At 69.0% G+C, this 57191-nt stretch carries 50 protein-coding genes and 3 tRNA genes (1 of these 53 cut by a window edge); 22 read left to right on the top strand and 31 right to left on the bottom strand.

Annotation, left to right across the window (positions count from 1 at the left end):
• Positions 1–33 precede the first annotated feature (33 nt).
• From FB390_RS28070 to FB390_RS28045, 6 genes are all read right to left on the bottom strand, one after another.
• Positions 34–438 (bottom strand): STAS domain-containing protein, encoded by a 405-nt coding sequence (locus FB390_RS28070; protein WP_141812267.1) that lies wholly within the window; start codon positions 436–438, stop codon positions 34–36.
• A 230-nt stretch (positions 439–668) separates the two neighbouring features.
• Positions 669–1949 carry an ATP-dependent Clp protease ATP-binding subunit ClpX gene (clpX, locus tag FB390_RS28065; RefSeq protein WP_141812266.1) on the bottom strand — a complete coding sequence of 427 codons (1281 nt, stop codon included), beginning with the start codon at positions 1947–1949 and terminating at the stop codon, positions 669–671.
• 443 nt (positions 1950–2392) lie between these two features.
• Positions 2393–3058 carry an ATP-dependent Clp protease proteolytic subunit gene (locus FB390_RS28060; RefSeq protein WP_141812265.1) on the bottom strand — a complete coding sequence of 222 codons (666 nt, stop codon included), beginning with the start codon at positions 3056–3058 and terminating at the stop codon, positions 2393–2395.
• 70 nt (positions 3059–3128) lie between these two features.
• Positions 3129–3716, bottom strand: coding sequence for an ATP-dependent Clp protease proteolytic subunit (locus FB390_RS28055; RefSeq protein ID WP_141812264.1), 588 nt, complete (start codon positions 3714–3716; stop codon positions 3129–3131).
• A 296-nt stretch (positions 3717–4012) separates the two neighbouring features.
• Positions 4013–5374 (bottom strand): trigger factor, encoded by a 1362-nt coding sequence (gene tig / locus FB390_RS28050; protein ID WP_141812263.1) that lies wholly within the window; start codon positions 5372–5374, stop codon positions 4013–4015.
• A gap of 149 nt (positions 5375–5523) precedes the next feature.
• Entirely contained in the window at positions 5524–6084 is a 561-nt protein-coding gene (locus tag FB390_RS28045) for an FKBP-type peptidyl-prolyl cis-trans isomerase (protein ID WP_141812262.1), read from the bottom strand.
• 170 nt (positions 6085–6254) lie between these two features.
• On the opposite strand from FB390_RS28045, the gene FB390_RS28040 reads away from it, so the two are divergent.
• The 4 genes from FB390_RS28040 (at position 6255) to FB390_RS28025 (ending at position 15021) form a co-directional block, all read left to right on the top strand.
• Complete coding sequence (locus FB390_RS28040; protein ID WP_141812261.1) at positions 6255–8723, top strand: phosphoketolase family protein; 2469 nt, start codon at positions 6255–6257, stop codon at positions 8721–8723.
• A gap of 134 nt (positions 8724–8857) precedes the next feature.
• Complete coding sequence (locus FB390_RS28035) at positions 8858–10639, top strand: 3' terminal RNA ribose 2'-O-methyltransferase Hen1 (protein WP_141812260.1); 1782 nt, start codon at positions 8858–8860, stop codon at positions 10637–10639.
• Positions 10639–13317: a polynucleotide kinase-phosphatase gene (locus FB390_RS28030; protein WP_141812259.1), complete on the top strand. Its 2679-nt coding sequence runs from the start codon at positions 10639–10641 to the stop codon at positions 13315–13317. The genes FB390_RS28035 and FB390_RS28030 overlap by 1 nt, the downstream gene beginning before the upstream one ends.
• Positions 13318–13776: 459 nt before the next feature.
• Entirely contained in the window at positions 13777–15021 is a 1245-nt protein-coding gene (locus FB390_RS28025; RefSeq protein WP_141812258.1) for a serine hydrolase domain-containing protein, read from the top strand.
• Between the two features lie 4 nt (positions 15022–15025).
• On the opposite strand, the gene FB390_RS28020 is transcribed toward FB390_RS28025, so the two are convergent.
• A complete protein-coding gene (locus tag FB390_RS28020; RefSeq protein WP_141812257.1) occupies positions 15026–15418 on the bottom strand; it encodes a DUF1801 domain-containing protein in 393 nt (130 codons plus the stop codon).
• 192 nt (positions 15419–15610) lie between these two features.
• Between FB390_RS28020 and FB390_RS28015 the strand changes: the two genes are divergently transcribed.
• The 3 genes from FB390_RS28015 to FB390_RS28005 are packed head-to-tail and all read left to right on the top strand — an operon-like array spanning position 15611 to position 17276.
• Complete coding sequence (locus FB390_RS28015) at positions 15611–15979, top strand: hypothetical protein (protein WP_141812256.1); 369 nt, start codon at positions 15611–15613, stop codon at positions 15977–15979.
• Positions 15976–16560, top strand: coding sequence for a WXG100 family type VII secretion target (locus tag FB390_RS28010; protein ID WP_141812255.1), 585 nt, complete (start codon positions 15976–15978; stop codon positions 16558–16560). Before FB390_RS28015 ends, FB390_RS28010 begins: the two co-directional genes overlap by 4 nt.
• Positions 16557–17276, top strand: coding sequence for an ESX secretion-associated protein EspG (locus tag FB390_RS28005; protein ID WP_141812254.1), 720 nt, complete (start codon positions 16557–16559; stop codon positions 17274–17276). The genes FB390_RS28010 and FB390_RS28005 overlap by 4 nt, the downstream gene beginning before the upstream one ends.
• A 32-nt stretch (positions 17277–17308) precedes the next feature.
• On the opposite strand, the gene FB390_RS28000 is transcribed toward FB390_RS28005, so the two are convergent.
• Complete coding sequence (locus tag FB390_RS28000; RefSeq protein ID WP_246124422.1) at positions 17309–17764, bottom strand: DUF5946 family protein; 456 nt, start codon at positions 17762–17764, stop codon at positions 17309–17311.
• Positions 17765–17946: 182 nt separating this feature from the next.
• Here FB390_RS28000 and FB390_RS27995 point away from each other — a divergent pair, with 182 nt between their 5' ends.
• Complete coding sequence (locus tag FB390_RS27995) at positions 17947–18435, top strand: FBP domain-containing protein (RefSeq protein WP_141812252.1); 489 nt, start codon at positions 17947–17949, stop codon at positions 18433–18435.
• A 465-nt stretch (positions 18436–18900) separates the two neighbouring features.
• On the opposite strand, the gene FB390_RS27990 is transcribed toward FB390_RS27995, so the two are convergent.
• A tRNA-Pro gene (locus tag FB390_RS27990) sits at positions 18901–18977 on the bottom strand.
• A gap of 46 nt (positions 18978–19023) precedes the next feature.
• A tRNA-Gly gene (locus FB390_RS27985) sits at positions 19024–19094 on the bottom strand.
• A gap of 614 nt (positions 19095–19708) precedes the next feature.
• On the opposite strand from FB390_RS27985, the gene FB390_RS27980 reads away from it, so the two are divergent.
• The gene (locus FB390_RS27980) at positions 19709–20665 is read left to right on the top strand and encodes a GGDEF domain-containing protein (protein WP_141812251.1); all 957 of its coding nucleotides are present in this window, start codon (positions 19709–19711) and stop codon (positions 20663–20665) included.
• A 37-nt stretch (positions 20666–20702) separates the two neighbouring features.
• On the opposite strand, the gene FB390_RS27975 is transcribed toward FB390_RS27980, so the two are convergent.
• Together FB390_RS27975 and FB390_RS27970 are read right to left on the bottom strand one after the other, a co-directional pair.
• Positions 20703–21500, bottom strand: a complete 798-nt coding sequence (locus FB390_RS27975; RefSeq protein ID WP_141812250.1) for an Fpg/Nei family DNA glycosylase — start codon at positions 21498–21500, stop codon at positions 20703–20705.
• Positions 21501–21514: 14 nt separating this feature from the next.
• On the bottom strand, positions 21515–21988 hold the full coding sequence (locus FB390_RS27970) for a ribose-5-phosphate isomerase (protein WP_097245679.1): 474 nt from the start codon (positions 21986–21988) through the stop codon (positions 21515–21517).
• Between the two features lie 537 nt (positions 21989–22525).
• On the opposite strand from FB390_RS27970, the gene FB390_RS27965 reads away from it, so the two are divergent.
• Positions 22526–23437 (top strand): M48 family metallopeptidase, encoded by a 912-nt coding sequence (locus FB390_RS27965; RefSeq protein WP_425465941.1) that lies wholly within the window; start codon positions 22526–22528, stop codon positions 23435–23437.
• A gap of 46 nt (positions 23438–23483) precedes the next feature.
• On the opposite strand, the gene FB390_RS27960 is transcribed toward FB390_RS27965, so the two are convergent.
• Entirely contained in the window at positions 23484–24125 is a 642-nt protein-coding gene (locus FB390_RS27960) for a mycothiol-dependent nitroreductase Rv2466c family protein (protein WP_141812248.1), read from the bottom strand.
• A 179-nt stretch (positions 24126–24304) separates the two neighbouring features.
• On the opposite strand from FB390_RS27960, the gene FB390_RS27955 reads away from it, so the two are divergent.
• The 4 genes from FB390_RS27955 (at position 24305) to FB390_RS27940 (ending at position 27942) form a co-directional block, all read left to right on the top strand.
• The gene (locus FB390_RS27955) at positions 24305–25537 is read left to right on the top strand and encodes an NAD(P)/FAD-dependent oxidoreductase (protein WP_141812247.1); all 1233 of its coding nucleotides are present in this window, start codon (positions 24305–24307) and stop codon (positions 25535–25537) included.
• 106 nt (positions 25538–25643) lie between these two features.
• Entirely contained in the window at positions 25644–26045 is a 402-nt protein-coding gene (locus FB390_RS27950; RefSeq protein ID WP_141812246.1) for a YciI family protein, read from the top strand.
• Positions 26042–27274 (top strand): RNA polymerase sigma factor, encoded by a 1233-nt coding sequence (locus tag FB390_RS27945; protein WP_141812245.1) that lies wholly within the window; start codon positions 26042–26044, stop codon positions 27272–27274. Before FB390_RS27950 ends, FB390_RS27945 begins: the two co-directional genes overlap by 4 nt.
• 152 nt (positions 27275–27426) lie before the next feature.
• Positions 27427–27942 (top strand): NUDIX hydrolase, encoded by a 516-nt coding sequence (locus FB390_RS27940; protein ID WP_141812244.1) that lies wholly within the window; start codon positions 27427–27429, stop codon positions 27940–27942.
• A 21-nt stretch (positions 27943–27963) separates the two neighbouring features.
• Here FB390_RS27940 and FB390_RS27935 read toward each other — a convergent pair whose 3' ends face one another.
• Positions 27964–28794: a phosphoribosylaminoimidazolesuccinocarboxamide synthase gene (locus tag FB390_RS27935; protein WP_185757301.1), complete on the bottom strand. Its 831-nt coding sequence runs from the start codon at positions 28792–28794 to the stop codon at positions 27964–27966.
• A gap of 281 nt (positions 28795–29075) precedes the next feature.
• On the opposite strand from FB390_RS27935, the gene pepN reads away from it, so the two are divergent.
• On the top strand, positions 29076–31664 hold the full coding sequence (gene pepN, locus FB390_RS27930) for an aminopeptidase N (RefSeq protein WP_141812242.1): 2589 nt from the start codon (positions 29076–29078) through the stop codon (positions 31662–31664).
• Between the two features lie 181 nt (positions 31665–31845).
• Here the strand turns inward: pepN and FB390_RS27925 are convergent, their stop codons facing one another.
• Both FB390_RS27925 and FB390_RS27920 read right to left on the bottom strand, forming a co-directional pair.
• On the bottom strand, positions 31846–32046 hold the full coding sequence (locus FB390_RS27925) for a DUF6186 family protein (protein ID WP_141812241.1): 201 nt from the start codon (positions 32044–32046) through the stop codon (positions 31846–31848).
• The gene (locus FB390_RS27920; RefSeq protein ID WP_141812240.1) at positions 32043–32459 is read right to left on the bottom strand and encodes a hypothetical protein; all 417 of its coding nucleotides are present in this window, start codon (positions 32457–32459) and stop codon (positions 32043–32045) included. Before FB390_RS27920 ends, FB390_RS27925 begins: the two co-directional genes overlap by 4 nt.
• Positions 32460–32804: 345 nt before the next feature.
• On the opposite strand from FB390_RS27920, the gene FB390_RS27915 reads away from it, so the two are divergent.
• Positions 32805–33710, top strand: a complete 906-nt coding sequence (locus FB390_RS27915; protein ID WP_141808547.1) for an IS5 family transposase — start codon at positions 32805–32807, stop codon at positions 33708–33710.
• Positions 33711–33846: 136 nt separating this feature from the next.
• Here the strand turns inward: FB390_RS27915 and FB390_RS27910 are convergent, their stop codons facing one another.
• From FB390_RS27910 to FB390_RS27890, 5 genes are all read right to left on the bottom strand, one after another.
• Entirely contained in the window at positions 33847–34650 is an 804-nt protein-coding gene (locus FB390_RS27910; protein WP_141812239.1) for an NAD(P)H-binding protein, read from the bottom strand.
• A 134-nt stretch (positions 34651–34784) separates the two neighbouring features.
• Entirely contained in the window at positions 34785–35249 is a 465-nt protein-coding gene (locus FB390_RS27905) for a DUF5130 domain-containing protein (RefSeq protein ID WP_141812238.1), read from the bottom strand.
• Positions 35236–35514 carry an aa3-type cytochrome oxidase subunit CtaJ gene (ctaJ, locus tag FB390_RS27900; RefSeq protein WP_141812237.1) on the bottom strand — a complete coding sequence of 93 codons (279 nt, stop codon included), beginning with the start codon at positions 35512–35514 and terminating at the stop codon, positions 35236–35238. The genes FB390_RS27905 and ctaJ overlap by 14 nt, the downstream gene beginning before the upstream one ends.
• 190 nt (positions 35515–35704) lie before the next feature.
• Positions 35705–37360: a glycoside hydrolase family 13 protein gene (locus FB390_RS27895; protein WP_141812236.1), complete on the bottom strand. Its 1656-nt coding sequence runs from the start codon at positions 37358–37360 to the stop codon at positions 35705–35707.
• 61 nt (positions 37361–37421) lie between these two features.
• Entirely contained in the window at positions 37422–37826 is a 405-nt protein-coding gene (locus FB390_RS27890; protein WP_141812235.1) for a globin, read from the bottom strand.
• 342 nt (positions 37827–38168) lie between these two features.
• Here FB390_RS27890 and FB390_RS27885 point away from each other — a divergent pair, with 342 nt between their 5' ends.
• A complete protein-coding gene (locus FB390_RS27885) occupies positions 38169–38783 on the top strand; it encodes an HNH endonuclease (protein WP_425465924.1) in 615 nt (204 codons plus the stop codon).
• Between the two features lie 25 nt (positions 38784–38808).
• Here the strand turns inward: FB390_RS27885 and FB390_RS27880 are convergent, their stop codons facing one another.
• Positions 38809–39378, bottom strand: a complete 570-nt coding sequence (locus FB390_RS27880) for a helix-turn-helix domain-containing protein (RefSeq protein WP_141812234.1) — start codon at positions 39376–39378, stop codon at positions 38809–38811.
• A gap of 80 nt (positions 39379–39458) precedes the next feature.
• On the opposite strand from FB390_RS27880, the gene FB390_RS27875 reads away from it, so the two are divergent.
• Both FB390_RS27875 and FB390_RS27870 read left to right on the top strand, forming a co-directional pair.
• On the top strand, positions 39459–40199 hold the full coding sequence (locus FB390_RS27875; RefSeq protein WP_141812233.1) for an AzlC family ABC transporter permease: 741 nt from the start codon (positions 39459–39461) through the stop codon (positions 40197–40199).
• The gene (locus tag FB390_RS27870; protein ID WP_141812232.1) at positions 40196–40507 is read left to right on the top strand and encodes an AzlD domain-containing protein; all 312 of its coding nucleotides are present in this window, start codon (positions 40196–40198) and stop codon (positions 40505–40507) included. The genes FB390_RS27875 and FB390_RS27870 overlap by 4 nt, the downstream gene beginning before the upstream one ends.
• A gap of 138 nt (positions 40508–40645) precedes the next feature.
• Here the strand turns inward: FB390_RS27870 and FB390_RS27865 are convergent, their stop codons facing one another.
• From FB390_RS27865 to FB390_RS27830, 8 genes are all read right to left on the bottom strand, one after another.
• A complete protein-coding gene (locus FB390_RS27865; protein ID WP_141812231.1) occupies positions 40646–41311 on the bottom strand; it encodes a DUF8185 domain-containing protein in 666 nt (221 codons plus the stop codon).
• Between the two features lie 42 nt (positions 41312–41353).
• Entirely contained in the window at positions 41354–41812 is a 459-nt protein-coding gene (locus FB390_RS27860; RefSeq protein WP_425465940.1) for an acyl-CoA thioesterase, read from the bottom strand.
• 283 nt (positions 41813–42095) lie between these two features.
• Positions 42096–47045 (bottom strand): NAD-glutamate dehydrogenase, encoded by a 4950-nt coding sequence (locus tag FB390_RS27855; protein WP_141812230.1) that lies wholly within the window; start codon positions 47043–47045, stop codon positions 42096–42098.
• Positions 47046–47445: 400 nt separating this feature from the next.
• Complete coding sequence (gene ettA / locus FB390_RS27850) at positions 47446–49122, bottom strand: energy-dependent translational throttle protein EttA (RefSeq protein ID WP_141812229.1); 1677 nt, start codon at positions 49120–49122, stop codon at positions 47446–47448.
• 113 nt (positions 49123–49235) lie between these two features.
• The gene (locus FB390_RS27845) at positions 49236–49751 is read right to left on the bottom strand and encodes a single-stranded DNA-binding protein (RefSeq protein ID WP_141812228.1); all 516 of its coding nucleotides are present in this window, start codon (positions 49749–49751) and stop codon (positions 49236–49238) included.
• Positions 49752–50016: 265 nt separating this feature from the next.
• Entirely contained in the window at positions 50017–52563 is a 2547-nt protein-coding gene (locus FB390_RS27840) for a beta-glucosidase family protein (protein ID WP_141812227.1), read from the bottom strand.
• 92 nt (positions 52564–52655) lie between these two features.
• Positions 52656–53576 (bottom strand): serine/threonine dehydratase, encoded by a 921-nt coding sequence (locus FB390_RS27835; protein WP_141812226.1) that lies wholly within the window; start codon positions 53574–53576, stop codon positions 52656–52658.
• 103 nt (positions 53577–53679) lie between these two features.
• Positions 53680–55722, bottom strand: coding sequence for a bifunctional copper resistance protein CopD/cytochrome c oxidase assembly protein (locus FB390_RS27830; protein WP_141812225.1), 2043 nt, complete (start codon positions 55720–55722; stop codon positions 53680–53682).
• 218 nt (positions 55723–55940) lie between these two features.
• On the opposite strand from FB390_RS27830, the gene FB390_RS27825 reads away from it, so the two are divergent.
• The 3 genes from FB390_RS27825 to FB390_RS27815 all read left to right on the top strand — a co-directional run bounded on the left by FB390_RS27825 (position 55941) and on the right by FB390_RS27815 (position 57016).
• Entirely contained in the window at positions 55941–56315 is a 375-nt protein-coding gene (locus FB390_RS27825) for a DUF4345 family protein (RefSeq protein WP_141812224.1), read from the top strand.
• Positions 56316–56418: 103 nt separating this feature from the next.
• Positions 56419–56492: transfer RNA gene (locus FB390_RS27820), tRNA-Arg, on the top strand.
• Positions 56493–56629: 137 nt separating this feature from the next.
• Positions 56630–57016: a VOC family protein gene (locus FB390_RS27815; RefSeq protein WP_141812223.1), complete on the top strand. Its 387-nt coding sequence runs from the start codon at positions 56630–56632 to the stop codon at positions 57014–57016.
• A 28-nt stretch (positions 57017–57044) separates the two neighbouring features.
• Here the strand turns inward: FB390_RS27815 and FB390_RS27810 are convergent, their stop codons facing one another.
• Positions 57045–57191 carry the 3' portion of an NADH:flavin oxidoreductase gene (locus FB390_RS27810; RefSeq protein WP_141812222.1) on the bottom strand. 1068 nt of this gene lie beyond the right edge of the window, so the window shows 147 of its 1215 coding nt (coding positions 1069–1215); its start codon lies beyond the right edge, outside the window — the gene reads right to left on this strand; it ends in the stop codon at positions 57045–57047.

The raw sequence follows: 57191 nt of genomic DNA, 5'->3' as shown, positions 1-57191 counted from the left end.
TCGCTTCCGGGGCGGCGTCGAGTCGTCTGCAGGTCATGCCGCGTCGAGCAGTGCGCCCGCCAGGGCGGTCGTCGTCTCGAAGGTCACGACGTCGGCGGCCACTCGGAGCAACCGATCCACGCATGGCGGGCCGGTCACCAGCAGCAACCGCCGTCCGGTCTGTTCGAGCACCGAACGCGCCTCGAACAGCACGCGTAGCCCTGGAATGCCGAAGAACGTCACCATGGACAGATCGACGACCACGCGTGGAGCTGCGGTGTCCAGCGCGCCGATCAGATGCCGCCGAAACTCGTCGACGGTGAATTGGTCCACCTCGCCCGCCACGGCGCACAGCGTGATCTCGTCGCCCGGAGCGGTGATCGAAACCCGTAGCCGCGCAGCGGGTTCGGGCTGGTGCGGTCGGGTATGAGGGGATTGGGTGGCAAAGATGGTCGACATGAGGACCCCGGTCCCGTCGCGCCCGGCACCGAATGTGCGCCGGGCGAATTTTCGTCCCGGCTGCTCGAGGCCCCGGAACTGGGCTGGCTACTCAACCCTGACCCCGGAGTACCCGAACAGACAGGTCAGTACACCTCGAATCACGAATCAATCTCGACAATTCGGACCGGTCCGAAACAAATCCGGGCCCACGGGAAGTTTTCCCGTGGGCCCGGATTACGAGTACCGAATTACGCCGACTTCTCCCGGCGCTCGGCGCGCTGCTGCTTGCGCGGCACGATGGTCGGCAGCACGTTGTCGTTGACGGTGTCGGCGTTCACGACGACCTTGGCGACATCGTCGCGGCTCGGGATGTCGTACATCACCGGCAGCAGGACTTCCTCCATGATGGCGCGCAGACCGCGAGCGCCGGTGCCGCGCAGGATGGCCTGATCGGCGATGGCCTCCAGCGCGTCCTGGGTGAACTCCAGCTCGACGCCGTCCATCTCGAACAGCCGGATGTACTGCTTGACCAGCGCGTTCTTCGGCTCGGAGAGGATCTTGACCAGCGAGTCCTTGTCCAGGTTCGTCACCGACGCGACGACCGGCAGACGGCCGATGAACTCCGGGATCAGACCGAACTTGATCAGATCCTCGGGCATCACCTCCGCGAAGTGGTCGGTGGTGTCGATCTCCGCCTTGGAGCGCACCTCGGCGCCGAAGCCGATACCGCGGTGGCCGGTGCGGTCGGAGATGATCTTCTCCAGGCCCGCGAACGCGCCCGCCACGATGAACAGCACGTTCGTGGTGTCGATCTGGATGAACTCCTGGTGCGGGTGCTTGCGGCCGCCCTGCGGAGGCACGCTCGCCTGGGTGCCCTCCAGGATCTTCAGCAGCGCCTGCTGCACGCCCTCACCGGAGACGTCGCGGGTGATCGAGGGGTTCTCGCTCTTGCGAGCGATCTTGTCCACCTCGTCGATGTAGATGATGCCGGTCTCGGCCCGCTTGACGTCGTAGTCCGCGGCCTGGATCAGCTTCAGCAGGATGTTCTCGACGTCCTCGCCGACGTAACCGGCCTCGGTGAGCGCCGTGGCGTCCGCGATCGCGAACGGCACGTTCAGCATCTTCGCCAGGGTCTGCGCCAAGTAGGTCTTGCCGCAGCCGGTGGGGCCGAGCATGAGGATGTTCGACTTGGTCAGCTCGACGGTCTCGCCGCGGCTGTCGCGACCCTTGTCGCCCGCCTGGATGCGCTTGTAGTGGTTGTACACGGCCACGGCGAGAGTGCGCTTGGCGGTGTCCTGCCCGATGACGTAGTTCTCCAGGAACTCACGGATTTCGGCCGGTTTGGGCAGCTCGTCGAGTTTGACCTCGCTGGACTCGGCGAGCTCCTCCTCGATGATCTCGTTGCATAGATCGATGCACTCGTCACAGATGTACACGCCAGGTCCCGCAATGAGCTTCTTGACCTGCTTCTGGCTCTTTCCACAGAACGAGCACTTCAGCAGATCGCCGCCGTCTCCGATGCGCGCCATCTCGTGGGTCCCTACTTCCTTGTCCGCGTGCAACCGTCTGTCCAGGTTGCCAGCAATCCACCGAACTCGTGTGTAATCGCGAACACTTCGAGTATTTCGGGCGGGTCGAGCTATGCCGTCAACCGAGAGCAAAGGTCCCTAGGTCGACCGTACCCGGTGTGCGCGACGGAGGTCGACAACTCGAGCATGTTTCTCGCCGGGGTTGTGCGTGTTCTCACGGCATCGAAACACGTTCGGCACATGTTCCGCCGGTGAGGGGCCGGTCCCGGCGCCCGGCCTACCGCCGTGATGTTCGCGCCGTTCGCCACCCTCGCGAACGGTCGATTCACACCGTAGCGGAAGTCGGCCGGGCAGTCTCCCTTCGGCACACTGCCCGGCCGTATTCGCCTGACGCACAGCAACTTGCGAGCGATCCCGGGAATAGGGAAAAGCCCGCGAAAGCCCTACTTCTGCGCGCTCAGCTTGCGGTAATCGAACACCGTGTCGATGATCCCGTATTCCCTGGCCTCCTCGGCCGTCAGGATCTTGTCGCGGTCGGTGTCCTTGCGGATGGTGTCCGCGTCCTTTCCGGTGTGCCGCGCGAGGGTGGTCTCCATCAGGCGGCGCATGCGCTCGATCTCGGCGGCCTGGATCTCCAGGTCCGAGACCTGACCCTGGATGCCGCCCTCCAGCGAAGGCTGGTGGATCAGCACGCGGGCGTTGGGCAGGCAGGCACGCTTGCCGGGGGTGCCGGCGGCGAGCAGCACGGCCGCGGCGGAGGCCGCCTGGCCGAGGCAGACCGTGGCGACGTCGGCGCGCACGTACTGCATGGTGTCGTAGATGGCCATCAGCGAGGTGAACGAGCCACCCGGCGAGTTGATGTACATCGTGATGTCGCGGTCGGGATCCAGCGATTCCAGCACCAGCAGCTGCGCCATGATGTCGTTCGCCGAGGCGTCGTCGACCTGCACGCCGAGGAAGATGATGCGCTCCTCGAACAGCTTGTTGTATGGGTTGGACTCCTTGACACCGAAGCTCGAGTGCTCGATGAACGAAGGCAGGATGTAGCGCGACTGCGGCGAGGCAGGCGCGATGCCGGAGAGGCCGGCGCGTGGGTCGATCAGAGCCATTTCGTCTCCAAAGTCTGTGTGTGCAACGACGGTTGACTGACGGCGGGGCCGGAGCTGGTCCGGCCGCCGCTCACTTGGCTGCGCCGTTGGCCTGGCTGGCGTGGCTGATCACGCGGTCGATGAAGCCGTACTCAAGGGCTTCCTTCGCCGTGAACCAGCGGTCGCGATCGGCGTCGGCGGTCACCTGCTCCACCGGCTTGCCGGTGTGCAGCGCCTGCAGCTCGTTGAGCTCGCGCTTGGTGTGGGCGAACTGCTCGGCCATGATCGCGATGTCGGCGGCCGAACCGCCGATGCCCGCCGAGGGCTGGTGCATCATGATGCGCGCGTGCGGCAGGGCGTAGCGCTTGCCCTTGGTGCCCGCCGTCAGCAGGAATTGGCCCATCGAGGCGGCGAGGCCCATGCCGTAGGTCGCGATGTCGCACTCGGACAACTGCATGGTGTCGTAGATGGCCATGCCCGCCGTCACCGAGCCACCGGGCGAGTTGATGTAGAGCGAGATGTCCTTGGTCGGGTCCTCCGCGGAGAGCAGCAGGATCTGCGCGCAAATCTTGTTCGCGATGTCGTCGTCGACCTGGGTGCCGAGGAAGATGATGCGCTCCCGCAGCAGGCGCTCGTACACCGAATCACTGAGGTTGAGACCAGTAGTCGCGGATGTCATGACCCCTGCCTGGTTGATTGTCACGGATACCTGCCTTCTCTTCTCACCGGCTTGTCACTGCAAGCTGAACAGCGCTGAGTGCCACACAGCCATCACTGGTTCGTTGTCACAAACATTAACGAAGCAGGGCGGCACCGAACTCCCGGTACCGCCCTTTCTTCGCTCACAGCGCAACTTCGCTGCGCTCAGTAGCGCTGTGCGCGAGGGCGCGCTGTGACTTCGGTTCACTCGCTACGCTCGCTCACAGCGCGATCACCACATCACACGGTCGTGGCTCGCGCTGGTGTTCCACAGTTCTACTCGGCGCTCTCGGCCTCGGTCTCGTCGGCGGAATCCGCGGGCGCGCCGAACATTTCGGCGGTGTCCACGGCGTTGCCCTCGGAGTCGGTGACCTTCACCTTGCCGACGACACCGGCCAGCGCCTTGCCGCGGCGCACGTCGGCGAACACGGCGCCGAGCTGACCGGCCTGCTGCACCTGCTGGATGAACTGCTCCGGGGACAGGCCGTAGCGCTGCGACTGGAACAGGATCCGCTCGGTGAGCTCCTCCTGGCCGACCTGGGTGTTCTCCGCCTCGGCGATGGCGTCCAGCAGCAGCTGGGTCTTCACCGACTTCTCGGCGGCCTCCTTGGTGTCCTTGTCGAACTCCTCGCGGCTGGAGCCCTGCGCCTCGAGCGCCTCGGCCAGCTTGGCCTCGTCGTGGTCGAAGCCGTGCACGGCGTCGTGCAGCACGGCGTCGATCTCGGCCTGCACGACCTTCTCCGGCAGCGGGATCTCGGTCTGCTCCAGCAGGGTCTCCAGGACCTTGTCGCGGATCTCGCCCGCCTGCTGCACCTTCTTGACCCGCTCGACCCGGCTCTTCAGGTCTTCCTTGAGCTCGTCGAGGGTGTCGAACTCCGAAGCGAGCTGGGCGAACTCGTCGTCGGCCTCCGGCAGCTCGCGCTCCTTGACCGACTGCACGGTCACCGTGATGACGGCTTCCTTGCCCGCATGCTCGCCCGCGACCAGCGTGGAGGTGAACTCCTTGGACTCACCGGCCGACAGGCCGACGAGCGCCTCGTCGAGGCCCTCGATGAGCTGGCCCGAGCCGACCTCGTGGGACAGGCCGGTGGTGGCGGCGTCGGCCACCTCCTCGCCGTCCACGGTGGCGGCGAGATCGATGGAGACGAAGTCGCCGTTCTGGACCGGACGCTCGACGCCGGTCAGGGTGCCGAAGCGCTGGCGCAGCGAGGTGAGCTGCTCCTCGATGTCCTCGTCGCCGATGCTGAACGCGTCGACGGTGATCTCGATCTCCTCGTAGCTGGGCAGCGCGATCTCGGGGCGCACGTCGACCTCGGCGGTGAAGGCGAGCTCCTGGCCGTCCTCGATCTTGGTGATCTCGATGTCGGGCTGACCGATGACCTTCACCTCGGCGGTGGTGACGGCTTCGCTGTAGCGGCCGGGCAGCACGTCGTTGACGACCTGCTCGAGGACGGCGCCGCGGCCGAGGCGGGCTTCGAGGAGCTTGGCGGGCGCCTTGCCCGGGCGGAAGCCGGGGATGCGGACCTGCTTGGCGAGAGCCTTGTAGGCGCGGTCGAAGTCCGGCTTCAGTTCCTCGAAGGGCACCTCGACATTGATCCGGACCCGGGTCGGGCTCAGCTGCTCGACGGTGCTCTTCACGGACATGCTCCTTGGTTCGTTGTTCGTTCGGGTTGGCGCGACTCCCAGCGGGGTGCGCGTACGCATCCCGACCAGGTTAGTTGACCGGCCGTCGGCGCCTGCAATCGGTCACGGCGCGGCGCACCTCGCGGCGCCGCGACCGGCTGCGTTCAGTTGCCGACGCCGACCGCGTCGGTGACGAAGACCAGCGTCTCGTTGGGCTTGATGCCGCCGCTGCCCGCGCCGTAGCCGAGGTTCGGCGGGATGATCAGCAGCCTGCGCGCGCCCTGCTGGACACCGACGAGGCCCTGGTCCCAGCCGGGGATGACCTCACCGGCGCCGAGGTTCAGCTGGAAGGGCTTGCCGCGATCGAACGAGCTGTCCAGCTTCTTCTTGTCCGACCAGGTCACCAGCACGTAGTTCATGGTGAGCGGCTGGTCGGCCACCGCGCCGGGCCCGCTGCCCTCGACCAGATCCTTGACGATCAGCTTGGTCGGCGGGTCGCAGTCGTCGGGGATGGTCACGGTCGGCGTCTCGCCGAAGCCCCCGGTCACGCCGATGTCCTCGGCCGTGCATTCCCGACCGTGCTTCGCCTGCGTTGCGGCGGCGCTCGTGGTGGTGGCCGTCGCGGTGGCGGCGGTGTCCTTGTCGTCGTCGGAGCCGCAAGCGGCCAGCGTGAACGCGGCCGCGGCGATGGCCCCGACACCGATGATCCTGCCGAGTGTGTGCATGCGGCGGACCCTAGACCACTCAGCGCCCGCGCGCCTAGCGACAACACAGCGCCCGCGCGCCCAGTGACGACACAGCGGAGGGTTCCGGCCCTGTCGGGGTGTCGCCGCCCGTAAACGGGTAATGCGGCCGGTGAAGCGGATTTCCCAGCGACCGTGAGGAGAGTCGGCGGATGACGCAGATGGCCAGTGCCGGGGGCGACACCTCGGCGGACAATGTCGGCGCGCAAGGCGGCGTTTCCATCGCGCCCCGGCCCTATCGGCTGAGCGAGACGCCCGGGCCGCTGGATCGCGCGGAGCTGACCGCGATCGACGCCTGGTGGCGCGCGGCGAACTATCTGTCCGTCGGCCAGATCTACCTGATGAAGAACCCGCTGCTGCGCGAACCGTTGCGTCCCGAGCACATCAAGCCTCGGCTGCTCGGACACTTCGGCACGGTGCCCGGGCTCAATCTGGTGTGGACGCACGCCAACCGGGCGATCCGTCACCGCGAACTGAACGCGGTGTTCGTCGCCGGTCCCGGCCACGGCGGTCCCGGACCGAACGCGTGCGCTTGGCTGGAGGGCACGTATTCCGAGCTGTACAGCCACATCCCCCGCGACGGAGCGGGGATGGGAGCGCTGTTCGCCCAGTTCTCCTTCCCGGGCGGGGTGCCCAGTCACTGCGCGCCCGAGACGCCGGGCTCTTTCCACGAGGGCGGCGAGCTGGGCTATTCCCTGCTGCACGCCTACGGGGCCGCACTCGACAATCCCGATCTCACCGTCTTCTGTGTGATCGGCGACGGCGAGGCCGAGACCGGGCCGCTGGCCGGTAGCTGGCACGCCAACAAATTCCTCAATCCAGGGCGCGACGGCGCGGTGCTGCCGATCCTGGCGCTCAACCAGTACAAGATCGCCAATCCGACCATCCTCGCCCGCATTCCGGAGCACGAGCTGATCGAACTGCTGCGCGGATGCGGCTACGAACCGATCGTCGTGGCGGGCGACGATCCGGCGACGGTGCACCAAGCGATGGCCGGTGCGGTGGACGGCTGCCTCGATCGGATCGACCGGATTCAACGCGCCGCCAGGTCCGGCGCCAACGGCGCGCCCGCGAACTGGCCGATGATCGTGTTGCGCACCCCGAAGGGCTGGACCTGTCCCCCGGTCGTGGACGGCGACCCGATCGAGGGCACCTTCCGCGCCCATCAGGTGCCGCTGCCCGCCGCCCGGAACAACGACTCGCACCGCGAAGTGCTCGAGCAATGGCTGCGCTCGTATCGCCCGGAGGAACTGTTCGACGAGGCAGGGCAGCCGGTGCCGGAACTGCTCGACCAAGTGCCCGCGGGTGATCGGCGGATGAGCGCCAATCCGGTGGCCAACGGCGGCATGCTCGTTCGCGATCTACGCCTGCCGGACTGGCGCGAGTTCGGTGTCGAGGTGGACGCGCCCGGCGGCACGAAACACGAGGCCACCCGGGTACTCGGCGGCTGGCTGCGCGAGGTGACCCGGCGAAATCCGGACAACTTCCTCACCTTCGCGCCCGACGAACTCGCCAGCAACCGACTCCAGGACATCCTGGAGGTCACCGGACGCGACTGGCAGGCGGAGATCGGCGAATACGACGTCGCGCTGGACCGCACCGGCCGGGTGATCGAGGTGCTCTCCGAGCACATGTGCCAAGGACTGCTCGAGGGGTATCTGCTGACCGGCAGGCACGGGGTGTTCACCTGCTACGAGGCGTTCATCCACATCGTGGACGCGATGTTCAACCAGCACGCCAAATGGCTGGACGCGAGCGCGGCGGTGTCCTGGCGGCGGCCCATCGCCAGCCTGAACTACCTGCTGTCCTCGCACGTCTGGCGGCAGGACCACAACGGGTTCACGCACCAGGATCCCGGCTTCCTGGACGTGGTGCTGAACAAGAAGCCCGAGATCGTGCGGGTGTACCTTCCGCCGGACGCCAACACCTTGCTCTCGGTGTACGACCACTGCCTGCGCTCGCGGCACTACGTCAACGTGGTGGTGGCGGGCAAGCAACCGCAGGAGGACTGGCTGTCGGTCACCGACGCGGCGGTGCACTGCGCACGTGGTTTGGGCATCTGGGAGTGGGCGGGCAACAACGACACCGTCGGCAGCACCCCGGATGTCGTGCTGGCCTGCGCGGGCGATGTGCCGACGCTGGAGACCCTGGCCGCCGCGGCGATTCTCCGTGATCGGTTGCCGGACTTGCGGGTTCGCGTGGTCAACGTGGTGGATCTGATGCGGCTGCTGCCCGCGGAGGAGCACCCGCACGGCCTGCCCGACAGCGAGTTCGACACACTGTTCACCAGAAACCGTCCGGTGATCTTCGCCTTCCACGGCTACCCGTGGCTGGTTCACCGGCTGACCTACCGGCGTACCAATCACGGTGAGATGCACGTCCGCGGTTACAAGGAAGAGGGCACCACCACAACGCCTTTCGACATGGTGATGCTCAACGACCTGGACCGGTACCACCTCGTCATGGACGTCATCGATCGGGTGCCCGACCTACGCGAGAAGGCCGCGGGGTTGCGCCAGGAGATGGTCGACGCCCGCTGGAAGGCGCGCGCGTGGACCAGGGAGTACGGCACGGACATCCCCTGTGTCGCGGAGTGGAGCTGGCCCGAAGTCGGCCTCTGAGGGTAGCCGCGCGGCGGAGAGCGACAGCCGGTTGTTCACATATCGGCACCGTAATTGTTTGTGCCATATGGAAGTTCACGGCCCCTGTGGAAAACTTCCTTGCGGGCATGGGGTGGGTCGGCGACGATCGCAGGATGCTGCTGACGATCACCTGCACGCGACCGGAGGGCGCGGACTGGCCCGCGACCGATCTCGGGTTCCTGCTGCACAAAAACCCCGAGCGCGTGCAGGCGTTCGAGCAGTCCTACGGCACCGCGCACGTGGTGTATCCGGAGGCGGATCCGGCGCGCTGCACCGCGGCGTTGGTCCTCGAGGTGGACCCGATCCGCCTGGTGCGCGGACGTTCCCGTGGCACACCGGATTTCAGCCTCGGTCAGTACGTCAACGACCGGCCGTACGCGGCGTCGTCGCTGCTGTCCGTGGCGATCGGCGCGGTGTTCCGCACGGCGCTGCACGGGCAGTGCAAAGCGCGTCCGGAACTCGCGCTCGCCGCGTTGCCGTTGCGGATCGAACTGCCCGCGGTGCCGTGCAAGGGCGGCGCCGAGGCCGCGGAGCGGGTGTTCGCACCGCTCGGCTGGAGCGTCTCGACCACGCCGCTCCCCCTCGATCCGGCTTTTCCGGAGTGGGGCGATTCGCACTACCTGCGGTTGGCGCTCGCCGGTGAGATGCGGCTGGCCGACGCCCTCTCCCACCTGTACGTTCTGCTGCCCGTCCTCGACGGTGCCAAGCACTACTGGATGGCCGCCGACGAGGTCGACAAGCTGATCCGCGCGGGCGACGGGTGGTTGGCCGAACACCCGGAACGCGGATGGATCGCCCGGCGCTACCTGGCCCGGCGGCAGTCGCTCGTGCGCACCGCACTGGCACGCTTGGCGGAGATCGACGAGGCCGATCCGGACGATCTCGGCGCGGTGGAGGACTACGTCGACGGCGAGAATGCGTTGAGCGACAACGCTTCCGCACTCGGCACTGCTGTGCACGGCGGCGGCGCCACGTCTTCGCATGCGGACAGTTCGATCCCAGAGCACACCGCTGGCGCCACAGGTTCACGCGGGCGTGGCCCGGCGACACAGATCACGCCGCTCGATGCGGCGGACGCTCGGCCCGGCTCGTCGCTGGACGACGCTACATCCCGCGGATTGCACCCTGCCCCGGACCAGACCGTTTCCGTCGAGGTCGCGCAGCGAACGGATGAGTCTTCGCTGGACGCCCCGGCGGGTGCGTCTGCCGTCGACCCGACGGGCGAGCATGGCGCCGGCGAAACCCGTGCGCCGTCGCTGGCGGTGCAGCGGCGAGCGGCGGTGCTCACCGCGCTGGGCGAGGTGGGAGCGCGACGGGTGCTCGATCTCGGGTGCGGTGAGGGCGCGCTCCTGCGAGAGTTGCTGGCGGACGCGATGTTCACCGAGATCGTCGGCGTCGATGTGTCGACTCGGGCGCTCCACATCGCCAAGCGCAAGCTGCGGCTGGACCGCATGCCGGAACGTGTCGCGCGCAGGCTCGCATTGCTCCAGGGGGCGCTCACCTACACCGACGCGCGGCTTCGCGGCTACGACGCGGCCGTGCTGATGGAGGTGATCGAGCACGTCGACCCACCTCGCCTCGGCGCGCTGGAGCACGCCGTATTCGTCACGGCCGCACCGGGTTCCGTCGTGGTGACGACACCGAACGCCGAGTACAACGCGGCCTACGAGACCTTGCCCGCGGGCAAGTTCCGCCACGACGACCACCGGTTCGAGTGGACCCGCGCCGAATTCACCGCCTGGGCGACCGGCGTCGCGCAGCGCAACGGGTACCGCGTTCAGCTGCGACCCGTGGGCGCCGAGCATCCCGAACTCGGTGCGCCCACACAGCTGGCGCTGTTCACCAGGACCGACGGACCCCGGCCCACCGGTGAGGACACGAAGGGAGCGGTGTGATGACCGAACTGTCCATCCCTGAACTTTCGCTCGTCGTGCTCATCGGCAGCACCGGCTCGGGCAAGTCGACCTTCGCACGCAAGCACTTTCCGCAGACCGCCGTCGTCTCCTCCGATGCCTGCCGCGGGATCGTGAGCGACGACGAGAACGATCAGTCGGCCACCCCGGACGCCTTCGCGCTGCTGCACCACATCGCGGGCATCCGGCTACGCCGCGGCCTGCGCACGGTGATCGACGCGACGAATGTGCAGCCGAGGGCACGTCAGGAACTCGTCGCGGTGGCGCGCGCCCACGACGTGCTGCCGGTGGCCATCGTGCTCGACGTGCCGGATGCGGTGTGTCTACAGCGCAACGCGCTGCGCCCCGATCGTTCGCATCTCGCCGCGCACGTGGTGCATCGCCAGCAGCGGGAGCTGCGCCGTGGCCTGCGCGGCTTGGAGCGCGAGGGCTTCCGCAAGGTGTACGTGTTGCGCGGGGCCGACGAGATCGAGGGCGCGACCCTGGTCGACGAGAAGGCGTGGAACGACAAGCGCGAACTCACCGGACCGTTCGATGTGATCGGCGACGTGCACGGGTGCCGCGCCGAACTGGAGACGCTGCTCGGCGAGCTCGGATACGCGCTGGAGCGTGACCAGGCCGGGCGTGCGGTCGGCGCGCGTCATCCGCACGGACGCACCGCGGTCTTCGTCGGCGACCTGGTCGACCGCGGCCCCGATACCCCCGGTGTGTTGCGGCTGGTGATGGGTATGGTCGCCGCGGGAACGGCGCTGTGTGTCACCGGTAATCACGAATACAAGCTGGTTCGCGCGCTGGACGGCAAGAAGGTCAGGATCGCGCACGGCCTCGCCGAATCGCTGAGTCAGCTCGAGGCGGAGGACGAGGATTTCCGCAAGGCGGCGCTCGACTTCTGCCGCGGGCTGATCAGCCACTACGTGCTCGACGGCGGCAACCTCGTGGTCGCGCACGCCGGGCTGAAGGAGGAGTACCACGGCCGCGCGTCCGGCCGGGTCCGCGCATTCGCCATGTACGGCGAATCGACCGGCGAGACGGACGAATACGGCCTGCCGGTGCGCTACCCGTGGGCATCGGACTACCGCGGCCGGGCCACCGTGCTGTACGGCCACACACCGGTGACCGAGCTGCGGTGGGTGAACAACACGCTCTGCCTGGACACCGGCGTGGTGTTCGGCGGTCGCCTCACGGCGCTGCGCTACCCCGAGCGCGAGCCGGTCTCCGTTCCGGCCGAACAGGTTTGGTACGAGCCGGTGCGCCCGCTCGCGCCGGCAGTCGCCACCACGGCCGACACCACCGCGGCCGTGGTGCACCGCGATCCGGGCGTGCTGGACCTCGACGACGTGCTGGGCCGCCGCGTGGTGCACACCCGCCACCACGGCCGCGTCGGCGTGCAGGAGGAGAACGCCGGGGCCGCTCTGGAGGTGATGAGCCGCTTCGCGATCGACCCGCGCTGGCTGGTGTACCTGCCGCCGACGATGGCGCCGTGCGCGACCTCGTCGCTGGACGGCTACCTCGAGCACCCGGCCGAGGCGTTCGCCTACTACCGGAGCGAAGGGGTGGACCAGGTGGTGTGCGAGGAGAAGCACATGGGCTCGCGCGCCGTCGTCCTGGTGACCCGCTCGGCGGCGGTCGCGCGGGACCGTTTCGGCGTCGAGGACGACGGTACGGGCGCGATCTACACGCGCACCGGTCGCCCGTTCTTCGACGACCCCGCCCAGACCGAGACGTTGCTCGCGCGCGTCCGCGCGGCGGCCGAGGCCGCGGGACTGTTCGAGGAACTGCGCAGCGAGTGGCTGCTGCTGGACACGGAGCTGCTGCCGTGGTCGGCGAAGGCCGTCGGACTGCTGCGCAACCAGTACGCGGCGGTCGGCGCGGCGGCGAAGGCCGCACTCGACGACACCGCGGCGGTGCTCGCGGCGGTCGCCGCGCGCGGCCAGGACGTCACCCAGCTGGCCGAGCGCACCGCGGGACGGCGCGCGGACGCCGCGGCCTTCACCACCGCCTACGGCCGCTACTGCTGGACGACCGACGGTCTGGCCGGGCTGCGCCTCGCGCCGTTCCAACTGCTCGCCGCGGAGGGCGTCAACCACGCCACCCGCGACCACACCTGGCACCTGGCGGTGATCGATCGCCTGGTCGCCGCCGATCCGGAGCTGTTCACGCCGACGCGCCGGATGGTGGTGGATCTCGCCGATGCCGACGGCGAGGCGGCCGCGACTGCGTGGTGGATCCAACTCACCACCGCGGGCGGGGAGGGCATGGTGGTGAAGCCGCTCGGTTCCCTCGTCCGAAGCCGATCGGTCGACCGTCCCGGCGCCGACGGTGAGCGTGGTCTCGAGGGAAGCGGTTCGGCACCGGACACTTCGGACACGACCAGCACGCCAACCCGAGACGAGTCGGCCCGCCTGGTCCAGCCGGGCGTGAAATGCCGCGGACCCGAATACCTTCGGATCATCTACGGCCCGGAGTACCTGCGCGAACCCAACCTTCGCCGCCTGCGCACCCGCGGTCTCGGGCGCAAACGGTCGATGGCGCTTCGCGAGTACGCGCTCGGGCTGGAGGCGCTGGACCGGTTCGTCGCGGGCGAGCCGCTGTGGCGGGTGCACGAGGCGGTGTTCGCGGTGCTGGCCCTCGAATCGGAGCCCGTCGACCCGCGCCTGTGAATGGCGGGTGCTCGGGGCTGTGAACTGCGGCGCTCGGTGAGCTGGTGGGGCGTCTCCGGCGTCTACTGGGCGCGGAGTCGCTGCGAACCCGGTTCACCGGGCGCCGACCTTCGTCCTCGAGCACCGCTGCGCGACTCGCCCAGCGGATGGCGTCCAGAGGACTTTCAGCGCGGCTCGATACCGCCCGAGCGGCGTCGATGCGAGGCCGCCAGCCGCTTGCCGGCGGGCATCGACTGGCGATCGCACCAGGTCGCCGGGGGTTCTCCCGGCGAGCTGAGCCCGCGATGAGAAGCGCTGAGGCATCGAAAGGTTCACGCTGGGTACTCCCCAGACAGTGGGAACGACCGTTGCGGACGGATCGTGACGGCCGTTACAGTCTGCTAGCAGGGCGCTTGCAAGAGTAAGCAGTCCGCCTGCGCGGTTCGGCCGCGCGCAGCCGACAGACAAAGGAGTCTGACCATGACTGCACCCAACGACAACGGGCCGGCGCACGAGTCCGACGCACGGACGATGCTGATCGACGAACGCTTCACCGGGTTGGCCTCGAAGTTCTTCGGCATGTTCCGCCGCAAGAGCCAGGGCGGCGGCGCGCTAGCCGTCTATCTGAACGGCAAACCGGTGCTCGACGTATGGTCGGGCTGGGCGGACCGCGACCGGCCGTGGCGGGCGGACTCCATGGCGCTGTCGTACTCGACCGGCAAGGGCGTGGCGGCCACCGTCGCCCACCGGCTCATCGATCGCGGACTGCTCGACGTCGACGCCCCGGTCGCCGACTACTGGTCCGAATTCGCCGCCAACGGCAAGGCGGACATCACCCTGCGCGACGTGCTCAACCACCGCGCGGGCCTCCAGCGCATCCGCGGCTTGCTGCCCGACCCGCACGATTTCCTCGATCACGACGCGGTCTCCGCCGCGATGGCCGCCTCCGCACCGGATCCGCTGCGGCTGCGCGCGTCCGGATACCACGCCATCACCTTCGGCACCCTGGTGGCCGAGATCGCCCAGCGTGCGACGGGTCGCGACTTCACCGATCTGGTCCGCTCCGAACTCGCCGAACCGCTGGGCGAACGCGACTTCTTCTACGGCGTTCCGCAACACGAGCGGCACCGGCTGGCCACGCTCTCGCCGCGGATCGGGGTCGCCAGGGTCCCGTTCGACCGGCTGATCGCGCCCTTCGCTCCGCTGCAACTGGTGTATGCCGCTCGCGGCGCGGTCTACGACGGCTGGGCCGACATGTCCATCGGTACCCGGCCCTACGACGCGATGATGCCCGGCTGGAACGGCGTGTTCACCGCCCGCGCCCTGGCGAAGATGTACGGCGCGATCGCCAACGACGGCATGGTGAGCGGCCGCCGCCTGCTGCGCGCCGAGACGACCCAGCGCATCGCGGAGATGCCGCCCAACGGCCGCTTCGACTACGTGCTCGGCGCTTCACCGCACTTCGCGCTCGGCTACCACCGCGCCATCGTCGGTCCACGTATCACCCGAAGGGCGTTGGGGCACTTCGGGATCGGTGGTTCCGGCGGCATCGCGTTCCCCGAACTCGGCCTCGCCGTCGGCTTCGTCACCAATCACCTGGGCAACCACGCCATGTCGGTCGGCGATGCCAGGCTGCCGATGCTCGCCGCCCGCGCCGAGCGCATCGCCCGCGCCGTCCTCGGCCGAGCGCCCATCCCGGTCGAATCGGAGGCCGCGGCCAGCTGAAAGGTCAGCGCCCCTTCAGTTTTCGCCAGCCGCCAGCGCGGTTGTCGGCGATGATCTGGCGGAACATGGCCGCGAGGGCGCGGGCGTTGACCGCCTCACCCTCGCGAATGGCCACGGTGCGCGCGGTCTTGTTGTCGTGTCCGCCGGTGATGATGCCCTCGGGATCGGGGACGATGCCCCCGTCGTAGAGGAACACGTTGATGTGCGTCTTCGCGGCGAGCAGCGCGCAGATATTGCCGTCGAGCACGAAGTAGGGCTGGACGGTGCGCTTGATGGTCTCCTCGACCTCGGGGTCGGCGGCGTGCACCAGGTCGCGGACCTCGCGGCAGATCGCCTGCTGCCAGGCGGGTAGGGCGTCGATGTAGGCGTCGACGCGCGGGTCGGCCACATAGGGCATGTGCCGATCGTGGCACAGATACCGGTCCGTCGACAGGGGTTCGGGTCCACCGATGACCGAGCACAAGCGCTCGCCGACGACGCTGTGCGATCAATTAAGCGTCCACGATTCACCGTAGGAGCGAGGTCGAGCGCTGATAGGCTGCCTTGCTCACGACCGTCGTGCCGAGGGAGAGCGAGGGGGCCGATTCCAGTGCAACCGGAACAGGCACGGGCCGCCGGAGTGTTCGACGCCGCGCTGACCGGTGAGCTGCGTATGTCGGAACAGACGGCGCTGCGACTGGCGTCGGCCTGCGACGCGCTTCTCGACGGATTGCGAGAGCTGCGCGGCACCGACCTCGGCGACGTGAGCGGTTTTCCGGATCTGCCCTCCGGAGTCGCGCTGACCCGCGGCTTCGCGGCCAAAGGGCAGGAATTCGCGGACACGCTGACGGTGCTGCAGGAAATGGCGCTGCGCTACAAGGCCGGATATCTGGCGGCCGGGCAGTTGGTGTCCGAGGCCGACGCCGCCCACCGCGCGGCGCTGGAACTGGCCGCCGACCGCCTGGACGACGGCGCATGAACAGCGCGCCCGACCGCGTCGACGCGGCGACCGACCCGCCGTACGTCACCGATCGGGAATCCTTCGATGCCTACACCCACCGCGAGATCTGGGAACTCGTGCACGAGGCGTTGCGCCCCGCCGAACTCGGCCGCGTCGCGGAGGGCTGGCAGGCGGGAGCCGAGGCGCTCGACGAGTTGTTCGCGGCGTTCGCGGCCGCGGTGCGCCGCGAGTTCGCGGAATGGCACGGCGAGGCGGCGACGGCCGCGCGCGAATCGACCGAGCAGTTCCTCCGCGCGGGCGCGGCCGTGCGCGACGTCTGCGCCGAGCTGCACCGGCTGATGGAGTCGAATTCGTCGGCGGCCCAAGCGATCCGCGATGCCATTCCGCCGCCGCCCGAACCCTACGTGCCGAACCCGGACCCGGTGCTCGAGGCGATCGAGGGCGGTCCGCGCAAGATGGCGCACGACATCGCCGCCGCCGAGGCGCTCGCCGACGCGCAGGACACGCTGACCTTCGGCTACAACTCCACCCTCGTCGCCTCCGGCGACGCCGTGCCCGTCTTCGGCACGCCCGGCCCGAGCGGCGAGGGCGCACGGTGAAGTGGGTCTTCACGCCGGACGAGTTCACCTACGTGTGGTCGGTGGAGACCGGCCTCGATCGCCGCCCCTACCCGATCAACATGGCCCACCGCGGCACGGTCCGCAGTGAAAACGACTGGGACAAACTAAAACTGGCCGAACGCTTCCACCGCAACGCCGATCCCGACCTGACCGGCGCGCTCACCCTTTGCGCCCGCGGTGACGTCACCACCATCACGGTCTCCGGTGATCGCTACGTCCAGGACGGGCGCGCCGACGAGCCCATCCTCGCCTTCGGCGCCACCCACTTGGTGTGGGGCACCGTGATCGTCGCGGGACCGTGCGACGTCACCGTGATCGCCTGCCACGCAAGGAAAGTCGCACACCACCTGGTGGCCGCCATGGGCTCGGCTCCCCCTGGCCGCCTCGCGCCGATGCGCGAACCGCGCGAAGCCGTCCTGCACGAGGATCCTCACCTCTGGCAGCAGCAGTCCGAGGCCGCGCTGCGCGCCGCCACCCTCCGTGAGACGCTGCACCGGCCGATCGATGCGCGCGGATTCATCACCGTCACCGTCGCGCCGGAAGACCCGATGTCCCCGCCGACCCGCCACCGCACCTGGTTGGACTTCACCGACGACGGACGCTACCTGCTCACGACCACCACCGACCTGACCCTGGCCCCGGTCACCGAGCCCGCCCTCGCCACCCATCTGACCCGCTTGGCCGCCATCCGCTGACGATGAAGGCGGGCAGGTCCACAACACCTCCCCTACTCCCTCCTCGGCACCACCGCATCCAACGCCGCAATCGTCACCGCGGCCCACTCGCGCACCGCCACGACATACTCCGAATCCGGCCGCCCCAACACATCCACCGCCACCACCGCCCACTCCGTCGGCCACCGCGGATCCACCTCCGACCGATCCCCCGGCGTACCCGCCACCTTCACCCCGCGCGTCTCCCTGCGCACCTCCCGCCGCAACTGCGCGATCGGCACCGGGTCGGCCAACATCCGCGCCACCCCACTCCGAAGCAGCTCCGCCGCAACCCGACTCATCCGCGACGGATGCTGCAACTGATAAGTCGCGATCGAGAAGTAATGCGCCCGCAGCGCCCCCTCACCTCCATCCAGAACCCGCTGCTCCACCTCCAACAACTCCCCCACCCGCTGCCAACAGTCCCCCGACTCGGGCAACACCCCACCACACTCCGCGCATCGCTCCATCCCCCCACCCAAGCACCCGAACTCCGCTCGGGCATCCGGTTTTCCCGGGCGTCGCGCGATCGACTCAGCCGCTTTCGGCCACCTCGACGCCGTAGCGCCGGAAATCCGTTGTTCCGGGGGCGCGGCGGTCCGTAACGTCACGTCGGTTTGTCAACCATCGACCGGAAGGAGTCGACACTGTCATGAAACCTGTCACCGAACGCGATATCAGGTCGTCGTTCGTCAACTGTTCCAAGGGGGACGCCAAGCGGCTGTCCGTGCCGCGCGACCTCGCGGAGCGCCCGTGGGACGATCTGGATTTCCTCGGCTGGGGTGATCCGTCGCTGCCGGGCCGCTGCTACCTGGTGGTGCCGCAGGACGAACGGCTGGTCGGCGTCGCGTTGCGCTACGAGACCGGCGGGACCGGCAAGCCGCAACTGTGCGCGATCTGCCTGACCACGCACACCGGCGGCGATGTGGTCCTGATGACCGCGCACAAAGCGGGCGATTCCGGTCGCCGCGGCAACTCGATCGGCACCTACATGTGCACCGATCTGGCCTGCTCGCTGTACGCGCGCGGCAAGAAGCGCCCCGCGCTTGGCAGCCGCTACCGCGAAGACCTCACGCTCGAGGAGAAGGTCGACCGGGTCCGCGACAACATGAACGCCTTCCTCACCAGGCTCTACAGCTGACCCACCCGCAGCACCGGCTGCCAGTTCGATAGGAGGTAGATGCCATGCGCCGACACTCGACACCCACATCCCGACAGCACCCGAGTCCCCTCTCCCTGAACGGGACTCGGGATGCCCGGGGTCCCTCTCCGGTCGAGACGCGCCGACCCACCCGGACCGCCCCGTCCGGAGAGGAATCCCCTACGCCCAGCACTTGTTGCACACGCCTTTGCCACGACGACGCGCCTCGGCGGAGGTCACCTGTTCGACCGGTGCGATCCGTCGGCCGTGCCGACGCGAGTTCTCGACACCCTGCCTATAGCCGGGACAGTCGACGCCACGATGGAAGACTCGCCCGCTTTCCGTCACGATCCCTACGGTCGCGTCGGGCGGCCAGGGCTTCTGAAACTGAGTGGGGCCGTGCCCCATCGCATCCACCACGGCGATCACGGTACTGATCCCGATCGGGCCGAGAGGGTCGAAAGATGGTCGGGGTGACAGGATTTGAACCTGCGACCCTCCGCTCCCAAAGCGGATGCGCTACCAAGCTGCGCTACACCCCGAGGCCTCGCGGTGGCGGGGCCGCCGACGAGTATGAATCGTGCGTTGAGCGGGTGACGGGAATCGAACCCGCACCATCAGCTTGGAAGGCTGAGGTTCTACCATTGAACTACACCCGCAGGCATACGACATCGATGGGATCGCCACGATGTCGTGTGCACCACGCACTGTACCGAATCCGGTTCGGGAAACGCCAATCGCCCCCGTGCACGCGGTGCGCTACCGGCCGTCGTCCCTGATCATCGGCCGTGGGTGGCCGAACAAGTCGCACACAGGTTTCGCACGTGCCACACAGGCACCGATACGTGTGGCACATGGACGACGGGCGGCCGACGCCGACCCTCTCGATCCGGACACATCGAACCCAGCGGTCCAGACTTCGAGGGAGCCGCTCCGACACACCGCCCGGCCGCCGGTTTCAGCACACTTCCGGCGTGTCTGCCGCGACTCTCCAGCGAACGAAAATTCATGTGTAACACCAGCGCCGCTGGAACGATCACACATCCGATCGCCATTCGCGAGGCATCGAAAACTCGTTGTAAAACGGCGTTTTTCAGTGCCGAGTGGCTTGCTAGGATCCTTTTTGCCGGACGGGGGTATCTGGAAAGGGGGCGGTGAGCGTGCGCCGAGCGAGGTGGACACAACCGCGTAGCAGTAGTGATCGGGGTGAGGCCGGCACCTGTGTGCGCACAGGGCACCCGGGTACCGACGTTGCCCACGGTCGGTGAAAACGATGGCGACCGACATCGAACCGCCAGTCGCCGCGATGTGTCGCGCCTGGGCACGGGCCGTCTGCTCCGAACCCGGCTCGCACACGACGCCGCATCAGCTGGAACCTGTTCTGATCGAGCTGGTCGAACGGCTGCTGTACCTGGCCAGGCACGAGCCCTTCCCGGTGCCGGAGGCGCGGATGCTGGGCGCTCGGCTCGCCGAGCCGCCGTTCGAGCGGACCAGGATGCTCGCGCAGGCCAGTCGCTGGCTGCTCGGCTTCCCCTCGGGCCGACCGGGCTCGTTGGTGGCGACCCGCTGGCCGTTCGTGGCCAGCCAGGCCATCGACAGTTACGCCCAGGCCCTCCAGGAGCGGGCGCTGGCGCAGCAGGAGCAGAGTCTCTCGGCCAAGGTGTCGCTGCGGGTGCAGGAGATCGCCGCCCTCCAGCATCGGCTCCGCCACGAGGCCACCCACGACGCGCTCACCGACCTGGCCAACCGGACCTTGCTCCAGGACCAGGTGCGCCGCATGGCCACCGACCCGAACAGCTGCGTGGGGCTGCTGCTCATCGACCTGGACCGGTTCAAGCAGATCAACGACGGATACGGGCACGCGGTCGGCGACGAGGTGCTCGTCGAACTGGCCAACCGGCTGCGCGAGGTCTGCCCGCCCGACACGGTGATCTGCCGGTACGGCGGTGACGAGTTCGTGCTCGCGGTGAACCGGGACGGCAAGACCCTCACCGAGATCGCCAACCGCATCGTTGGCGCGCTGCGCGACCCGGTGTGGTCGTCGGCGGGCCCGGTGCCGGTCTCGGCGAGTGTGGGCACCGCCTACAACCCCCCGGGCGCCCCGTGCGACTTCACCGATCTGCTGCGGCGCGCCGATCGGGCGATGTACTCGGCCAAGACGGCGGGCGGGCGACGGTTCGCGTTCTCCGATTCCGACGAACCGGAGATAGACGCGGCCGTCGCCGGCTGAACTCGCGCAAACCAGGTCCGCTGGCGCGGGTGGCGGCTCAGCTCGGCTGGCAGGCGGGACACCAGAAGAGGTTGCGCCCCTCCAGCACCGCGTGAGCAACCGGCTCGGCACACACTCGGCAACCCGCGCCGAGGCGGCGGTAGACGTAGGTGCGCGGGCGGTCGGGGGCGTAGGACGGCTCGCCGTGATCGTGTTCGGGGCGGACGACGTGCATGCGACCCGTCGCCACGCCGACGGGCATCAGCTCGACCAGATCCGACCAGAGAGCGCTCCATTCTTCGGCACTCAGGTCGACGCCGGGGCGGTAGGGCGAAATACCGTGCCGGAAGAGCACTTCGGCGCGATAGACATTGCCGACACCGGCGATCACGCTCTGGTCCATCAGCAGCGCGCCGATCGGCCTGCGGGAACGGCGGATTCGCGCGAAGGCGCGGTCCGGATCGGCGTCGGGGCGCAGCGGGTCGGCGCCTAGGCGGTCGGTCAGCGCCTCGACCTCCGGCGGCGACAGCACCTCGCAGGCCGCGGGACCGCGCAGATCGGTGCCGAAGCCGTCGCCGACCATCCGCATCCTGACCTGCCCGACCGGCACGCCCATCGGTGGTTCCGCGTCGTAGAACTTGCCGTAGAGCCCGAGGTGCACGTGCACCGCGAGACCCGATTCGTAGTGATGCAGCAGGTGTTTGCCGTGCGCCTCCGAGCGCACGAGCCGCTGTCCGTCCACCAGCGCGGCGCCGTCGGCGAACCGGCCCTGCGGACTCGACACCCGCACCACACCGCCGGCGAAGGCTTTCCGATGCTGGTTCGCCAGGCGGTGCAGCGTGTGTCCTTCAGGCATCCTTCGACGCGACCTCAGTACGCCGGGACGGCGGGAGCGACACCGGTCTTCTCGTACTCGGCCAGGATGTCGATGCGGCGCTGGTGGCGCTCCTCGTCGGACCACGGCGTCGAGACGAACGCGTCGACGATCGCCAGCGCCTCCTCGGTGGAGTGCATGCGGCCGCCGATGCCGATCAGCTGCGCGTTGTTGTGCTCGCGGGCCAGCTTCGCGGTCTCCACGCTCCAAGCGAGGGCGCAGCGGGCGCCGGGCACCTTGTTCGCGGCGATCTGCTCGCCGTTGCCGCTGCCGCCGAAGACCAGGCCGAGGCTGCCCGGATCGGCGACGGTGCGACGGGCCGCCTCGATGCAGAAGGCGGGGTAGTCGTCCAGGGCGTCGTACTCGAGGGCGCCGCAGTCGACGACCTCGTGGCCCGCCTGCTGGAGATGGGCCTTGACGTGATTCTTCAGTTCGAAACCGGCATGGTCGGCACCCAGGTATACGCGCATGGCTGCGATTCTGTCAGGCCGCGCGACGGCCCATCCGGGTGGGCACCGTGCGCCATTAACACCAGAGCCGTCCGGCGCGAATCTGCTGACACGAGGCGTGCCCGCGGGTACTGACCAGCGTGTGTCCGACAGCACAGCAGCGCTGGACCCTCGGACGCGAGAACCCCGTTCCCACCGATGAATAGAGTGCATTTCATGCAGCCGCACGAACCGACGCCACCGGACCGAGCCGACCAGCCCGAGTCCCCGTACGCGCCGCCGAGCGGGTGGGGGCAGGAACAGCAACCGCCGCAGCCCGGCTCGGCGATACCACAGCACACCGGCGCTCACCCGACCTACGGCACGTCAGCCTATGGCGCCACCTCTTCTTCGCCCCACGACGCAACTCCATCACCGTCCTACGGCGCCGGATCCACGCCGCCGCACAGCGCTGGGTCCGCCTCGCCGTATGGCCCCCAACCCACTTCCCCCTACGGCGCCGAACACTTCGCGCCCTACGGTGCCGGGCCCATGACGCCGTACGGCGCGCCGCCACCCGTGCCGCCGAAGAACATGCCGCGCGGTCTTTCCCCGTTCGGGATGCCTGCCCGGCACAGTTGGGAGATCCCGCTGCTCGTTCTGGTTGTGGTGTCCACGACGGTCGCGTATCTGATCGCCATGGTCATGCTCGTCGTGGCGCTCGGCGACGGCGCGGTGCCCAGCGACTACCTGCTGCTGCTCGTCTTCGCGCCGCTGCTGGTCTGGGTGGGGCGCGGTATCAACTACGCGTCGCAGCGGGTGAACGGCGTGAAGATGTCGCCGACGCAGTTCCCCGAGGGCTACCAGATGGTGGTCGAGGCGGCGGCCCGGTTCGGTATGGCGAAGGTGCCCGACGCCTACGTGGTGCTCGGCAACGGCCAGATCAACGCGTTCGCCTCCGGCCACGGCTTCCGGCGCTTCGTCGTCGTCTACAGCGACCTGTTCGAAATCGGCGGCAAGGCACGCGAACCCGACGCGCTCGCGTTCATCATCGGCCACGAGGTCGGTCATATCGCCGCCGGGCACACCTCCTACTGGCGACAGCTGGGCATGTTCCTCGTGCCGTTCCTGCCGATCCTGGGCAGTTCGCTGATCCGCTCGCAGGAGTACACCGCCGACAACCACGGCTACTGCAACCGGCACACCGGCGCGGCCGCGGCCATGGGCACGCTGGCGGCGGGCAAGTACATGAACACCCTCGTCGGCTTCGACGAGATGGCCGACCGCGCCGCGACCGAGAAGGGCGGGTTCGTCTGGTTCGTCAACGCCCTGTCCTCGCACCCGGTGCTGACCTGGCGGATGTGGGCGCTGCGCGACCGCAGCAGGCACGGCAGACTCTTCCTGCGCCCGAGCCCGCAGCCGCCGGTGGGCGCCGCGCCGTACGGCCCATACGGCGAGGTGCCGAGTCTGCCGCCGAAGCCGGTGCCCTGAGCCGACGAGACCGGGCGCCGCGAACGCGCGGCGCCCGGTTTCGCGTTCAGTCGAAGACCGGGTCCTCGGTCCTGGTCCGCTTGAGCTCGAAGAAGTGCGGGTAGGAGGCCAGCGCGACGACGCCGTCCCAGACCTTGCCCGCTTCCTCGCCGCGCGGGATGCGCGAGAGCACCGGACCGAAGAACGCCACACCGTTGACGTGGATGGTCGGGGTGCCGACGTCCTTGCCGACCTTGTCCATGCCCTCGTGATGGCTCTTGCGCAGTGCCTCGTCGTACTCGGTGCTCTCCGCTGCCTTGGCGAGCTCCGCGGGCAGGCCCACCTCGGCGAGCGCGTCGGCGATCACCGCGGCGAGGCTCTCCTTCATGGTCGGCCGCTCGTATTCGGCCTTGCGATCGTGGATGCGGCTGCCCATCGCGGTGTAGAGCGGGGCGAGCACCTTGTCGCCGTGGTCCTTGGCGGCGGCGATGGCGACGCGCACCGGACCCCAGCCGCTGTTCATCAGTTCGCGGTACTGCTCCGGCAGGTCGCGGCCCTCGTTCAGCACCGCGAGGCTCATCACGTGGAAGCGCGCCTCGATGTCGCGGACCTGCTCGACCTCCAAGATCCAGCGGGAAGTGATCCAACACCAGGGGCACAGCGGGTCGAACCAGAAGTCGGCGACGTTCTTCTCGGCCGTGTCGGTCACGGGTCGTTCCTCTCGATCGCATGCGGGAAGCACGGCGCGCGAGCGCCGTTACCCGGAACCAACCACGCCGCCTGACGATTCGTTCCCGCCGCGAGCCGATGTCCGGATACCGCGTTGCGAAACACCCGCCGACAGTAGGCTCGACTGGGCACGCGTTTCCTCCCGAGAAGGAGTCCGCAATGACCTCGGATCGGCGTTTCGTGATCGTGGGCGGCGGCCTGGCAGCGGCCAAGCTGGCGGAAGCCCTGCGCGCCAACGACTTCGACGGGAAGATCACCCTGATCGGCGCCGAGGAACACCTGCCCTACGAGCGACCACCGCTGTCCAAGGAACACCTGCTCGGCAAGAAGCAGTTCGCCGATTTCCTCGTCGATCCGGCGCAGTGGTACCGCGACCACAATGTCGACCTGCTGCTCGGCACCACCGTCACGGCGATCGATCGGGAGTCGAAGACGGTCACGCTGCCGGACGGCTCGACGCTCCCCTACGACAAACTCGCGCTGGCCACCGGATCCACGCCGCGCACCGTGTCGCTGCCGGGCGCGGACACTCCCAACGTCTACACGCTGCGCTACATCGAGGACTCCGACACCATCCTCGGCCTGTTCGGTCAGAGCGATCGGCTCGCGATCATCGGCGCGGGCTGGATCGGCCTCGAGGTCGCGGCGGCCGCCCGCGCGGCCGGGATGGACGTCACCATCGTGGAGACCGCCGAACAGCCGCTGCTCGGCGCGCTCGGACCCGAGATGGGCGCGGTCTTCGCCGACCTGCACCGAGCGCACGGCGTCGACCTACGCCTCGGCGCCCAGGTCGAGGAGATCACCACGCACGACGGGATCGCGACGGCGATCGCCGACGGACTGCGGCTGGCCGACGGGACGACCGTCGCCGCCGACGCCGTGCTGGTCGCGGTCGGCGCCAAGCCGAACATCGAGATCGCCGCCGAGGCGGGGCTCGACGTGGACAAGGGTGTGCTCGTCGACGCGAGCCTGGTCACCAGCGATCCGGACATCGTCGCCGTTGGCGACATCGCCGAACAGCAGCATCCGCGGCTGGACCGGCGCATCCGGGTGGAGCACTGGGCCAATGCGCTCAACCAGCCCGCGGTCGCGGCGGCGACCATGCTCGGCAAGTCGGCGACCTACGACCGGCTGCCCTACTTCTTCACCGATCAGTACGACCTCGGCATGGAGTACACCGGATACGCCGCGCCCGGCGGGTACGAGCGGGTCGTGGTGCGCGGCGATCTGGAGAAGCGCGAGTTCGTCGCGTTCTGGCTGGATTCGGCGAACCGGGTGCTGGCGGGCATGAACGTCAACGTGTGGGACGTGACCGACCGGATCAAGGAGCTGATCACCGCGGGCGAGCCGGTCGACCCCGACCGCCTCGCGGACACCTCGATCGAACTGTGATCCAGATCACTCGAATTCGCGTGAGCGATGTGTCGAAGGGGCGCCCACCGCTCCGACCTACCTGCGAGAGCGCCGAAGGGGCGCGCCGATCCGCGAGGAGCCGACCATGAAGTACATGCTGATCAAGACCTACAGCGAAGCCGCCTACTGCGACACCCCGATGTCGGAGTGGGAGCCGGAGGACATCAAGGCGCACATCGACTTTCAGCGCGCACTGGGCGAGGAACTGGCCAAGACGGGCGAACTGGTCGACGCGCAAGGGCTTGCGGGACCGGAGAGCGCGCGCATCGTCAGCGCCGACGGCCGCTCCGCCCCGGTGATCACCGACGGCCCGTTCCCCGAGACCAAGGAATTCCTGGCGGGGTACTGGCTCGTCGACGTGGACAGCCCCGAACGCGCGTTGCAGATCGCCGCCCAGGCCTCGGCCGCGCCCGGTCCCGGCGGCAAGCCGATCGGCGAGTACATCGAAGTGCGCGCGGTGATGAGCGCCCCCGCCACCGAGCTGTGACTCTTCCGCCCGACGCCGAGGCCCTGCTGCGCGAACTCGCGCCCCAGGTCCTCGGCGTCCTGGTGCGCCGTTCCGGTGACTTCGACGCCGCCGAGGACGCCGTTCAGGAGGCTCTGCTCGCCGCCGCGACCCAGTGGCCAACGGCGGGGCTGCCGGACAATCCGCGCGGCTGGCTCGTTCAGGTCGCGCAGCGCAGGATGGCGGACGCGGTGCGCGCCGAATCGGCTCGGCGGCGCAGGGAGACAACGGTTTTCGAGCGCGACGTGCCGGACGCGGAGACCGTCGGCCGGGACGACACCCTGGCGATGTTCTTCCTCTGCTGCCATCCGGCGTTGTCCTCGGCGAGTGCGATCGCGTTGACACTGCGGGCGGTCGGCGGCCTGACCACCGCGGAGATCGCGCGCGCGTTCCTGCTGCCGGAACCGACCATGGCCCAGCGCATCGCGCGGGCCAAGAAGCGCCTCGCCGCACTCGATCGCCCGTTCGCCAGGCCCGATGACGCCGAGTGGCGGGATCGGCTCGGCTCGGTGTTGCACGTGTTGTACCTGATCTTCAACGAAGGACACACCACCACGTCGGGCGCCGAGTTGCAGCGCACCGACCTCTCGGGCGAGGCGATCCGGCTGACTCGCGCCATGCGCCGACTCCTGCCCGACGACGTCGAGGTCACCGGACTGCTGGCGCTCATGCTGCTGACCGACGCTCGTCGGGCCGCCCGCGTCGGGCCACACGGCGAATTGATCCCGCTGGCCGAACAGCAACGCGGCCGGTGGGATCGAGCGATGATCACCGATGGGGTACGGCTGATCACGAGCACCCTGCCGCACGGTCTGCACGGCGCGTACCAGGTGCAGGCGGCCATCGCGGCGGTGCACGGGCAGGCGCTGCGCGCGGAGGACACCGACTGGCCGCGCATCCTGGCGCTGTACAACCTGCTCGAACGCATCGCGCCGAATCCGGTGGTCACGCTGAACCGCGCCGTCGCGGTCGCGATGGTGCACGGTCCGTCGGCGGGGCTGGCGCTGATCGACACCCTCGAGGAGCCGCTCGCGGGAGCGGGTCACCGGCTGGACGCGGTGCGCGGGCACCTGCACGAGATGGCGGGTGAGTATCCGGCCGCCGTCGCGAACTACACGGCGGCGGCGCGCCGGACGACGAGCGTGCCGGAGCGGGATTACCTGACGCTGCGTGCGGCGCGACTGCACCAGGCAACCACCGCACGACGCTAGGTGACGCGGCGCGCCATCCATCGACTGTGCCCGAGGATCTCGGTCACGGTGTGCAGTCGGCGGCAGTTGCCCGGTCGCCGCACCCGAGCCCGGTGCCGACACGACCGCGAACCATCGGGCGATCCGGCCGGGTGGCGCGGCAGACTGCTGGTGTGACAGCGACATTCAGCGCGGGCGTCCTCCTGTTTCGCACCACGTCGGGCCATCCCGAAGTCCTGCTCGGCCACATGGGCGGACCCTTCTGGGCACGCAAGGACAACGCGGCCTGGTCGATCCCCAAGGGCGAATACGACCCGGACACCGAGGACGCCGCGTTGGCCGCCCGCCGCGAATTCACCGAAGAGCTGGGATTACCCGCGCCGGAAGGCGATTGGATCCCGCTGGGCGAGGTCCGCTACAGCAGCGGGCGCAAGCGGCTCGTCGCGTGGGCCGTGGAGGGCGACCTCGATCCCGCAGCAGTCGACCCGGGCACGTTCGAGATGGAATGGCCGCCGCACTCCGGCCGTCTCGTCGCCTTCCCCGAGATCGACCGCGCCGAGTGGTTCGACCTTGCCACCGCCCACGACAAGCTGATCGGCGGGCAGCGGCCCTACCTGGACCGCCTCACCGAGCACCTGCGCGGTGAAGCCGATCGAGACCTGGACGGGCCCGACGACACTCGGCCCTGACAACGCTGGCCTGGCAAGAACTCAGGCCGACGCCCACTTCACGCCGGTGATGAGCTCGAACGCCTCCTGGTACTTGCGGCGCGTCGCCTCGACGATGTCGGCCGGAATCTCCGGACCAGGAGGCTCCTTGTCCCAGCCGGTCGAGGTGGACCAGTCCCGGACGAACTGCTTGTCGAAGGACGGCTGCGGGTGGCCAGGCTCCCACTGATCGGCGGGCCAGAAACGCGAGGAGTCGGAGGTGAGCACCTCGTCGCCGAGGGTGAGAACGTCGCCGTCCCAGCCGAATTCGACCTTCGTGTCGGCGATGATGACGCCCTTGCTCGCGGCGTGCTCGGCGCCGCGCAAATAGATGTCGAGGGTGCGATCGCGCAGCTGCTCGGCGACCTCGCGGCCCTCCTGGTTCACCACGTCGGCGAAGGTGATCGGCTCGTCGTGGCCCTCGGACGCCTTGCTGGTGGGGGTGAAGATCGGCTCGGGCAGCTTGTCGCCGTCGCGCAGACCGGGCGGCAGCGCGACGCCGGACACGGTGCCGGTGCGCTCGTACTCCTTCAGACCCGAGCCGGTGAGGTAGCCGCGCGCGATGCATTCCACGTGCACCATCTTCAGCGGCTTGACCCGCACGCCGCGGCCCGCGAACTCCGCGGGGATGTCGGTCGTGGACAGCACGTGGTTGGGCACGTCGGCGAAGAACTGGAACCACCAGTTCGACAACTGCGTCAGCAGCGCGCCCTTCTCCGGGATCGGCGTCGGCAGCACCACGTCGTACACCGAGACCCGATCGGAGGCCACCAGCAGCAACGTGTCGCCGTCCTCGTACAGGTCGCGCACCTTACCGGCGTGCACATGCTTCAACGTGGAGCCTCCGAATCCGTGGATGTGTGTCTGCGCTGCACAGGAACGATACCGCCGTGCTCCGAGAGGGCCGGTTGTGCCCATTGGGCGCACCTCCGCATTCGCTCCGGCCATGCGCGATCTGGCGACGGACTGCGTCCGGCTGCGCCGATTAGGGTTGGCCGGGAAAGTTCCGCGCGGGCGGACCCGCCCGGTGGCATTGTGGACGCTGTCGCGCTCTCGGTGGGCGATCCGCCGCGAGCCCGCACCGTGCCGTGTTCGTCGAAGAGCGAAGGAGTTCCATGTCTGCCCCGAATCTCACCCGCGACCAGGCGGTCGAGCGCGCCGCAACGGTCAGCGTCGAGAACTACCGCATCGAACTCGATCTCACCGACCAGCCGACCGGCACCGATGGCTCGGTCGGCGAGACGTTCGGCTCGAAGTCCACCGTGACCTTCACCGCGACGCCGGGCGCGAGCACTTTCATCGACATCGTCGCGGCCGGTGTGCGTTCGGCGGTGCTCAACGGCACCCCGCTCGACATCTCCGACTACGACGAGGCCAAGGGCATCGCGCTGCACAACCTGGCCGAGCGCAACGAACTGGTCGTCGAGGCCGACTGCGTGTACTCGCACACCGGCGAGGGCCTGCACCGGTTCGTCGATCCCACCGACGACAAGGTCTACCTGTACTCGCAGTTCGAGACCGCCGACGCCAAGCGCATGTTCGCCTGCTTCGACCAGCCGGACCTGAAGGCCACCTTCGACATCACCGCCACCGCGCCCGCCGACTGGGAGGTCGTCTCCAACGGCGCGGGCGGCAAGCGGGAATCCGGCGACGTCGCCGTGCACACCTTCGCCACCACGCCGCGGATGAGCACCTACCTGGTCGCCATGATCGCGGGCCCGTACGCGAAGTGGACCGACACCTACACCGACGAGCACGGCTCGATCCCGCTCGGCATCTACTGCCGCGCGTCGCTGGCCGAGCACATGGACGCCGACCGCCTCTTCACCGAGACCAAGCAGGGCTTCGGCTTCTACCACGCCAACTTCGGCGTGCCCTACGCCTTCGGCAAGTACGACCAGCTGTTCGTGCCGGAGTTCAACGCGGGCGCGATGGAGAACGCGGGCGCGGTGACCTTCCTGGAGGACTACGTCTTCCGTTCCAAGGTGACCCGCGCGTCCTACGAGCGCCGCGCCGAGACCGTGCTGCACGAGATGGCGCACATGTGGTTCGGCGACCTGGTCACCATGAAGTGGTGGGACGACCTGTGGCTGAACGAGTCGTTCGCCACCTTCGCCTCGGTGCTGTGCCAGTCCGAGGCCACCGAGTACACCAACGCGTGGACCACCTTCGCCAACGTGGAGAAGTCCTGGGCGTACCGGCAGGACCAGCTGCCGTCGACGCACCCGATCGCGGCCGACATCCCGGATCTCGCCGCGGTGGAGGTCAACTTCGACGGCATCACCTATGCCAAGGGCGCGAGCGTGCTCAAGCAGCTGGTGGCCTACGTCGGGTTGGAACCGTTCCTGGCGGGTCTGCGCGACTACTTCGGCGAACACGCGTACGGCAACGCCACTTTCGACGACCTGCTGACCGCGCTGGAGAAGTCTTCCGGCCGCGATCTGTCGACCTGGGGCGCGCAGTGGCTCAAGACCACCGGTCTCAACATCCTGCGGCCCGACTTCCAGGTTGACGCCGACGACAAGTTCAGCTCCTTCGCGGTCGTTCAGGAAGGCGCGGCGCCCGGCGCGGGCGAGCGGCGCGTGCACCGGCTGGCGGTCGGCGTCTACGACGACCAGGACGGCAAGCTGGTCCGCACCCATCGCGTCGAGCTGGATCTCGATGCCGCCGAGCGCACCGAGGTGCCCGAGCTGGTCGGCGTGCCGCGCGGCAAGTTCGTGCTGGTCAACGACGACGACCTGACCTACTGCTCGGTGCGGCTGGACGCCGGCTCGCTCGACGTGCTCGTCAACCGCATCGCCGACATCGCCGAACCGCTCCCCCGCACGCTGGCCTGGTCGGCGGCGTGGGAGATGACCAGGCAGGCCGAGTTCAAGGCCCGCGATTTCGTCGCGCTCGTGCAGCGCGGCGTCGGCGCGGAAACCGAGATCGGCGTCGTGCAGCGGCTGCTCATGCAGGCGCACACCGCGATCGGCAGCTACGCCGACCCCGCGTGGGCCGCTTCGGTGGGCTGGCCCCAATTCGCGGATCGCCTGCTGGAACTGGCACGCGAGGCCGAGCCCGGCTCGGATCACCAGCTGGCCTTCGTCAACGCGCTGACCGGCGCGCGACTGTCGGCCTGGCACACCGAGGTGCTGCGCGAAGTGCTCGACGGCGATCCGGCCTCGGTCGGTCTCGGCGGACTCGCGGTCGACACGGATCTGCGCTGGCGCCTGGTGAGCGCGCTCGCCGCGGCGGGCGAGATCGACGCCGAGGGCACGGCCACCCCGACCATCGACCGCGAACTCGCCAACGACCCGACCGCGGCGGGCAAGCGCCAGGCCGCGGCCGCGGCGACCGCGCGGCCGATCGCCGAGGTCAAGGAAGAGGCGTGGAGGCGGGTGATGGACGACGACTCGCTGCCCAACATCACCGCCCGCGCGATCGTCGGCGGCTTCGCCCCGGCCGGTCAGGGCGAGCTGCTCGGCTCGTTCGTGGAGCGGTACTTCGCCGAGATCCCCGCGGTGTGGGAGCGGCGCTCCAGCGAGGTCGCCCAGACGGTCGTCGTCGGCCTGTACCCGGCGTGGGAGATCACCGAAGACGCGGTCGCCGTCGCGGACAAGTTCCTCGCCGACAACCACCCGCCCGCCCTGCTCCGACTGGTCTCCGAGGGCAAGGCGGGCATCGAACGCTCGTTGCGCGCGCGGGCCTTCGACGCGCGGTAGTCCGGGTCGTCCGGAGGGGGCACATCCCCTCCGGACGCTACCGTCGGCCTCGCCGGGACCTCGGGCACTGTTCGAACGCCGCACAGGGTCGACACCGTCGCCTGGGTCCAGAGGGGTTCAGCCCGCAGTGGTGCGCCAGGCAACGGCATCCCGCGAACCTACGTCAGGTCGAAGGGATTCTTCAGCGGGCGAGGAAGTGCCAGCCGAGCCAGGCCCAGCAGAGCACCGCGAGGATTCGCACCGGTCGGCGGTCGAGAGCCGCGGCGGCCACCTTGCTCAGCGGGGCGAGCAGATCGGGGCGTAGGTGGGCGAGGGCTGTCAGAACGAGGGCGAGCGCGAGCAGGACGGCGAAACCCGCGATGACGATGGCGCGCTCGGTCATCGCGTCACCAGCCAGCAGCCGACGGCCAGCCAGACCAGCCAGCCCGCGAAGCGCAGCGGACCTTGTTCGAGACCCGGATCGAGCAAGGTCGAGAGGGTCGGATGCTGATCGCTGGGCTTCGTCCAATCCGGTTGGCGCACGAACGCGTACGCCTCCCACCCGGCGATCGCGAGCAGCAGCGCGGACCACACCGCCGTACCACGGCGCAGCGACGGGTCCCTCGGCTCGACCGAATTCGGGGAACGGAGCGCCCACACCAGGGCGATGGCGCTGATCGCCAGCACCAGAACGGTCGCGGCCCAGCCGAACGGCCGGGTGACGGAGCCGACCGCAGCCACCGCGACCACACAGACGACCGCGAGCGCGCGCCCGCCGCTCGACGGACGCGCGGCGCGCGTCGACTCCGCTGCCATCGTCGCAGAATACGACCGCGACAGACCGGAAGTGCGCAGGTCAGCGGAAATGCACGACCGCGCCGGTCCCCACGCTACCGACCGCGGTCCGGTCCGCCATCACCGCGCCGATCACCGGTACTTCTCGCCGGTCCACGCCACCTGGCCCGGCGCGGCAACCGCTCGCCACCTCCGCCGCCGCCAGAAGGGGCAGCTAGGGCGTGTGTCGAAGTCGGTAGGGGTGGCACCGCTGTGCCAGCGCCACCCTTGAGGCTTTGGAAAGTGTTGTCCGCGTTGGTGTATGGGTGAGGTCTCCGGTAGGTGGTTTAACGACCAAGAAAAACCGGAGACCTGACCGGAGACCTCGTGACCAGCGTAGCGGTGGCGGGGCGGGCGGATCTGACCGACGCTCAGTGGGCACGGTTGGAGCCGTTGTTGCCTCGCGGTAAGAAGGCGGGCCGGCCGCCTGTGTGGACGAAACGGCAGCTCATCGATGGGATTCGGTGGCGGACCCGGGTCGGCTGCCCGTGGCGTGATGTTCCACCGCAGTACGGGTCGTGGCCGGCGATGTACGGGTTGTTCCGCCGCTGGCAGCGCTCCGGGGCGTGGCTGGTGATCTGGAAGTTGTTGCAGGTCTTCGCCGACGCGGCGGGCCGGATCGTGTGGCAGGTGAGTGTGGACTCGACGATCGTGCGGGCCCATCAACACGCTGCTGGTGCTCGTCGCGACAGTGGTGGGCAAGCCGAGCCACCGGCCGGTCCGGGTGAGCATGAGCCGGTCGATCACGGCCTGGGCCGGTCACGTGGTGGCTGGACGACGAAGCTGCATCTGGCGTGTGAGCAGGGCTGCCGCGTTCTGGCCATGCTCGTCACTGCTGGTCAGGCCGGTGACAGCCCGCAGTTCATGTCGGTGCTCGATGCGATCGAGGTCGGCAAGCTCGGTAGGGGGCGGCCCAGGCGGCGTCCGGACCGGGTGCTGGCCGACAAGGCGTATTCGGGTCGCGCCAACCGGGACTGGCTGCGTCGCCGCGGGATCAAAGCAACCATCCCGGTCCCGGCCGATCAAGCCGGGCACCGCCGCAATCGCGGTTCGGCCGGTGGCCGTCCGCCAGCGTTCGCCCCGGTCGTCTATCGCGACCGAAACGCTGTCGAGCGCGGCATCAACCAGCTCAAACAACACCGGGCCGTGGCCACGAGATTCGACAAACTCGCCGTCCGCTACCTCGCCACCATCCACATCGCAGCGATCAACCAATGGCTCCGACACGAATGAGAACAGGCCACCGGCCCGCTCTCACCACTTCGACACACGCCCTAGTCGGCTGAGACCTCAGTCGCTGCCGAGCGGCCTAGGCAACGCGGGAGACGACGTCGCGCCTGCGAGCGTGTAGCGGCCACCGCTCGCAGGCTCAGCGGAACAGTTCGACGTCGTCCCGCGCCCACTGGGCGAAAGTCGTGGCCGGTGCGCCCGTGACGTCAGCGATCGCGGTCGTGGCCCGTTGCGGATGCTCGACCATGCTCGCGATCCCGTCGACGTACCACTCCGCGTACTGGCCCATCGCCGGTTCGAGCATCCGGATGGCTTCGTCACGTGGCACCTGGACGACGGTGAGGTCCCGGCCGAGTGCGGCGCCGATGGCGCGGATCTTCTCGGCCCTGGTGATCGTCTCCGGGCCGGTCAGCTCGTAGGTCTCGCCCGCGTGCCCCTCGGTGAGCAGCACCTTCGCCGCCACGCGAGCGATGTCGTCCATGGCGATGGGCGCGTTGGCCGCGTCCGGGTACGGGTCGCGGATCTCGTCGGACGCCTTGATCTGGTCGGCCCAGATGGCGGCGTTCTCGCTGAACTCACCGGCGTAGAGGTGCGTCCAGTCCAGGCCGGAGCCCTCGACGGCCTTCGCGATGGGCTGCCAGTCGGTGGAGGCGTCACCGGACAGGTCGACGATCTGCCGGACGCCCGCCGCCTTCGCCAGCTCGACCACCTCGTTCACCGTCTCCAGCACCGGGGCGAGATACACGCGGTCGACGCCCTCGAAGGCCGCGGGCAGCGAGGACAGCCGCCGCAGATAACCGTGCGCGACCTCGACACCCGCGGGGAATCCGGCGCGCTCGGGGTGGTTCGACAGCGCCCGCACATCGGTCGCGCCGCCCGCCAGCAGGTGGTCGACCACCATTCGTCCGATGTTGCCGGTGGCTCCGGTGACAAGAATCTTCATCTTCCCAAGGTGCCCGCGATCCGCCGCTGCCGACAACCCCCAATGTCGCTGCCTCGCAAGCACACCCGGAAACGCGAGCGGCGCGCCCACCCGAACCGGGTGAGCGCGCCGCGAGCACGCTGGTGACGTGGGGGTCAGCGACCGATGGCGGCAGCCATCACGCGGACCGCGGAGATCAAACCGTCGATCAGCTCACCCTGGCGGATCGAGCTGAGCGCGGCCGTGACGCCGAGCTGGCAGACGCGGTCGTTGGCGCGGTCGGCGACATCGTGGCCGGAGCGGACCTCGATCGCCTTCTCGTTGGGCGAGACGGCGATGAGCACCGAGCGCGCCGCCTCGGGGGTCGTGGCGAAGAGCGCGTCCGCGCCCGCCGCCGTGTCGGCGCCGAGATCGCCCACGTAGATGTTGAAGCGCACCTTGGTCGCCCTGGTCGCCTCGGTCAGCGCGTTGTCCATGGCGAGCCGCTCTTCATCGCTGAAGGGGGCTTCCTTGAAGACGTCGCCGGCCTCGTGCACACCGGACACGCGTCCGCTGCTGGTGAGGGCGTACCCGTGCGGGAGGTCGGCCTCGACCACCGCGGGCCACTTAGAACTTGCCACTTGCCCGGCCTCCGATCAGCTCAACCTGGGCGGATTCGATAGCCGCATGGCTGCCATGCGACTGAGCGGTGTCGTGGTGGCCGTGTCCGGTCACCTCGTCGGTAGCACTCCACAGCACCGGCGCCGCGGTCCACTTCTGTCCGAGTTCGAAGTGAACCGGCTTCTCGCCGGGCAGCGGCTTACCGAGAAACGACAATCCGGCGATCGCCGCGTAGATCACCAGCGGGATGCCGACGAAGATCAGCACTGTCTCGAGAATGCTCACGGCCTTACGGTAGACGATGCTGTGTAGTAGACGCTCGTCCGGTCGTCCACTCGGCCCATGTCGTTCCGGCCGCCGGCGCGACCCGCCCAGCCCTGTCCGCCGAAACCGCCCGTGCCCGAGTCGCATTCGGAAACGAAGCGTCGCCGCCGATGAGCCCGATCGGAGTTCCTGGTCGCAGTGCGGCCGAGGCTCAGACCAGCCAGGCGGCCGCGTCGGGCGGCAGGTGTCCGCTGATCAGCGGCGCACTGGCCAAGAGCAGTTCGCCGGGCGGTAGTGGGATCGGCGCGGCGCTCGCGTTGAGCACGCAGACCAGCCCGCCGGGGCGGCGGAAGGCGAGGCATCCCGCGGGGCTGCCGTACCACTCGACCCGCGGACCAGCGAATTCCGGTCGCAGGTTGCGCAATTCGATCGCCAGCCGGTACAGCGAGACGGTCGACCCGAGCTCCTCGAGCTGCGACTCCACGCTCAGCCCGGCCCACTCCGGCGGGATCGGCAGCCACGAGCGCTCACCCTTGGTGAATCCGAACGGCGGGCGGTCGCCCTCCCACGGTATCGGCACGCGGCAACCGTCGCGCCCGCGTTCGGTGCGCCCGGACCGCTCCCACACGGGGTCTTGCAGCACTTCCTCGGGCAGGTCGTCCACGTTCGGCAGGCCGAGTTCGGCGCCGTTGTAGATGAACACCGCGCCTGGCAGCGCGAGCTCGACCAGGATCATCGCCTTGGCCCGCGCCAACCCGGTCGCGCCGCCGCCGTAGCGGGTGACCTCGCGTTCGACGTCGTGGTTGGACAGGGTCCAGGTGGGCGAGGCGCCGACCGGCGCGACCGCGGCCAGCGAGTTGTCGATGGCGTCGCGGACCGCCTCGGCGGTGAACGCCGTCTCGGCCAAGCGGAAGTTGAAGGCCAGGTGCAGTTCGTCGGGTCGCACGTATTCGCCGAAGCGGGTGTTGTCGTCGACCCAGACCTCGCCGATGGACACCGCGTTCGGGTATTCGTCGATCACCTTGCGGATGCGGCGGTGGATGTCGTGCACGGCCGGATTGTTGAAGCGCGGGTCGCTGTCGTCGTGGATCAGCATCTTGGTGGACACGGTCTCCATGTCCGGTAGGCCCGGCGGCTTGGCCATGCCGTGCGCCACGTCGATGCGGAAACCGTCCACGCCGCGGTCGAGCCAGAACCGCAGCGTCTGCTCGAAATCCGCGATGACTTCGGGGTTCTCCCAGTTCAGGTCCGGTTGCTCGGGCGCGAAGAGGTGCAGGTACCACTGGCCGGGCGTGCCGTCGGGCTCGGTGATCCTGGTCCACGCCGGACCGCGGAAGATGCTCGGCCAGTTGTTGGGCGGCTCGTCGCCGTTGGGTCCGCGGCCGTCGCGGAAGATGTAGCGCGCCCGTTCGGGGCTGCCGGGCGGAGCGGCCAGCGCCGCTTGGAACCAGGGGTGCTCGCTGCTGGTGTGATTCGGCACCAGGTCCATGGTGACCTTGAGCCGCCGGGCGTGCGCCTCGGCGATGAGCGCGTCGAGCGCGGCCATGCCGCCGAACAAGGTGTCGATATCGCGGGGATCGGCGACGTCGTAGCCGCCGTCGGCCATCGGCGACCGCATCACGGGGCAGATCCACAGCGCGTCGACGCCGAGTAGTTCCAGATAACCGAGCTTCTCGCGGACGCCGCCGAGATCACCGATGCCGTCACCATCGGAGTCGGCGAAGGAACGGGGGTAGACCTGGTAGAACACGGCGGAACGCCACCACGGCTGGCCGCTGCGATCCGCCGGCGCCTGCACGGCAGGTGTAGCTGTCACGTTTGCAATAGTGCCAAAGACATACGGCGAATTCTCTTCGGGTGACCGCATGTCACACTATCCGGCAAATCCGCAGCGAATAGCTCTCTCGGCCGGTGCGGCGCCCCGCGGCTCACATCGGCGAGTTCACCAGCGAGTACGCGGCCATCTCCAAGTAGTCGAGCAGGGCCTTGCGGTGTTCGTCGTCGAGGACCTCCGGCTCGATCTCCGCGACCGCGATGTGCATGCAGCGCAGCCAGGCGTCGCGTTCGAGCGGGCCGATGGTGAACGGCATGTGCCGCATCCGCAGCCTCGGGTGTCCGCGTTCGTCGGAATAGGTGCGCGGACCGCCCCAGTACTGTTCGAGGAACATGCGCAGCCTGCGCTCCGCGGGGCCGAGATCCTCTTCCGGATAGAGCGGGCGCAGGATCTCGTCGGCGGCCACCTCCCGGTAGAACACCGCCACGAGCCGGCGGAACGTCTCCGCGCCGCCGACCGCCTCGTAGAACGACGTCGTGGTCTGCTCGCCCGAAGTCATCAGGTCCTCTCGATTGGTCGAATCCCCGCACTCCATTGTGCCCGGCGCGGGCCGGGCCGCCACGGCTGGACGGAAGGCGCGACCGCGGTCCAGATAGCGGAGCGGCGGCTCTTCAGCGGCAGTTAACCCAACATTGTGCGAAATCACCGTGCAATCAGGCCAGTTCCATGGTCATATTGGTGGCAGTCTCCGCGGGAGATATCACATGATCTTGAACCTGACGAAATCGGGGTCACCCAGATGAAGCAGCGGCACGGCCGGTCACACGAGGCCAGGACCCACCGACAACTCCAGCCCGCCGACGTCCACAATCGTGGGTCGGGGGCTACTCCGCTGCACATCTTGTCCGATCATCATCCGGGATCCCACCGCCCGGGTGAGGCTCCTCATCGCGCCGATCACGGCCACCATCTCACGCCGGTCCAGGCCGAGACCGCCAACTGGTTGAAGCGCCGGGTGTTGCTTCTGAACGCCACCTACGAGCCGCTCACCGCGTTGTCCGCCCGCCGTGCCGTCGTCCTGCTCATCTGCGACAAGGCCGACGCCGTGCACCACAATCCCGAAGGACCGGTCGTCCATTCCGCCGGAGCCGAGGTGGCCGTTCCCTCGGTCATCCGTTTGCGCACCTACGTGCGCGTCCCCTATCGAGCCCGCGTCCCGATGACCAGGGCCGCGCTCATGCACCGCGACCGCTACCGCTGCGGATACTGCGGCGGCAAGGCCGAGACCATCGACCACGTCATCCCGCGCAGCCGCGGCGGCGAGCATTCCTGGGAGAACTGCGTGGCGAGCTGCGCGCCGTGCAACCACCGCAAGGCCGACAAGCTGCTCAGCGAGCTGGGTTGGACGTTGCGATCTCCGCTGGTCTCGCCGAAAGGGCCGCACTGGCGGCTGCTGTCCACGACCTCGGACCTCGATCCGCTGTGGTTGCAGTACCTCGGCGAAGGCGCTGCCTGAGATTCGTCCCGCCGAGCCGGCGAGCTCAGGCGTACTCGACGACGAGTGTCGCCCAGGTGCCGGGTTCCAGCGCCTCGAAGATGTGCGGAGCGTCGCCCGGATACGCGATGTAGTCGCCCGGCCCCAGCTCCACCGGCGACTCGGTCGGGCCGACCACAGCCCGCCCCGCGGCGAGTAGCACGTGCTCGATCACGCCCGGGATGTGCGGGTCCGACGCGCGCGGGTGGCCGGGTTCGGCGGTGATGCGAAACAGGTCGCGGCGAGTGTTCGGCAAACCGGACGCGAGCAGCGTGGCGGTGTATTCCGACTGCTCGGCGGCCACTCGCGGCCCCTCGCCCGCCCGGATCACCTGAACGGTCGGTCGCGGCGGATCGAGCAGCCGGGAGAACGGCATGTCCAGCGCGACGCACAGCGCCCACAGCGTTTCCAGGCTCGGGTTCCCGCTGCCCGACTCCAATTGGGAGAGCGTGGATTTCGCGATGCCTGCCCGGTTGGCCACCTCGCTCAGCGAGAGCCCGGCGCGGGTGCGCTCGCGGCGCAGCGAAGCCGCGATCACCGCCTGCGGCGTCGCCGTCGTGGTGTCGTTCCGCGCCATGCCCCAGCTCCCGTCGAGTCCGAACCGCCCAACAGAAAACCATATTGACGAACCGGCCTGCCATGTTCACTATAAGCTACATGCGTTCGATATGGCGAACACTGGACCGGGAGACGCTGTCCGGCATCGCGGCGGTGTGCCTCGCGGTCGCCGTCATCGGCGTCTCCTACGGTACGACCGCGGTGGCCGAGGGCTTTCCGGTGTGGCTGCCGGTGCTGCTCGGCACCGTCGTGCTCGCGGGCGGCGCGGAGTTCCTGTTCATCGGCATCGTCGCGGCGGGCGGCAACCCGATCGCGGCGACGCTGGCCGGACTGCTGGTCAACGCGCGACACCTGCCCTACGGGCTGTCGGTCCCCGACGTCGTCGGCACCGGGTGGCGGCGGCTGATCGGCGTGCACGTGATGAACGACGAGGCGGTCGCGATGGCGCTCGCCGAATCCGAACCCGACCGCCGCCGCGCCGTCTACTGGGCCTGCGGGCTCGGTGTTCTGCTCGCCTGGCCGGGCGGTGCGGCGCTCGGCGCGCTCATCGGGACGGTGGTGCCGGACACCTCGGTGCTCGGGCTGGACGCGGTGTTCCCCGCGGTGTTGCTCGCGTTGGTCATTCCGGCGCTGCGCGACCGGACGACGTTCGGGGCGGTGTGCGTCGGCACGGGCGTCGCGGTGCTGAGCGCGCCGTTCCTGCCCGCGGGTTTGCCGGTGCTGCTAGCTCTTTCGGGGGTGGTGGTCGCGGCGATCATGCTGGGGCGCGGCGCTGAGGACTCCGCGCAACCGAACGCCGACTACGTTTCCTGTGACTGCGGCCCCGAGGAGGCTCGATGATGCTGGCCGCCGGAGTGATCGCCCTCGCCGCGGGCACCTACGCCTTCCGCTGGGCCGGGCCCGCGTTGCGCAGCCGCGTCCGCTTTCCGGAACGTGCGCGCCAGCTGCTGGAGATCGGCGCGGTCGTGCTGTTGGCCGCGCTGGTCGCCGTGACGACGCTGCCCTTCGGTACGGGGCATGTCGGCGTCGCGCTGCCCGCCGGGGTGGTGGTCGGCGGGGTGCTCGCGTGGCGGCGCAGCCCACTGCTCGTGGTGATCTTGGCCGCCGCGGCGACCACCGCCCTGCTGCGGCTCCTCGGGGTTTCCTGATCCGCCGGCGAGACTCGGCGGGCTAGTCCTGCCATGTAGCGGTGTGCCACGACTCGGCCGTGCCTGGCCAACCGACGCACGCCGCTCGGCCAGCGGATGACCGTCCGTGCCCCTCCGTACCGGTCGGCGGCCGTGCGTTCAGCTCGGCAGCAGCGGGATACTGCCCGCGCGGCGGCGGGCGACCGAACCGTAGCGGGCGTCGAGGCGCAGCCAGGTGGCGGTGGCGCGGACGCGCACGATTTCGGCGGGCGGGATGCGGCGCGCCTCGGCCTTCTCACCGGAATGCGGGATGAAATCCATTGCGGTGAGGGCGAAGACGACGCGCATCGGCACCTCCACCCGGGTGTCGGCGGCCGAGACGGTGAGCACGGTCTGGTCGAGCAGCGAGGCGGGCGGACCGTGCTGGCTGCCGTGTTCCTTGGCCAATTCCGCTCCGCGCTCGGCCAATTCGACGAGGGTGCGGGCGGGCACATCGTCGACGTGCGCGAATCCGTCGCCGGGCGGCAGCGCGCCGCGCCAGGCCGAGTCCATCGAGTAACCCAGGTCGATCGGGCTACCCGAGGCCAGTCCGGCCAGCACCAGGTCGGCGCCGACGGTGACATCGTCGACGCCGAGTTCGGCGATCACCGTCCGCACCGCGAGCGCCTCGAAACCCGTTGCGACCCAGGCCGATACGTATTTCTCGCCGCGGCGGCGCAGGCGCACCACCGCGGCTTGGTCCAGCCGGACGGCCCTGCTCAGGAAGGTGGCGAGGTTCTCGCGTTCGGCCGGGTCGGAAACGTGCAGCACGCGCTGCTCTGCCATCACAACCGTTCTGTCGTCACGGGACGGGCGATCGGGTCGCGGTCACTTGTCCATCCACCCGGCCAGGTACTCGCGCTCCGGCTCGGTCAGGCGGCGCAGCCGCTGGGTGTCGATGTCGAACGCCGCGAGCTGGGTGGTGGCAAGCACGGCGGGCGGCGAGTCGGGCGCCGCGCCGTTGGCCCGCACCTCGTAGCCGACCGTGAAATCGACCGCGCGCAACTGCTCGATCCACATCGCGATATCGAGCGGGGTGTCCTCGTGGCGCAGCTGCCCGCGGTAGCGCACGCGCAGGTCCGCCAGCACACAGCCGGACCGCAACGAGGAGGTCGGGCGGCCTTCCTCGAACAGCCACGGGATACGCGCCTCTTCCAGCAGGGTCACCATCCTGGCATGGTTGACGTGCTGGAACACGTCCATGTCGGACCACCGGATCTCGACCTTGGCGTGAAAGCGCTTGGGCAGCAGCACGGAACTTCCGTGTCCCTTCCCGTTACCGTTCAACGAATTCGTCACTGTGGTACCTCCGGTGGACGCCCAGTCACCCACCAGGACGCACACGCTGCGGCGTCGCAACAGGCAGACGAGGCGAGATCGTGGGTCTGAAATCCGACAACACCGACACTGCGATCCGGGACGCACCCGGATCGAGACCGATCTTCGCCGTCCAGTATCGCAATGTCGGCCCGAGGAGTCCTGTCGGGGGCCGCGGGCGGACCCCGACACAGGCCTGGTGCAGTCGGCCGACAGTCCCCGTACGGCCGGAAAGCGAGGGCAGGGACACGCCTTACCGAGGCACCTCCGATTGCGCGCCGACACCACTGACCATGCTGCGCACCTGCCGCGCCGCAACGGACAGCGTCGCCAGGTCGTGAGCGCCGGATTCGAACAGTTCCGACAGCGCCGCCCGCGCGCGGCCCAGCCTGGACTGGTTCTTCGACTCCCAGTAGGCGATCTTCTCGTCGGCGGTCTCCTCCGGCTCACCGGCGGAGAGCACGTCCAGGGTGAGCGAGCGCAGCGAACCGTACATGTCGTCGCGCAGCGCCAGCCTGGCCAGCGCGTGCCACCGGTCCCCGCGCTCCAGATGACTCACCGCCTGGAGCAGCCAATCGATCTTGAGGTGGTCGTTCAGCGCGTAGTACAGCGCGCCGACCTCCTCGCCGTCGCGGTCGGTGATGTCGGCGATGTCGAGCACGTCGAGCAGCGGGAACAGAGTCAGCAGGCCGAACACCTCGGTGGCCAGATCGGTCGGCGCGCCGCGCGCGATCAACTCCGCGGACTGATCGGTCAACGTCGCCACGTGGTGACCGCGCAGCCAGCCCGGAACCTTCGAGGCCAGCTCGCGCACGCCCCGGCTGTACCGGTTGATCTCGGCGCCGACGGCGATCGGCTGCGGGCGGTTGCTGAGCAGCCACCGCGAGGCGCGGTCGAGAGTGCGCTTGGTCTCCAGCTCCAGTTCGTCGCGCACCGAGATGGGGATGTCGGCCGAGCGGATCCGCGCCCACATGGCGTGCAGGTCGAAGATCTCGGTGGTCGCGGCGAAGGCGCGCACCGCGTCGGCGGTCGTCGCGCCCACCTCCTCGATCAGCCGGAAGGCGTAGCTGATCCCGCCGTAGTCCACCATCTCGTTCGCGATCATCGTGGTGACGATCTCCCGGCGCAGCCGGTGCTTCTTGATGGCGCTGCCGAAACGGTCCCGCAGCGGCGTCGGGAAGTACTCCGGCAGACGGGCCGCGAAGTAGGCCATGTCCGGCAGATCGGAGTCGAGCAGGTCGGCCTTGAGCGAGAGCTTCACGTGGGCCATAAGATTGGCCAGCTCCGGCGAGCACAGGCCCGCGCCGTCCTCCTGACGGCGCTTCATCTCGGCGTCGGAGGGCAGCGCCTCGAGTTCGCGATCCAGGCCGCGGCGCTGTTCGAGGTCGTCGATGAGCCGCATGTTGACGTTCATCATGCGCGGCGCCTCGAAGCGCGACATCCCCATGAGGAAGTTCTGGGAGACGTTGTCGCGCAACACCATTCTGGCGACCTCGTCGGTCATGGAGGCGAGCAGCGGGTTGCGCTCCTCCTCGGGCAGCAGCCCGCCACTGACCACGCCGTCGAGCAGAACCTTGATGTTGACCTCGTGGTCGGAGCAGTCCACGCCCGCGGAGTTGTCCAGCGCGTCGGTGTTCATCTTGCCGCCGTTGCGGGTGAACTCGATGCGGCCGAGCGCGGTGGCGCCGAGGTTGCCGCCCTCGCCGATCACCCTGACGCGCAACTGGTTTCCGTTGACGCGCACCGGATCGTTGGACTTGTCGCCGACGTCGGCGTTGGACTCGGTGCTCGCCTTGATGTAGGTGCCGATGCCACCGTTCCACAGCAGTTGCGCGGGCGCGAGCAGGATGGCCCGCACCAGTTCCGGCGGCGAGAGGGACTCCGCGTCCTCGCCGAGGCCGAGTGCGATCCGCGCCTGCGGGCTGATCGGCACGGACTTCACCGTGCGATCCCAGACGCCGCCGCCCGCGCTGATCAGCGAGGTGTCGTAGTCGGCCCACGACGACCGCGGCAACGCGAACATGCGCTGCCGCTCGCGGAAGGACCGGGCGGCGTCCGGATTCGGGTCGAGGAAGATGTGCCGGTGGTCGAAGGCCGCGACCAAGCGGATGTGCTCGGAGAGCAGCATGCCGTTGCCGAAGACGTCGCCGCTCATGTCGCCGATGCCGACCACGGTGAAGTCCTCGGTCTGGGTATCGATGTCCATCTCGCGGAAGTGCCGCTTCACGCTTTCCCACGCGCCCTTGGCCGTGATGCCCATGGCCTTGTGGTCGTAGCCCGCGGAGCCACCGGAGGCGAACGCGTCGCCGAGCCAGAACCCGTAGCTCTGGGCCACCTCGTTGGCGATGTCGGAGAACGTCGCGGTGCCCTTGTCGGCGGCGACCACCAGGTAGGTGTCGTCGCCGTCGCGGCGGACCACCCGTGCGGGCGGCAGCACCCGGCCGGTGGCCAGGTCGACGTTGTCGGTGATGTCGAGCAGACCGGAGATGAAGGTGCGGTAGCAGGCGACGCCTTCCGCGCCCAGCGCCTGCCGGTCGGCGCCCGGATCGCCGGTCGAGGCGGGCGGGCGCTTCACCACGAATCCGCCCTTGGCGCCGACCGGGACGATCACCGCGTTCTTCACCGCCTGCGCCTTCACCAGACCCAGGATCTCGGTGCGGAAGTCCTCCAAGCGGTCCGACCAGCGCAAGCCGCCGCGCGCGACCGGACCGAAGCGCAGATGCACGCCCTCGACCCGCGGCGAGTACACGAAGATCTCGAATTGCGGCCTCGGCTTGGGCAACTCGGCGATCTCGCGCGGCTCGACCTTCATCGAGACGTAGTCGCGCGACCTGCCCTCGACGTCGGTCACGTAGTAGTTGGTGCGCAACGTCGCCTTGATGAGGCCCAGGATGGCGCGAAGGATGCGGTCCGCGTCCAGGCTCACCACCTCGTCGATACGGGCGCGGAGCATGGTCTCCAGTTCGGCGGCGCGCTCGGCCGAGACGGTGTCCGGATCGAACCGCGCGGTGAACAGGTCGACGAACAACCGCGCCACGTCGGGGTAGGTCAGCAGCACCCTGGCGATGTTGGCCTGGCTGTACGGGAAACCGGCCTGCTGAAGGTATTTCGCGTACGTGCGCAGGATCGACACGGCCCGCCACGGCAGCCGCGCGCGCAGCACCAACTCGTTGAGGCCGTCGGCCTCGGCGCGGTCGTACCAGACCGCCTCGAAGGCGTCGGTGAAGCGTTCGCGCAGGCCACGTACCTCCGCCTCCAGCGCGTCGGCCCGCGCCGGGGACTCCAGCAGCTCAGCGTCCAGGTCGCGGTCGAGTGAACTGCGCAGCAGTTCCGGGCGAGCCAGCAGACCGAAGTCGTAGATCCAGCGCTCCACGCTCGGGCCGCCGGGCGCGACCGGGTCCAGCTGGATCTGATAGGGCCGCTCATCGACCACCTCGACACCGAGGCTCTGCAGCACCGGAAGCACCTGACTCAGCGAGATGCCGGTGCCGCCGATGTAGAGGGTGAAGCGCCACGAGCCGGGCGCCGACTCCGGCTTGCGGTAGAGATGCTGGGCGATGGCGCCCTCGGCCAAGCGCTCCAGCCTGCCGATATCGCGCAGGGCGCGGCCCGGACTGAAGTCCTGCTTGTATCCCTCGGGGAAAGCGGCTGCGTAGCGCTGCACGAGAGCGGGATCGAGCACCGTCGAGGTGCTCACCTCGTCGTTGAGGTGGTCGTCCCAGGTGTTGCTCGCCTCGGCGAGCAGACGCTGGATGCGCAACCGGTTGGCTTCGGAGGTGTCGGCGATGGCGGGCGCCTCGCCGGGCACGGTCGGAGCGGTGATCTCGACGTCGGGCATCCGGACGGTGAAATACACACTGGCGAGTTCGCTTTCGCTGACCCGCGCCGAGTAGTCGATGGAGACGCCGCCCAGCTCGCGGACCAGGATGTCCTGCATCTCCAGCCGCACCCGGGTGGTGTAGCGATCGCGCGGCAGGTAGACCAGGCAGGCCACGAACCGGCCGTAGGTGTCCAGCCGCATGAACAGGCGAACCTGGCGGCGCAGGCCGACATTGAGCACGGCGAGGGCGGTGCGCCGCATGGTCTCGATGTCGGAGGAGAACAGTTCGGTGCGCGGGAACGACTGGATGACCTCGAGCATGGCCTGGCCGGAGAACGAGTCCAGGTCGAACCCGCTCTCCTCGATCACCGCGCGCACCTGGCGGCCGATCACCGGGATGTCGAGCACGTTCTCGTGCACGGCCGTCACGGTGAAGACGCCGATGAACAGGTGCTCGCCGATGATCGCGCCGGACTCGTCGAAATCGGCGACGCCGACGAAGTACGGGTACACCGAACGGTGCACAGTGGCGGGCACCAGTCCCTGGGTCAACATCAGCAGCGGTCGATCGGCGCCGTTGACCGGTACGCGGAAATCGGTGCCGACATCAGGGCGCAGCACGCCGAGGCAGGTGCCGGGGAGCGGGTTCGACACGGTCTTTTCGCCCTCGGTACTCAGGCGGTAGCGGGCGTATCCGAGCACCGTGAAATTGCCCTGGCCCAGCCAGCGAAGCAGATTGGCGCAGTCGGTCAGTTCGGTCTCGGAGAACGGCGCGGCGCCGGTTTTCGCCGCCCGTTCCAGATCGTCGGCCAGATCTCGCTGGACTTGTTTGATGGCCTCGGTGTCGCCGATGACCTGCCGCACGTCGGCGATCACGTCCGGCATGGAGTGTTCGATGCGTTCGAGCTGGGCGCGGCTGGTCGAGGGATGCAATTGCAGGTGCATCCAGGACTCGCGCAGCGCCATCGACCCATTGGCGTCGACCTCGTGCGGCACCGCTCTGGTCAGCCGTCCGTCGTCGTCGCGCTCGACCTCGAAGATCGGATGGATGACCTCGCTGACGCTCACGCCGATCCGGCTCAGCGACGAGGTGATCGATTCGACCAGCAGCGACATATCGTCGGTCACGACCTGGACCGCGGCGCCCAACCCCGAACCGTCGTCCGGGTGATAGACCCGGACGAGGGCGCGACCGGTCTGGCGTGTCATCGCCAATTCCAGGTGTCGCCGGAAGATCTGGGTGATGCCAGTGATCGCACAGTCCACATCGCCCGCGTCGACGTGGCGGAAATACGCCTCCTCGAGGGTTGCGAGATCACCGCGCAGCGACTGCGGCAAACTCGCGGCCCACGCCGCACTGGACAATTCGGACGAGACCGTCATTTTTTCGCCAACTCCCTCGGATTCGGTTCCGCAACAAAGTGACGCCGGTCCGAGGGTAGCTGTGCCGTGCTGACGCGGGGGTGAATTCTCCTGCAAATGCAGGGCGTTCACCGATACCGTGCGTTCGCCGATTAATTGCCGAGGTCGATCGTCTCGGCACAGCACCTGATCGGACCGGCAAACGTCACGTAGACGCGATCGCGGTGGGAAGGACCCATTGTCCGGACAGCGCCTGCGCATGCACGGTTCCCACCTTAGCCAGTTTTGTGGCTGAGATAGGGCCGACCGTATTTCCTTCGATGGAGCGACCGCCCGCGGGTGTTTCTCCGCAATTCCTTCGGCGAAGCGGCCTTGCGACGGGGCGATGCGCGCGGCGATCGCCCCGTCGGCGGGTTATTGCTCAGTCGCGGGTGAGCTTGCGGTGCGTCACCCGGTGCGGACGGGCCGCCTCCGGACCGAGGCGCTCGATCTTGTTGGCCTCGTACGCTTCGAAGTTGCCCTCGAACCAGAACCACTTGGCCTCGTTGTCCGAGTCGCCCTCCCACGCCAGGATGTGCGTGCAGGTGCGGTCCAGGAACCAGCGGTCGTGGGAGATGACCACGGCGCAGCCGGGGAACTGTTCCAGCGCGTTCTCCAGCGAACCGAGGGTTTCCACGTCGAGGTCGTTGGTCGGCTCGTCGAGCAGGATCAGGTTGCCGCCCTGCTTGAGGGTCATCGCCAGGTTCAGGCGGTTGCGCTCACCACCGGAGAGCACACCGGCCGGCTTCTGCTGGTCCGGACCCTTGAAGCCGAACGCGCTCACGTAGGCGCGCGAGGGCATCTCCTGGTTGCCGACCTGGATGAAGTCGAGGCCCTCGGAGACCACCTGCCACACGTTCTTCGTCGGGTCGATGCCCGCGCGGTTCTGGTCGACGTAGCTCAGCTTGACCGTCTCGCCGACCTTCACCTCACCACTGTCGGGCTGCTCGAGTCCGACGATGGTCTTGAACAGAGTGGTCTTACCGACACCGTTCGGGCCGATGACGCCGACAATGCCGTTGCGCGGCAAGGTGAACGACAGATCCTTGATGAGCTGGCGATCGCCGAAGCCCTTGTCCAGATGCGAGACCTCGACGACCACATTGCCCAGACGCGGACCCGCGGGAATCTGGATCTCCTCGAAATCCAACTTCCGCATCTTCTCGGCCTCGGCCGCCATCTCCTCGTACCTGCCGAGGCGAGCCTTGTTCTTGGCCTGGCGGGCTTTGGCGCCGGAACGCACCCACGCGAGCTCTTCCTTCAGCCGCTTCTGCAGCTTCTGGTCCTTCTTGCCCTGCACCTCGAGGCGCTCGGCCTTCTTCTCCAGGTAGGTGGAGTAGTTGCCCTCGTAGGGGTAGGCCCGGCCGCGGTCGAGCTCGAGGATCCAGCCCGCGACGTTGTCCAGGAAGTACCGGTCGTGGGTGACGGCCAGCACGGCGCCCTGGTACTGGGCCAGGTGCTGTTCGAGCCACAGCACCGACTCGGCGTCGAGGTGGTTGGTCGGCTCGTCGAGCAGCAGCAGGTCGGGCTTGCTCAGCAGCAGCTTGCACAGCGCGACGCGGCGACGCTCACCACCGGAGAGGTTGGTGACCGGCTCGTCCGGCGGCGGGCAGCGCAGCGCGTCCATGGCCTGCTCGAGCTGGGAGTCCACGTCCCACGCGTCGGCGTGGTCCAGGTACTCCTGCAGCTTGCCCATTTCCTCCATGAGCTCGTCGGAGTAGTCGGTCGCCATGAGCTCGGCGATCTCGTTGAAGCGATCGAGTTTCACCTTGACCTCGCCGAGGCCCTCTTCGACGTTGCCGCGAACGGTCTTCTCCTCGTTCAACGGCGGCTCCTGCTGAAGGATGCCGACCGTCGCGCCCGGCGCGAGGAACGCGTCGCCGTTGTTGGGCTGGTCCAGTCCGGCCATGATCTTCAGCACGCTGGATTTACCGGCGCCGTTGGGGCCGACGACGCCGATCTTGGCGCCGGGAAGGAAGTTCAAGGTGACATCGTCGAGCACGACTTTGTCGCCGTGCGCCTTGCGAACCTTCTTCATTTGGTAGATGAACTCAGCCATATGCGGAAGCCTATCGGTCTCGGGAACAGTGGAACGAAGCAGAGCCACTCACGGCACGCGGGCATCCTCGCGCCGGATTCACCGTGCTCGCGCCCGACGTTCTGCGGGCAGGATCAGGCGTCGACGGGCTCGGGTGCGGCACTTCCGGAAGGTACGGAAGCCACGGTCGCGGCACTGTCCCCCAACTCCTCGCCGACGCGTGCACGATTCTCAGCGCTGGATCCGACACAAGTATTCCGCATCAAGGCGCTGGGCCCGCCGCCGGTCTCCGATCGGCGGCTCACTTGCGCCGTGCAGCGGGACAGATCGGGGCCGACGGCGGTGGCCCGCATCTCCAGATCGCGCCGCTCGACGCCGTCCTTGGTCCGGTACTCGTGCGAGCGCAGCTGCCCGTAGACGAGCACTGGATCGCCGCGCCGCAACGACGCGTCGACGCCGCCGACCAGCCGTCGCCAGCAGCTAACGGTGAGGAAAAGGGTCCCGTTGTCCACCCATTCCCCGGTCGCGAAGTCCAGCCTGCGCGAGTTGCTCGCCATCCGGAAGGTGAGCACCTGTTCGCCGTTGCTCAGGTCACGCTTGACCGGCTGGGTGACCACCGTGCCGACCACCGTAGCCATCGCTTCGTACATGATTTCGCCCCTTCACCTATCGGACCCGGGCCGGACGCTCCGGGCATCTCCTCCCCTCCGAGCGAGGGCCCCTCAAGCCTCGCCCCCGCACGGGTGTGAAGGAACCCCCTGTTTCGCGCCTGTGGACAACTCACTCCGGCGCATGTGGACATCCACCGCTTCGCACTTGCCGACCCATCGCACAGCGGCCTGTCCCGGCGCGTGGGCCGCGGTCGCGTCCACGTGTCCGCTGGCGCCGGGTATGCACCGCCGTCGGCCCACACGCCTACCCGCCTGCTCCGACCACCACGGATTCACTCAAAGGCAACTCGACGACACTCGTCCCAGCGGACACCGTGAACTCACCCGGCTCCCTCCGCCAACCTCCATCCCAATGCTCGAAAGCCCGCCGCGGCAGGGTGATTCGCACCGGAACCGACGCTCCCGCCGCCGCGAAAACGGTCGCGAACCCCGCCAACCACCGCACCGGCCGCTCGATCACGGATTCTGGACGGGACAGATACACCTGAACCACCTGTTTCCCCGCCCGCGCCCCGGTGTTGCGCGCGGTCAGCGACACCGCCACCGACCCGTCCGCCGCCGGGTCGGACACCGCGAGATCCGCGAGTTCCCAGGTGCTGTAGCCGAGCCCGTGCCCGAACGGGTACGCCGGTGGCACACCGGCGCGCAGCCAAGCGCGGTAGCCGATGTGGATGCCTTCGGCGTAGTGCAGCACGCCGTCCACCGGCGTGGTCGAGAGCACGGGCACGTCGGCCTCGGCGGCGGGCCAGGTGGTGGGCAGCCTGCCGCCGGGTTCGGCCCGCCCGAGCAGCACGTCGGCCAGCGCGTGGCCGATCTCCTGGCCGCCGAACCAGGTCAGCAGCAGCGCGGATACCTCGTCGCGCCAGGGCAGCAGCACCGGCCCGCCGGAATTCACCACCACCACGGTGCGCGGGTTGGCGCGCGCCACCGCGCGCACCAGATCGTCCTGCGCGCCTGGCAGCGCCAGGGTGGTGCGGTCGAAACCCTCGCTCTCGGTCTGCGAGCTGGTGCCGACAACGACGACGGCGGCATCGGCGGCCCGCGCCAGCGCCACGGCGTCGGCGATCGCGTCCGCGGGATCGGTGTGCGGGGCCTCGGTGCCCACCGTGATCGCGACGAGACCCAGTGCGGCGCCGTCGTTTCCGAGTCGCTGGCGCACCGTGATCGCGATCGGTCCCGCGCCGTCGGCGGCCACCGGCACCGACGCGACGTCCGGGGTGAGCAGCGCGGCGCCCAGCGCGTCACCGCTGCCGCCGAGCACCGTGTCGATGACGGCCGCGCCGTCGATCTCCATGCGTATCCGGCCCACCCCCGCGACACCCAGCCGCACCGCCGCGGCCTCGTCGGCGCCAGGACGATATTCGGTGCTCAGCTCCAGCGTGGCCGCGCCCGCGGGCACCGTGCCCAGGTAGACCAGCTGCGCGGCGCGCCGCAGCTCACTCAGCAGCTCGTTGCCGTCGCCGTCGAGGAAGCGGGCGCGCAACCCGGGTTCGCCGGTCTGCGGATCGGTCATCGACGCCAGCGGGAGCGGATGGATACCGGTCTGGACCGGCACGCCGGGATGCACCGTGATGGACGCGTCCGGCAGCGCGGCGCGCAGGCCGTCCACGGGGCTGATCATCTCGGCGGGAACCACCGTCGCGCTGCCGCCGCCCTGCGTGCGCGGCCAGATCGCCGCCTCGCCGATCACCGCTAGGGAACCGGGACCCAAACTCGGCCATGGCAATTCGCCGCTGTTGCGCAACAGCACCATCCCGGCCGCCGCGACTTCGCGAGCGAGTTCCCTGCACTCGCGATCGGAGATGTCGGCTTCGGCTTGCCCGTTCGTCTCCGGTTCCGGCGCGATGGGTTCGCGCACCGCGACGTGTCCGTAGGACGCGATCGCGGCCGTGTCGAAACCGTTGTCGCGCAGGGCGGTATCCGACAGATCCAGCGCGCCGACGCGCTGGGCCAGCCGCAGCAGACGCACAACCTTGGCGTCGATCGCGCCCTCCGGCACCGCCCCGGACCGCACCGCCTCGACCAGCTGCGGGCCCCACGGCCCCACCGGGCCCGGCATCACCAGGTCTTGGTCCGCGTTGGCCGAGGCCTCGGTGCTGCGCACCGCCACCCAGTCCGACACCACGACGCCGTCGAAACCCCATTCGGTGCGCAACGGCGTCGTCAGCAGCGGGTTCTCCGACATGGTGACGCCGCGAACGGAGTTGTACGCCGACATCACCAGCCACGCGCCCGCGCGCACCGCCGCTTCGAACGGCGCGAGATACAGCTCGCGCAGCGCACGGTCGTCCAGCTCGACATCGGCGGTGTAGCGCTCGGTCTCGAAGTCGTTGGCCACGTAGTGTTTCGGCGTCGCGGCGATGCCGTGCTCCTGCACCGAGCGGACGTAAGCCGCCGCCAATTCCCCCGTCAGCAAAGGATCTTCGGAGTACGCTTCGAAGTGCCTGCCGCCCAGCGGACTTCGATGGAGGTTGATCGTCGGCCCGAGCACCACGTCGACGCCCTTGCGCTTGGCCTCGGCGGCCGACGCGGCGCCGTAGCGGCGGGCCATGCCGAGGTCCCAGGTCGCCGCGAGCGCGGTCGCCGAGGGCAGGTTGAGCGACGGGTCGCGCTCGTCCCAGACCGGACCGCGCACGCCCGAAGGTCCGTCGGAGAGCATCATCGACCGCAGCCCGATCGCGGGCTCCGCCACGGTCGACCAGATGTCGGCGCCGGTCAGCAACCGCACCTTCTGCTCCAGATGCAGCGCGCCGACCAGCGCGCGCAGGGCTTCGTCCACCGTGTCGAGCATCAGCGCTCCTCCTCGGATCATCGGCCGGGTCCCGCGTCTGCCGACAATCTACGCGTCGGCGCCGCCCGGACGGCCGACCTCGGGGAGGCGGATCAGAGCGCGCCGAGGTCGGTGTTGGCGCCGCAGAGCACGACGATCGGCCGCTCCCCCGGCGACGGCGTGTACGCGCCGCTCTGAATCGCGGCGAGCGCGCTTGCGCCCGCCAGCTCGACGACGATCCGGAATTCGCGCCACAGGTACTCGCGGGCCGCGGCGATCGCCTCCTCGGTGACCAGCAGCGAGGGCACGTCGTAGCGCCGCGCGATGTCGAGGGCGATCTCGCCGACCCTGGTCGCCCCCAGCATGTCCAAGCCGACGCCGGGGCCGCCGACGTCGACGGTCCGATTGGCGAGCAGCGCCGCGTGCAGCGCGGGCATGCCGACCGGCTCGACGCCCACCACCTGCTGACGACGACCGAGCGCCGCGGCGATGCCCGCGACGAGTCCGCCGCCACCGACCGCGACCAGCACCGGCGGCTTGCCGCGCACCTGGTCTTCGAGTTCCAGGCCGACCACCCCGGCGCCCGCGACCACGGCGGGCAGGTCGTAGGCGTGCAACTGCAACGCGCCGCGTTCGGCCGCCAGCTCGGTGGCGTGCCGGGCCGCTTCGGCGTAGGTCGTTCCGTGCCAGAGCACCTCGGCGCCGTGCGACCACATCGCCGCCACCTTGGTGTGCGGCGCGGATTCCGGCACCACAACCGTGCACGCCTTGCCGAGCCAGGCGGCGGCAAGCGCGGCGGCGATGCCCGCGTTGCCCGCGGAGGCGATGACCACCTGATCGGTCCGCGCGCTCGAGGTGAGCAGCGCGTTGAGCGTGCCTCGAACCTTGAAAGTGCCACCGTACTGGAGGTATTCGAGCTTCAGCGTGACCGGCACCGGACCGGTCGGACCGGCCACCGTGGTGTGGAAGACCGGCGTCTTCCTGATCCGCCCCACCGTCCGGCGGCGCGCGGCGCGCACATCGGAGCGATCCACCCGTCGGCAGTGTTCGGCCACCGCGGCCGCACCCCTGTCGTTACCTCTCAAGACCGCACTCCGCGGTCGCACAGCCGGGCCGGACCCGGCGGCGCGGCCTCATTCACTTGCGCACCTCTCCGTCACGTTTCGCCAGTTCGGCGAACATGGCGTTGTGGGCGGCCAGCTCCGCGTCGTTGTCGCGGTCGGCGGCCCGGTCGATGCGCTTGGCAGTCCGTTCGTCGCTGCGCGACCACTGGATGAGCAGCGCCAGCATCACCACGACCAACGGCACCTCACCGCTCGCCCAGGCCAGGCTACCGCCGGTGCGCTGATCGCCGAGCAGGTCGCTGTTCCAGCCCAGGTCGAGGCTGCGGAAGAACCAGCCGCCCATGACCGTCGTCATGCTCATCAGCGCCACGCCGAAGAACGCGTGGAACGGCAGTGAGCCGAACACCATGCCGAGCTTGGTGAGCGGTTCCACCTGGCGCGGTTTCGGATCGATGCCGATCACGACCCAGTAGAACAGGTAGCCGCTGAGCAGGAAGTGGATGTTCATCAGCAGGTGCGCGGCGTGCGAGTCGACGAAGGTGTCGTAGATGCCGCCCATGTACAGCGCGTAGAAACCGGCGACGAAGATCACCGACGCCACGATCGGGTGGGTCAGGAAGCGGGACACCGGATTGTGCACCGCGGCCAGAATCCATTCGCGGGGCCCCGGCACACCGGTGCGGCCGGCGGGCGGCAGCGCGCGCAACGCCAGCGTCACCGCGCCGCCGAGCGCGAACAGAATCGGCGCGAGCATGGACAGCGCCATGTGCTGCCCCATGTGCACGCTGAACACCGCGGGCGAATACCGCCCGATCCCCGACGACGTCGCGAGCAGCAGCAGCGCGCAGGCCGACAGCCACGCGATGGTCCGGCCGACCGGCCACGAATCGCCGCGGTTGCGCAGCCGCCGCACGCCGAGCAGGTACACCACCGCGAGCACGATCGCCGCCGTGCCGAAGATCAGGTCGAAACGCCAGTCGAACAGCAGCCGCGCGGCCGTCGGTGGCCCCGCGAGGTCGTAGCCGAGCTCGACCTCGGCGGGCGTCGGCACGGTCGCGGGCGGTGGCGGCGGGGTGCGGCCGAGGCCGACCGCCAGACCCACGGTGGCCGCGAAGACCAGCGCCTCGACCGCGCCGAAGCGCAGCAGCGCGCCACGATCGTTCGGGTTCGCCGCGAGTGCGGGCACGGTCGCGCGGCGCTGGAACCAGCCGATGACGCCGAGCACGAGCAACGCCGCCGCTTTCGCGAGAACCAGCCGCCCGTAGGTGCTGGTGAACAGCTCGTCGAACGGCACGCGAACCCACGAATTGATCACGCCGCTGACGCCGATCACCACGAACGCGATCGTCGCCATGAACGAGAATCGGCGAACCGCGACATCGGTGTGCGCACCGGAGCGCAGCGCGTGCGCGAGGACGGCGAACAGGCCGCCCACCCAGACCGCCGCCGACACCAGGTGCAGGATGAGGCTGTTGGTCGCGACGTCATGTGAGCCGCCCGAGGACGAGTGGCCGGTCAGCGCGAGCGGCATCATGGTCACGATCGCGCCGCCGAACAGCAGCGGCGTCCAACCCCAGCGCAACGCGAGCCGGCAGCCGATCGCGACGATCAGCGCGAACACCACCGTGGTACGCCAGGCCCCGGCCAGCTCCACCTGCCCGATGGCGCGCCACAGCTGCTCCGGACGCCAGATGTCGGTGGCGGGCTGACCCGTCGTGTCCGACACCGTCAGCGGGACGAGCAGCGCGGCGCAGCACGCCCAGATCACCGCGAAATTCGAGGCCCGCCGCACCGCGCGATACCCGCCGACGTCGAGCAGCCCGTCGGACTGCGGCGGTACCAGAAACGCGGCGAACAGCAGCGAGCCGACGGTCAGCGCCGCGAACAGATCGGCGAGCGCGCGGAACGCGGGCAGACCGTAGGTGGTCAGCGGACCCGGATCCGGAATGCCGAGCAAGCTCAGCGCCTGCGCCGCCGAGAGTCCGACCACCAGCGCCGCGACGACGGCCGCGATGGCTCCCGCGAACGCGGTCACGGCGGCGAACCCGCGCGCCGCGTCCGCCCGCGGGACGTCCGGCTCAGCAGGTGCGAGGGTCGGGTCCTGCGGTGACGACATACGACTCAGCGTAGTTGGGTGGGTACCTCCGGGTTCGCTCCGGCCATGCTCGCGGCCGTCCACGGGCGATGCCCGGGGAACGCTCGCTACGTGTGTCCGGCGCGGCGACGCGCGCCGCACGTTCTCCAGGCCGATGAACCATCGAGCCGCTCCCCGCGAATTTCGTCCGGCCCGCACCGGGAAGCGCGTATAAGGTAGGCGCGGATCACGGAGGTGAGATGTCGGTCGTGCTGATTGCCGTGGTGGCGCTGTTCTTCGCCGCCATGGGCGTTTACGGACTGCTTCGCCCGAGCCAGTTGGCCGACACCGTCGGCTTGCTCGCCGATCGGGCCGACGCGCACGCCGAGGTGCGCGCGGTCTACGGCGGCTTCGGCCTCGCCGTGGCCGCGGTTCTCGGCTTGGCCGCCGCCGATATCGGCGACCTCAGATTCGGCGTGTGCGTCGCGGTGGCCGCAGCACTGGGCGGGATGGCGTTCGGCCGGATCTGGTCCTCGTTCACCGGACGCGCGTCGGCCTTCTATCCGGTCTGGTTCTACTTCGTCGTCGAAGTGACCTTGGCCACCCTGCTCGGCGTCGCTGTCCTGCTCGACTGAGGTAGACGGAATGTTGCTGACGGTAAGAATCTAGTTTCCTGGACGGTCGCTATAATTTCCGTGCTGGACAGCACGGCCAATGTCGGCCATGGTGGAAACCGCTGCCTCCGTAGCTCAGTTGGATAGAGCAAGGGCCTTCTAATCCCTAGGTCGCAGGTTCGATTCCTGCCGGGGGCGCTCACCCAGGACCCTGTGGCCCGCACGTCGATGTGGGTCACAGGGTTGTTACCCGAACCGGGCGGCGGTCAAACAAGGACGCTCGCCCTGACCGCCATCCTCGAGCGGTGGCCGGTCACCAGGAAAGGACCAACACCGTGAGGATCTACATCACCAGCGTGTTCGTCGACGACCAGCAGAAGGCCCTCGACTTCTACACCGAGGTGCTCGGCTTCACCAAGAAGAACGACGTCCCACTGGGTGCGGCTCGATGGTTGACGGTCGTCTCACCGGAGGACCCCGAGGGCGCGGAACTACTGCTCGAGCCGGACGGACATCCCGCCGTCGGGCCGTACAAGGAAGGCCTTGTCGCCGACGGCATTCCGGCCGCCTCGTTCCAGGTCGAGAACGTACGGGCGGAATACGAGCGGCTGCGCGGCCTCGGGGTGACGTTCACCCAGGAACCGATGGAGGCGGGGCCGGTGACCACGGCGGTCTTCGACGACACCTGCGGGAATCTGATCCAGATCGTCACCCCCGCCTAGCAGTACAGCACCGAGTCGCGGGCGTGTGTCAGTGTGGCCTGGCCACGACCGGTACCGGGACGACGGCGGCGTCGGCGCGCTGGTCGAGCCGGAAGACGCACTTCGTCCCGGTGTAGATGCTCGGCATGCACAGGTTGCAGTGGGTGCAGGCCGATTGGGCCGCTTCGTCGGATTG

The organism is Nocardia bhagyanarayanae (genome assembly GCF_006716565.1).
Classification (GTDB): Bacteria; Actinomycetota; Actinomycetes; order Mycobacteriales; family Mycobacteriaceae; genus Nocardia; species Nocardia bhagyanarayanae.
This window is presented reverse-complemented; position numbering and strand designations above follow the sequence as displayed.

Bases quoted from the DNA above. Each gene is read 5' to 3' on its own strand.
- FB390_RS28070 (WP_141812267.1), bottom strand. From the start codon at position 438: ATGTCGACCATCTTTGCCACCCAATCCCCTCATACCCGACCGCACCAG.
- clpX (WP_141812266.1), bottom strand. From the start codon at position 1,949: ATGGCGCGCATCGGAGACGGCGGCGATCTGCTGAAGTGCTCGTTCTGT.
- FB390_RS28060 (WP_141812265.1), bottom strand. From the start codon at position 3,058: ATGGCTCTGATCGACCCACGCGCCGGCCTCTCCGGCATCGCGCCTGCC.
- FB390_RS28055 (WP_141812264.1), bottom strand. From the start codon at position 3,716: ATGACATCCGCGACTACTGGTCTCAACCTCAGTGATTCGGTGTACGAG.
- FB390_RS28045 (WP_141812262.1), bottom strand. From the start codon at position 6,084: ATGCACACACTCGGCAGGATCATCGGTGTCGGGGCCATCGCCGCGGCC.
- FB390_RS28040 (WP_141812261.1), top strand. From the start codon at position 6,255: ATGACGCAGATGGCCAGTGCCGGGGGCGACACCTCGGCGGACAATGTC.
- FB390_RS28035 (WP_141812260.1), top strand. From the start codon at position 8,858: ATGCTGCTGACGATCACCTGCACGCGACCGGAGGGCGCGGACTGGCCC.
- FB390_RS28030 (WP_141812259.1), top strand. From the start codon at position 10,639: ATGACCGAACTGTCCATCCCTGAACTTTCGCTCGTCGTGCTCATCGGC.
- FB390_RS28025 (WP_141812258.1), top strand. From the start codon at position 13,777: ATGACTGCACCCAACGACAACGGGCCGGCGCACGAGTCCGACGCACGG.
- FB390_RS28020 (WP_141812257.1), bottom strand. From the start codon at position 15,418: ATGCCCTATGTGGCCGACCCGCGCGTCGACGCCTACATCGACGCCCTA.
- FB390_RS28010 (WP_141812255.1), top strand. From the start codon at position 15,976: ATGAACAGCGCGCCCGACCGCGTCGACGCGGCGACCGACCCGCCGTAC.
- FB390_RS28000 (WP_246124422.1), bottom strand. From the start codon at position 17,764: ATGGAGCGATGCGCGGAGTGTGGTGGGGTGTTGCCCGAGTCGGGGGAC.
- FB390_RS27995 (WP_141812252.1), top strand. From the start codon at position 17,947: ATGAAACCTGTCACCGAACGCGATATCAGGTCGTCGTTCGTCAACTGT.
- FB390_RS27980 (WP_141812251.1), top strand. From the start codon at position 19,709: ATGGCGACCGACATCGAACCGCCAGTCGCCGCGATGTGTCGCGCCTGG.
- FB390_RS27975 (WP_141812250.1), bottom strand. From the start codon at position 21,500: ATGCCTGAAGGACACACGCTGCACCGCCTGGCGAACCAGCATCGGAAA.
- FB390_RS27970 (WP_097245679.1), bottom strand. From the start codon at position 21,988: ATGCGCGTATACCTGGGTGCCGACCATGCCGGTTTCGAACTGAAGAAT.
- FB390_RS27955 (WP_141812247.1), top strand. From the start codon at position 24,305: ATGACCTCGGATCGGCGTTTCGTGATCGTGGGCGGCGGCCTGGCAGCG.
- FB390_RS27950 (WP_141812246.1), top strand. From the start codon at position 25,644: ATGAAGTACATGCTGATCAAGACCTACAGCGAAGCCGCCTACTGCGAC.
- pepN (WP_141812242.1), top strand. From the start codon at position 29,076: ATGTCTGCCCCGAATCTCACCCGCGACCAGGCGGTCGAGCGCGCCGCA.
- FB390_RS27925 (WP_141812241.1), bottom strand. From the start codon at position 32,046: ATGACCGAGCGCGCCATCGTCATCGCGGGTTTCGCCGTCCTGCTCGCG.
- FB390_RS27920 (WP_141812240.1), bottom strand. From the start codon at position 32,459: ATGGCAGCGGAGTCGACGCGCGCCGCGCGTCCGTCGAGCGGCGGGCGC.
- FB390_RS27910 (WP_141812239.1), bottom strand. From the start codon at position 34,650: ATGAAGATTCTTGTCACCGGAGCCACCGGCAACATCGGACGAATGGTG.
- FB390_RS27895 (WP_141812236.1), bottom strand. From the start codon at position 37,360: ATGCGGTCACCCGAAGAGAATTCGCCGTATGTCTTTGGCACTATTGCA.
- FB390_RS27890 (WP_141812235.1), bottom strand. From the start codon at position 37,826: ATGACTTCGGGCGAGCAGACCACGACGTCGTTCTACGAGGCGGTCGGC.
- FB390_RS27880 (WP_141812234.1), bottom strand. From the start codon at position 39,378: ATGGCGCGGAACGACACCACGACGGCGACGCCGCAGGCGGTGATCGCG.
- FB390_RS27875 (WP_141812233.1), top strand. From the start codon at position 39,459: ATGCGTTCGATATGGCGAACACTGGACCGGGAGACGCTGTCCGGCATC.
- FB390_RS27870 (WP_141812232.1), top strand. From the start codon at position 40,196: ATGATGCTGGCCGCCGGAGTGATCGCCCTCGCCGCGGGCACCTACGCC.
- FB390_RS27865 (WP_141812231.1), bottom strand. From the start codon at position 41,311: ATGGCAGAGCAGCGCGTGCTGCACGTTTCCGACCCGGCCGAACGCGAG.
- FB390_RS27855 (WP_141812230.1), bottom strand. From the start codon at position 47,045: ATGACGGTCTCGTCCGAATTGTCCAGTGCGGCGTGGGCCGCGAGTTTG.
- ettA (WP_141812229.1), bottom strand. From the start codon at position 49,122: ATGGCTGAGTTCATCTACCAAATGAAGAAGGTTCGCAAGGCGCACGGC.
- FB390_RS27845 (WP_141812228.1), bottom strand. From the start codon at position 49,751: ATGTACGAAGCGATGGCTACGGTGGTCGGCACGGTGGTCACCCAGCCG.
- FB390_RS27840 (WP_141812227.1), bottom strand. From the start codon at position 52,563: ATGCTCGACACGGTGGACGAAGCCCTGCGCGCGCTGGTCGGCGCGCTG.
- FB390_RS27830 (WP_141812225.1), bottom strand. From the start codon at position 55,722: ATGTCGTCACCGCAGGACCCGACCCTCGCACCTGCTGAGCCGGACGTC.
- FB390_RS27825 (WP_141812224.1), top strand. From the start codon at position 55,941: ATGTCGGTCGTGCTGATTGCCGTGGTGGCGCTGTTCTTCGCCGCCATG.